The 57671-nt window shown below is 71.7% G+C and carries 46 protein-coding genes (1 of these 46 running past the window's edge); 16 read left to right on the forward strand and 30 right to left on the reverse strand.

Annotated features, from left to right (window positions below):
• Positions 1-577: 577 nt before the first annotated feature.
• Together NMK44_RS29815 and ahcY are read right to left on the reverse strand one after the other, a co-directional pair.
• Positions 578-1195 (reverse strand): hypothetical protein, encoded by a 618-nt coding sequence (locus tag NMK44_RS29815; RefSeq protein WP_254748889.1) that lies wholly within the window; start codon positions 1193-1195, stop codon positions 578-580.
• Between the two features lie 137 nt (positions 1196-1332).
• The gene (ahcY, locus tag NMK44_RS29820) at positions 1333-2790 is read right to left on the reverse strand and encodes an adenosylhomocysteinase (protein WP_254748891.1); all 1458 of its coding nucleotides are present in this window, start codon (positions 2788-2790) and stop codon (positions 1333-1335) included.
• Between the two features lie 402 nt (positions 2791-3192).
• On the opposite strand from ahcY, the gene NMK44_RS42925 reads away from it, so the two are divergent.
• On the forward strand, positions 3193-5922 hold the full coding sequence (locus NMK44_RS42925) for a fructose-specific PTS transporter subunit EIIC (protein ID WP_254748893.1): 2730 nt from the start codon (positions 3193-3195) through the stop codon (positions 5920-5922).
• A 52-nt stretch (positions 5923-5974) separates the two neighbouring features.
• Here the strand turns inward: NMK44_RS42925 and NMK44_RS29830 are convergent, their stop codons facing one another.
• From NMK44_RS29830 to NMK44_RS29855, 6 genes are all read right to left on the reverse strand, one after another.
• Positions 5975-6892, reverse strand: a complete 918-nt coding sequence (locus NMK44_RS29830; RefSeq protein WP_254748895.1) for a cation diffusion facilitator family transporter — start codon at positions 6890-6892, stop codon at positions 5975-5977.
• Positions 6893-6985: 93 nt separating this feature from the next.
• Entirely contained in the window at positions 6986-8197 is a 1212-nt protein-coding gene (gene manA, locus NMK44_RS29835) for a mannose-6-phosphate isomerase, class I (protein WP_254748897.1), read from the reverse strand.
• A 90-nt stretch (positions 8198-8287) separates the two neighbouring features.
• Positions 8288-9619, reverse strand: a complete 1332-nt coding sequence (locus tag NMK44_RS29840; RefSeq protein ID WP_254748899.1) for an SIS domain-containing protein — start codon at positions 9617-9619, stop codon at positions 8288-8290.
• 107 nt (positions 9620-9726) lie between these two features.
• Complete coding sequence (locus NMK44_RS29845) at positions 9727-9909, reverse strand: Trm112 family protein (protein WP_254748901.1); 183 nt, start codon at positions 9907-9909, stop codon at positions 9727-9729.
• Between the two features lie 252 nt (positions 9910-10161).
• Positions 10162-11520 carry a phosphomannomutase/phosphoglucomutase gene (locus NMK44_RS29850; RefSeq protein ID WP_254748903.1) on the reverse strand — a complete coding sequence of 453 codons (1359 nt, stop codon included), beginning with the start codon at positions 11518-11520 and terminating at the stop codon, positions 10162-10164.
• Between the two features lie 185 nt (positions 11521-11705).
• Complete coding sequence (locus tag NMK44_RS29855; protein WP_254748905.1) at positions 11706-12161, reverse strand: DUF3499 domain-containing protein; 456 nt, start codon at positions 12159-12161, stop codon at positions 11706-11708.
• Between the two features lie 272 nt (positions 12162-12433).
• Between NMK44_RS29855 and NMK44_RS29860 the strand changes: the two genes are divergently transcribed.
• Positions 12434-12904, forward strand: a complete 471-nt coding sequence (locus tag NMK44_RS29860; protein ID WP_254748907.1) for a metallopeptidase family protein — start codon at positions 12434-12436, stop codon at positions 12902-12904.
• A gap of 13 nt (positions 12905-12917) precedes the next feature.
• On the opposite strand, the gene NMK44_RS29865 is transcribed toward NMK44_RS29860, so the two are convergent.
• The 3 genes from NMK44_RS29865 to NMK44_RS29875 all read right to left on the reverse strand — a co-directional run bounded on the left by NMK44_RS29865 (position 12918) and on the right by NMK44_RS29875 (position 18902).
• On the reverse strand, positions 12918-14507 hold the full coding sequence (locus NMK44_RS29865) for a DUF5719 family protein (RefSeq protein WP_254748909.1): 1590 nt from the start codon (positions 14505-14507) through the stop codon (positions 12918-12920).
• Positions 14504-18457: a glycosyltransferase family 2 protein gene (locus NMK44_RS29870; protein ID WP_254748911.1), complete on the reverse strand. Its 3954-nt coding sequence runs from the start codon at positions 18455-18457 to the stop codon at positions 14504-14506. The genes NMK44_RS29865 and NMK44_RS29870 overlap by 4 nt, the downstream gene beginning before the upstream one ends.
• A gap of 181 nt (positions 18458-18638) precedes the next feature.
• Positions 18639-18902, reverse strand: a complete 264-nt coding sequence (locus NMK44_RS29875; protein WP_004952403.1) for a WhiB family transcriptional regulator — start codon at positions 18900-18902, stop codon at positions 18639-18641.
• 553 nt (positions 18903-19455) lie between these two features.
• Here NMK44_RS29875 and NMK44_RS29880 point away from each other — a divergent pair.
• The 4 genes from NMK44_RS29880 (at position 19456) to NMK44_RS29895 (ending at position 23796) form a co-directional block, all read left to right on the forward strand.
• Positions 19456-19986: a cysteine dioxygenase gene (locus NMK44_RS29880; protein ID WP_254748913.1), complete on the forward strand. Its 531-nt coding sequence runs from the start codon at positions 19456-19458 to the stop codon at positions 19984-19986.
• Positions 19987-20059: 73 nt separating this feature from the next.
• Positions 20060-21022, forward strand: a complete 963-nt coding sequence (cofD, locus tag NMK44_RS29885; protein WP_254748915.1) for a 2-phospho-L-lactate transferase — start codon at positions 20060-20062, stop codon at positions 21020-21022.
• Positions 21019-22404, forward strand: coding sequence for a coenzyme F420-0:L-glutamate ligase (locus tag NMK44_RS29890; RefSeq protein ID WP_254748917.1), 1386 nt, complete (start codon positions 21019-21021; stop codon positions 22402-22404). The genes cofD and NMK44_RS29890 overlap by 4 nt, the downstream gene beginning before the upstream one ends.
• A gap of 486 nt (positions 22405-22890) precedes the next feature.
• Positions 22891-23796 carry a DNA-3-methyladenine glycosylase family protein gene (locus tag NMK44_RS29895; protein ID WP_254748919.1) on the forward strand — a complete coding sequence of 302 codons (906 nt, stop codon included), beginning with the start codon at positions 22891-22893 and terminating at the stop codon, positions 23794-23796.
• Between the two features lie 288 nt (positions 23797-24084).
• Here the strand turns inward: NMK44_RS29895 and manB are convergent, their stop codons facing one another.
• Together manB and NMK44_RS29905 are read right to left on the reverse strand one after the other, a co-directional pair.
• Positions 24085-25185: a mannose-1-phosphate guanylyltransferase gene (manB, locus tag NMK44_RS29900; RefSeq protein ID WP_308358615.1), complete on the reverse strand. Its 1101-nt coding sequence runs from the start codon at positions 25183-25185 to the stop codon at positions 24085-24087.
• A gap of 71 nt (positions 25186-25256) precedes the next feature.
• On the reverse strand, positions 25257-26585 hold the full coding sequence (locus NMK44_RS29905) for an N-acetylmuramoyl-L-alanine amidase (RefSeq protein WP_254748921.1): 1329 nt from the start codon (positions 26583-26585) through the stop codon (positions 25257-25259).
• Positions 26586-26712: 127 nt separating this feature from the next.
• Between NMK44_RS29905 and NMK44_RS29910 the strand changes: the two genes are divergently transcribed.
• From NMK44_RS29910 to NMK44_RS29925, 4 genes are all read left to right on the forward strand, one after another.
• The gene (locus NMK44_RS29910) at positions 26713-27462 is read left to right on the forward strand and encodes a TIGR03089 family protein (RefSeq protein WP_254748923.1); all 750 of its coding nucleotides are present in this window, start codon (positions 26713-26715) and stop codon (positions 27460-27462) included.
• A gap of 221 nt (positions 27463-27683) precedes the next feature.
• Positions 27684-28802 carry an LCP family protein gene (locus NMK44_RS29915; protein ID WP_254748925.1) on the forward strand — a complete coding sequence of 373 codons (1119 nt, stop codon included), beginning with the start codon at positions 27684-27686 and terminating at the stop codon, positions 28800-28802.
• Between the two features lie 230 nt (positions 28803-29032).
• A complete protein-coding gene (locus NMK44_RS29920; protein ID WP_254748927.1) occupies positions 29033-30718 on the forward strand; it encodes an LCP family protein in 1686 nt (561 codons plus the stop codon).
• A 72-nt stretch (positions 30719-30790) separates the two neighbouring features.
• The gene (locus tag NMK44_RS29925; RefSeq protein ID WP_254748929.1) at positions 30791-32416 is read left to right on the forward strand and encodes an LCP family protein; all 1626 of its coding nucleotides are present in this window, start codon (positions 30791-30793) and stop codon (positions 32414-32416) included.
• A gap of 74 nt (positions 32417-32490) precedes the next feature.
• On the opposite strand, the gene NMK44_RS29930 is transcribed toward NMK44_RS29925, so the two are convergent.
• Positions 32491-33510 carry a glycosyltransferase family 2 protein gene (locus tag NMK44_RS29930; RefSeq protein ID WP_254748931.1) on the reverse strand — a complete coding sequence of 340 codons (1020 nt, stop codon included), beginning with the start codon at positions 33508-33510 and terminating at the stop codon, positions 32491-32493.
• Positions 33511-33708: 198 nt separating this feature from the next.
• Here NMK44_RS29930 and NMK44_RS29935 point away from each other — a divergent pair, with 198 nt between their 5' ends.
• Entirely contained in the window at positions 33709-35145 is a 1437-nt protein-coding gene (locus tag NMK44_RS29935; protein ID WP_254748933.1) for an LCP family protein, read from the forward strand.
• A 20-nt stretch (positions 35146-35165) separates the two neighbouring features.
• On the opposite strand, the gene NMK44_RS29940 is transcribed toward NMK44_RS29935, so the two are convergent.
• Complete coding sequence (locus tag NMK44_RS29940) at positions 35166-35714, reverse strand: acyl-CoA thioesterase (RefSeq protein WP_254748935.1); 549 nt, start codon at positions 35712-35714, stop codon at positions 35166-35168.
• A 106-nt stretch (positions 35715-35820) separates the two neighbouring features.
• Here NMK44_RS29940 and NMK44_RS29945 point away from each other — a divergent pair, with 106 nt between their 5' ends.
• Positions 35821-37116 (forward strand): LCP family protein, encoded by a 1296-nt coding sequence (locus tag NMK44_RS29945; protein ID WP_254748937.1) that lies wholly within the window; start codon positions 35821-35823, stop codon positions 37114-37116.
• Between the two features lie 65 nt (positions 37117-37181).
• Here NMK44_RS29945 and NMK44_RS29950 read toward each other — a convergent pair whose 3' ends face one another.
• Complete coding sequence (locus NMK44_RS29950) at positions 37182-38342, reverse strand: acyl-CoA dehydrogenase family protein (RefSeq protein WP_302888813.1); 1161 nt, start codon at positions 38340-38342, stop codon at positions 37182-37184.
• Between the two features lie 168 nt (positions 38343-38510).
• Here NMK44_RS29950 and NMK44_RS29955 point away from each other — a divergent pair, with 168 nt between their 5' ends.
• Positions 38511-39851, forward strand: a complete 1341-nt coding sequence (locus tag NMK44_RS29955; protein WP_254748939.1) for a UDP-glucose dehydrogenase family protein — start codon at positions 38511-38513, stop codon at positions 39849-39851.
• On the opposite strand, the gene NMK44_RS29960 is transcribed toward NMK44_RS29955, so the two are convergent.
• The 3 genes from NMK44_RS29960 to NMK44_RS29970 all read right to left on the reverse strand — a co-directional run bounded on the left by NMK44_RS29960 (position 39848) and on the right by NMK44_RS29970 (position 42884).
• Entirely contained in the window at positions 39848-41041 is a 1194-nt protein-coding gene (locus tag NMK44_RS29960) for a dipeptidase (RefSeq protein ID WP_254748941.1), read from the reverse strand. The genes NMK44_RS29955 and NMK44_RS29960 overlap by 4 nt on opposite strands.
• A 152-nt stretch (positions 41042-41193) precedes the next feature.
• Positions 41194-41718 (reverse strand): 5-(carboxyamino)imidazole ribonucleotide mutase, encoded by a 525-nt coding sequence (purE, locus tag NMK44_RS29965; RefSeq protein WP_254748943.1) that lies wholly within the window; start codon positions 41716-41718, stop codon positions 41194-41196.
• Positions 41715-42884, reverse strand: coding sequence for a 5-(carboxyamino)imidazole ribonucleotide synthase (locus tag NMK44_RS29970; protein WP_254748945.1), 1170 nt, complete (start codon positions 42882-42884; stop codon positions 41715-41717). Before NMK44_RS29970 ends, purE begins: the two co-directional genes overlap by 4 nt.
• A 131-nt stretch (positions 42885-43015) precedes the next feature.
• On the opposite strand from NMK44_RS29970, the gene NMK44_RS29975 reads away from it, so the two are divergent.
• Positions 43016-43543, forward strand: coding sequence for a GtrA family protein (locus NMK44_RS29975; protein ID WP_254748947.1), 528 nt, complete (start codon positions 43016-43018; stop codon positions 43541-43543).
• A 30-nt stretch (positions 43544-43573) separates the two neighbouring features.
• Here the strand turns inward: NMK44_RS29975 and NMK44_RS29980 are convergent, their stop codons facing one another.
• Together NMK44_RS29980 and NMK44_RS29985 are read right to left on the reverse strand one after the other, a co-directional pair.
• Positions 43574-44824 carry a sensor histidine kinase gene (locus NMK44_RS29980; protein WP_254748949.1) on the reverse strand — a complete coding sequence of 417 codons (1251 nt, stop codon included), beginning with the start codon at positions 44822-44824 and terminating at the stop codon, positions 43574-43576.
• 22 nt (positions 44825-44846) lie between these two features.
• Positions 44847-45527 carry a response regulator transcription factor gene (locus NMK44_RS29985; protein ID WP_254748951.1) on the reverse strand — a complete coding sequence of 227 codons (681 nt, stop codon included), beginning with the start codon at positions 45525-45527 and terminating at the stop codon, positions 44847-44849.
• A gap of 273 nt (positions 45528-45800) precedes the next feature.
• Between NMK44_RS29985 and NMK44_RS29990 the strand changes: the two genes are divergently transcribed.
• Positions 45801-47330 (forward strand): peptide MFS transporter, encoded by a 1530-nt coding sequence (locus tag NMK44_RS29990; protein WP_254748953.1) that lies wholly within the window; start codon positions 45801-45803, stop codon positions 47328-47330.
• Between the two features lie 78 nt (positions 47331-47408).
• On the opposite strand, the gene NMK44_RS29995 is transcribed toward NMK44_RS29990, so the two are convergent.
• The 6 genes from NMK44_RS29995 to NMK44_RS30020 form a co-directional block, all read right to left on the reverse strand.
• A complete protein-coding gene (locus tag NMK44_RS29995; RefSeq protein WP_254749140.1) occupies positions 47409-48830 on the reverse strand; it encodes a hypothetical protein in 1422 nt (473 codons plus the stop codon).
• Positions 48831-48844: 14 nt separating this feature from the next.
• Positions 48845-49930 carry a hypothetical protein gene (locus NMK44_RS30000; protein ID WP_254748965.1) on the reverse strand — a complete coding sequence of 362 codons (1086 nt, stop codon included), beginning with the start codon at positions 49928-49930 and terminating at the stop codon, positions 48845-48847.
• The gene (locus NMK44_RS30005) at positions 49927-50871 is read right to left on the reverse strand and encodes a COG1470 family protein (protein ID WP_254748967.1); all 945 of its coding nucleotides are present in this window, start codon (positions 50869-50871) and stop codon (positions 49927-49929) included. Before NMK44_RS30005 ends, NMK44_RS30000 begins: the two co-directional genes overlap by 4 nt.
• 48 nt (positions 50872-50919) lie before the next feature.
• Positions 50920-51669: an LPXTG cell wall anchor domain-containing protein gene (locus tag NMK44_RS30010; RefSeq protein WP_254748969.1), complete on the reverse strand. Its 750-nt coding sequence runs from the start codon at positions 51667-51669 to the stop codon at positions 50920-50922.
• Between the two features lie 338 nt (positions 51670-52007).
• Positions 52008-52517, reverse strand: a complete 510-nt coding sequence (locus tag NMK44_RS30015) for an ATP-binding protein (RefSeq protein WP_254748971.1) — start codon at positions 52515-52517, stop codon at positions 52008-52010.
• A 182-nt stretch (positions 52518-52699) separates the two neighbouring features.
• A complete protein-coding gene (locus NMK44_RS30020) occupies positions 52700-53068 on the reverse strand; it encodes an STAS domain-containing protein (protein ID WP_254748973.1) in 369 nt (122 codons plus the stop codon).
• Between the two features lie 260 nt (positions 53069-53328).
• On the opposite strand from NMK44_RS30020, the gene NMK44_RS30025 reads away from it, so the two are divergent.
• Positions 53329-54270 carry an RNA polymerase sigma factor SigF gene (locus tag NMK44_RS30025; RefSeq protein WP_254748974.1) on the forward strand — a complete coding sequence of 314 codons (942 nt, stop codon included), beginning with the start codon at positions 53329-53331 and terminating at the stop codon, positions 54268-54270.
• Between the two features lie 95 nt (positions 54271-54365).
• On the opposite strand, the gene hutI is transcribed toward NMK44_RS30025, so the two are convergent.
• The 3 genes in view from hutI to NMK44_RS30040 are tightly spaced (at most 47 nt apart) and all read right to left on the reverse strand, a layout consistent with a single transcriptional unit that may run on beyond the window.
• Positions 54366-55562 (reverse strand): imidazolonepropionase, encoded by a 1197-nt coding sequence (gene hutI / locus NMK44_RS30030; protein WP_254748987.1) that lies wholly within the window; start codon positions 55560-55562, stop codon positions 54366-54368.
• 47 nt (positions 55563-55609) lie between these two features.
• Positions 55610-56992: a formimidoylglutamate deiminase gene (locus NMK44_RS30035; protein WP_254749142.1), complete on the reverse strand. Its 1383-nt coding sequence runs from the start codon at positions 56990-56992 to the stop codon at positions 55610-55612.
• Positions 56989-57671: the 3' portion of an allantoate amidohydrolase gene (locus tag NMK44_RS30040; protein WP_254749144.1), read on the reverse strand. 505 nt of this gene lie beyond the right edge of the window; 683 of the gene's 1188 nt are visible here — the last part of the coding sequence; the start codon falls outside the window, past its right edge; its stop codon occupies positions 56989-56991. The genes NMK44_RS30035 and NMK44_RS30040 overlap by 4 nt, the downstream gene beginning before the upstream one ends.

A 57671-nucleotide genomic window follows, 5' to 3' on the forward strand; every position in this document is an offset into this window, starting at 1 on the left:
GCGTCCTCGCTGTGTGTGTTTCTTCAAAGGAACCTCGACCACATCGTGATGATGCGGACGGGGTATCAACATATCTGGCGTTGACTTTTGGCACGCTGTTGAGTTCTCAAGGAACGGACGCTTCCTTTGGAACCGTTTCACCGGCTCCTCCGGGCTTTTCCCTTCGGTCTTTCGTGTTTCCAACCTTACCAGATCCGTTTTCCGTTCCGTTTCCGGTCCGAATTCCGTTTCCAGTGGCCGTTGGAGGGCCTTTGCCTTTCGGCTGCCTTTCGGCGTGTTTTGACTTTAGCAGACTCGCTCGGGCCGACCTAATCGGCTCTTGCGTTACCCACGGGGTCAAAAGTGTCCGCCGGAATTCCATTCATGGATATCATGGACGGACGATTGAGATGCCAACGGCTGCTGACGAGCATACCCTGCTCTTCGCAACCGTTAAAATCTACCTCCCCATGCCACCTGTGTCAACAGGTTTCGGGGAGATGCACACCGTAGCAGTTCAGCGGGGGTGGATGCACATCCGCTGGCCCATGGGCCGGAGCCCCGTGCCACCCCGCTTCTCCCGGGTCAGGCAGCGTCGTCAGGCCGCGAAGCTGGACGGCGGGCTCTCCAGCTCCTCCAGCTCGATACCGGGGGCGGACAGCACCACGTCTCCCGCGAGGTGGATCGTGTGCTGTTCCCCGGTGTCCACCTCGGCGACCTGGTACTCGTCCACGGCCAGCAGGCCGGTGTCGGTGGTGTGCTCGGTCCGGCCGGTGAGCGCCCAGGACTGGTCGAGTGTGCGCGGGGCGAGCACCGGATCGGTCAGGGCGACCAGCCGCACGCGGGTCGCCGGAGCCCCGGGTACGAGCCGCAGCAGCCGGGCGACCGCGACAAGGAAGGCCGGGGAGGCGCCGGTGAAACCGTGGGCGGCGACATTGCCCTCGGTGGCGTGCTCTCCGGTCGGGTCCATCCGGACCCAGGTCACCCCGTCCAGTGCGGCGCCCCGCACCTGCCAGCTCGAGGCGTGCAGCTCCAGCCGGAGCGGGCGGCCCAGCTCGTCGAGGGTGAGGTCCACGGATCCGGCGTGATCACCCGAGGGCGCGGTGCGCTGGGCGACGTAGCGCCAGCCGCTGGGGCCCGGTGCGCACTGGAAGTGCTCCTCACCGAGGGGCGTGCCGTCGTGCGGATCGTGGAGGGAGTAGCGGCCGCGGGGCATGGTGTGGTCCTTGGCGGAACGCGGGCCGCCGCCCGGTCGCCACGGGGACGCCGGGCGGGCCCTGTGGCCCCCGCCGCGGAGGCGGGGGCCGGTGACCGGTCCGCACCGCTGTGCGGATGCGGACCGGCGCGGGCGGATCAGTAGCGGTAGTGGTCCGGCTTGTACGGGCCCTCGACCGGGACGCCGATGTACGACGCCTGCTCCGGGCGGAGCGTGGTGAGCTTGACGCCGAGGGCGTCCAGGTGCAGCCGGGCCACCTTCTCGTCCAGGTGCTTGGGCAGCACGTAGACGTCGGTCGGGTACGACTCCGGCTTCGTGAACAGCTCGATCTGGGCGATCGTCTGGTTCGCGAAGGAGTTGGACATCACGAACGACGGGTGGCCCGTGGCGTTGCCCAGGTTCAGCAGCCGGCCTTCGGACAGCACGATGATGGTCTTGCCCTCGGGGAAGGTCCAGGTGTGGACCTGCGGCTTGACCTCGTCCTTGACGACGCCCGGGAGCGCGGCGAGACCGGCCATGTCGATCTCGTTGTCGAAGTGGCCGATGTTCCCGACGATCGCTTGGTGCTTCATCCGGGCCATGTCGGAGGCCAGGATGATGTCCTTGTTGCCGGTCGTGGTGATGAAGATGTCGGCCGTCTCCACCACGTCCTCGAGGGTGGCGACCTGGTAGCCGTCCATCGCCGCCTGGAGCGCGCAGATCGGGTCGATCTCGGTGATGATCACCCGGGCGCCCTGGCCGCGCAGCGACTCGGCGCAGCCCTTGCCCACATCGCCGTAGCCGAAGACGACCGCGACCTTGCCGCCGATCAGGACGTCGGTGGCGCGGTTGATGCCGTCGATCAGGGAGTGGCGGCAGCCGTACTTGTTGTCGAACTTCGACTTGGTCACCGCGTCGTTGACGTTGATCGCCGGGAAGAGCAGCGAACCGTCACGCTGCATCTCGTAGAGGCGGTGGACACCGGTGGTGGTCTCCTCGGTGACACCGCGGATCTCGGAGGCGAGCTGGGTCCACTTCTGCGGGGCCTCGGCGATGGTGCGGTTGAGCAGCTCGAGGATGACCCGGTGCTCCTCGTTCTCCGCGGTGGAGACGTCCGGGGCGGCACCGGCCTTCTCGTACTCGACGCCCTTGTGCACCAGGAGGGTGGCGTCACCGCCGTCGTCCAGGATCATGTTCGGGCCGCCGGTGGGGGTGCCCGGCCAGGTCAGCGCCTGCTCGGTGCACCACCAGTACTCCTCCAGCGTCTCGCCCTTCCAGGCGAAGACCGGGATGCCCTGCGGGTTCTCCGGGGTGCCGTTCGGGCCGACGGCGATGGCGGCGGCCGCGTGGTCCTGGGTCGAGAAGATGTTGCAGGAGGCCCACCGGACCTCGGCGCCGAGCGAGACCAGGGTCTCGATCAGGACCGCCGTCTGCACGGTCATGTGCAGCGAGCCGGTGATCCGCGCGCCCGCCAGCGGCTGCGAGGCGGCGTACTCCTCGCGGATCGCCATCAGACCGGGCATCTCGTGCTCGGCGAGGGTGATCTCCTTGCGGCCGAAGGCGGCCAGGGACAGGTCGGCGACCTTGAAGTCCTGACCGGATACGGCTGTCGTCATGGTTGCTGCTCCTCATCGGAAGTCGATCGGTTGCGAGCGAGAGTTTTCGGCTGGGCATGCGAGTCGATGGACAGGGGGTGCCGGCATCACGAGGCCGGACATACCTGTCCCCTGGATTCGCATTGCGCAGTCCGTCGGAGGCCCTCTCTCCCTCGGCCGGTCCGCGGAACGGACCGCCCGACCGCCATCAGCAGCGACGTCTGGCTCGGTCACGAATCTACACCGATCAGCGCGGTGAGCCCCAGCCCGCACGGGCGTTCTTCGGCCGCGGATCCGGGGGGTGCGGTGTACCCGGCCGGGTGACCGGCCCCTTTGCTCCCGTCCACATCTATTGCAGGATGCCGCGAGCACGGGGACGCTTGCACATTCCCGCGCCCGCTCGAACGCCGTAAGGAGAACGACGTGACCAGTACAGCCGAACCCCCGAGCGGTGCCGGGGCCAGAGGCCCGGGGCTCAAGCTGCTCGCGGTGACCGCCTGTCCGACGGGCATCGCCCACACCTATATGGCCGCCGAGAAGCTGGCCCGGACCGCGGAGTCGCTCGGCCACAGCATGAAGGTGGAGACCCAGGGATCCATCGGGGCCGAGAACGTACTGTCTGACAACGATGTCAGAGGGGCGGACGGCATCATCATCGCCGCCGACAAGGACGTCGACCGCAGCCGGTTCGTGGGTAAGCGGGTGCTGGTCGTCGGGGTCGCCGAGGGCATCCACCATCCGGAGCGGCTGATCGAGCGGGTGCGCAGCGCGCCGGTCCACCGGGGCGAGGGCGACGGCAACGGTGACGGTGACGGTGACGGTGACGGCAACGGGACGTCCGGAGCGGCGGGCCGGGCGCCCGGTGACCCCGGCGGCAAGGGGCGCGGCGTCACCTATAAGGCGCTCATGAACGGCGTCTCGTACATGATCCCGTTCGTCGTGGTCGGCGGACTGCTGATCGCGGTCTCGCTCGCGCTGGGCGGTGACACGACGTCCAAGGGGATCGTCATCCCCGACGACTCCTTCTGGAAGTCGGTCAACGACATCGGCGTCATCGGCTTCCAGCTGATGATCCCGATCCTGTCCGGCTATATCGCCTACGCGATCGCCGACCGGCCCGCGCTGGTGCCGGGCATGGTGGGCGGCTGGATCGCCGCCCACGGCGAGCTGTACGACAGCGAGGCGGGCGCCGGGTTCATCGGGGCGATCGTCACCGGTTTCCTCGCCGGTTATCTGGTGCGGTGGATCAAGAAGGTCAAGGTCCCCAAGTTCGTTCAGCCGATCATGCCGATCATCGTGATCCCGATCGTGGCGACCACGGCGCTCGGGCTCTTCTTCATCTATGTGCTCGGCGAACCGATCGCCTGGGTCTTCGAGCACCTCACCGACTGGCTGGGCGGGCTGACCGGCACCAGCGCGGCGCTGCTCGGGATCATCCTCGGACTGATGATCGCGTTCGATATGGGCGGGCCGGTCAACAAGACGGCGTTCCTCTTCGGCGCCGGGCTGGTTTCCAAGAACCCCGAGGTCATGGGCATGTGTGCGGCGGCTATTCCGGTGCCGCCGCTGGGTCAGGGCCTGGCCACGCTGATCCGTCGGCGGATGTTCGACGACCAGGAGCGGGAGACCGGGCTCGCGGCGCTGTTCATGGGCTTCTTCGGGATCACCGAGGGGGCGATCCCGTTCGCGGCGGCGCGTCCGGCCCGGGTCATCCCGGCGAACATGCTCGGCGGCGCGGTCGCCGGTGCCATAGCGGGACTGGCGTCCGTCGAGGACAACGTGCCGCACGGCGGGCCGATCGTGGCGGTGCTGGGTGCGGTCGACGGTGTGGCGATGTTCTTCGTCGCCGTGATCGTCGGGACGGCGGTCACCGGGCTGGGGACGATCGCGCTGATGTCCCTGGGCCGGGATGGCGGTGGCAGCGGCGCGGTGTCGCCGGCCCCGGCGGGCGCCCGCGTTCCCGCGCCGACGCCCGAGCCGGTCCTGGCCGGGGCCGCCGGAGGCGCCGGAGGCGGTACGGGTGGTACGGGTGGTACGGCCGCATCCGCCGCGGCCGGTAAGAAGGCTGCCGTCGTGCCCACCCCAACGGCTTCGCCCGAGGCTGAGCCGGGGGTTCGGCCCGAGGCCGAACGCACAGCCGTGGCCGGGCTCGTAGGCCAGGCCGACGCAGGGGCCGACGACGAGGCGGAAGGCGGCCCACAGGCGCGCCCGGAGGCTGGCGTCCCGGCCCGGACCGGGGCCGGGACCGGGATCGAAGGCGGGCCCGGATCCAAGGCCGAGCCGGACGCCGACCGCGAGGGCCCGACAGCGGGCGGCGAGGCTGCCGAGACCGCGGCCGGGAGTGGTTCCGGCGCCGAGGGCGCTTCCGAGGCTGCAGTCGAGGCCGGTCAGGCGGGCCCCAGCAGCACCAGTGGCATCGGAGGGACACCGGACAGCGGCGTTGCCAAGGCCGCGGGCGCGGGTGGTACCGGGGCGGGCTCCCAGGCGGACGGCCGCACCGACTCCGGCGGCACGGGCCGGACACCGGTCAGCGGCACTGCCGAGGCCGCGACCGTGAGAGGCAGCACCGCCGCTGGAAGCGCTGCGGCGGCTACGGCCGCCGGCCACGTCGGCTCCGGCGGCGCGGGCCGGACAGCGGGCGGTGTCGATGCCGCGGGCGGTCCCGTGGCTGCGACCGAGGGGGGTTCCGGCGGCGGGTCGGTGTTGTCCGGCTACCTCACCGAGCGGACGGTCGCCGAGCGGCTGACCGCCGGCGGCAAGGACGCCGCCATCCGCGCGATGGCGGCCCTGCTCACCGGCACCGGCCAGGTCACCGACGCGGACGGGCTGGTCACGGCGGCGCTCGCCCGTGAGGAGCAGGGCACCACCGGACTCGGTGAGGAGATCGCGATCCCGCATGCCAAGACGGACGCGGTCACCGCTCCGCTCGTCGGGTTCGCCCGGTCCGAGGAGGGCGTGGAATGGGGTGCTCCGGACGGCACCAAGGCCCGGCTGATCTTCATGATCGCGGTGCCGGAGGCCGCCGCGGGCGATGAGCACCTGCGGATCCTGGCCCTGCTGTCGCGGAAGCTGATGTCCCCGGAGTTCCGCGAGCGGCTGCTCACCGCCCCGGACAAGCCGTCGATCCTGGAGGTCCTGGGCGAGATCCAGTAGAAGACGCGAACGGCCTTCCGGACCGGTGTGGTCCGGAAGGCCGTCGGGACGGTCAGGCGGAGGTGCGGAGGATGTCCGGCTCCAGGTAGATCACCCGGGCGATGGGCACCGCCTCGCGGATCCGTGCCTCGGCCGCGTCGATGGCCCGGGCCACCTCCGCCGCCGTGTCGTCGTGCTGCACCGCGATCTTGGCGGCGACGAGCAGCTCCTCGGGGCCGAGGTGGAGCGTCCGCATGTGGATCAGGCTGGTGACGGTCTCCCCGTCGACCAGCGCCTCGCGGATCTTCGCGACCTGGTCGGCGTCGGCCGCCTCGCCGAGCAGCAGTGACTTGGTCTCGGCCGCGAGCACCAGGGCGATGACGACGAGCAGGACACCGATGCACATGGTGCCGATGCCGTCCCAGACGCTGTCGCCGGTCGCCAGCGTGAGCCCGACGCCGCCGAGCGCGAGGAACAGACCGACCAGCGCACCGAGGTCCTCCAGGAGGACGACGGGCAGCTCGGGCGCCTTGGCCCGGCGGACGAACTGCGACCAGGTGAGCTTGCCGCGGACCTCGTTGGACTCCTTGATGGCCGTGCGGAACGAGAAGCTCTCCGCGATGATCGCGAACACCAGCACCCCGACCGGCCAGTACCAGTTCTCCAGGTCATGCGGGTGCTTGATCTTCTCGTAGCCCTCGTACAGCGCGAAGACACCACCGATGGTGAACAGCACGATGGAGACGAGGAAGCCGTAGATGTAGCGCTCTCGGCCGAAGCCGAAGGGGTGCTCGGGGGTGGCCTCGCGCTTGGCCTTCTTGCCGCCGAGCAGCAGCAGTCCCTGGTTGCCCGAGTCGGCCAGCGAGTGCACGCCTTCGGCGAGCATCGACGACGAGCCGCTGAAGGCGAACGCCACGAACTTTGCTGCGGCGATGGCCAGGTTTGCGCCCAGCGCGGCAACGATCGCCTTGGTTCCGCCAGATGCACTCATATGTGCTGGATGTCCCTTCCGCCTGAAGGCAGTTTTGCCCGTGCTTTACTGCGTCGGCGGGCCATTGTTCCAGCCGTTCACGCGAGCGGTACCTCAGGCGACCAGTGTGGCCCGGAACACAGTCCCCTCACCGGTCAGTGCGATCCGTTCGCCCGCGCGGACGAACGCCGACTCCCCGCGCGCCAGGCGCAGTTCGCCGTCCGTGTCGCCCTCCGCCCCGCCGCGCAGGGTGACCGCTCCCGAGACGCACAGCAGGACCTGCGGAGTGGCGGCGGACAGCGCGAGCGGCTCGGCGCCCTGTGCGAGCACATAGCGCGACAGCCGGAACTCGTCGATCGGCGTCGCGTACAGCTCCTCACCGGACGCGTCGGCCTCCGGGCGCAGTACGGCGGGGGCCGCGCTCTCGAAGCGGACCACCCGCAGCAGCTCCGGGACGTCGACGTGCTTGGGGGTCAGACCGCAGCGCAGCACATTGTCGGAGTTGGCCATGATCTCGACGCCCATCCCGTCGAGATAGGCGTGCGGCACCCCCGCGCCGAGGTAGAGCGCCTCGCCCGGCTGGAGCCGGACGAAGTTGAGCAGCATCGACGCGATCACACCGGGGTCGCCCGGGAAGTGGCGGGCCAGCGAGGCGTACGCCGCGTACGCCGGGGCGTGCGGGCCGTCGAGCGCGCTGAGCCGTTCCGCCGCGAGGGCGGCCTGGTGCACGGTCTCCGTCATCGCCTCCGGGTCGGCGGTCAGCACGGCGGTGAGCACCTCGCGCAGCGCGTGCGACTCCGGGTGGGCGTGCAGGATGTCGACATACGGCTTGAGGGAGTCGACCTCCAGCGCGGCCAGCAGTCCGGCGGTCTCGTCCGGGTCCCGGAAGCCGCACATCCCGTCGAACGGCGTCAGTGCGCATATCAATTCGGGCTTGTGGTTGGTGTCCTTGTAGTTGCGGTGCGGGGCGTCGACCGGAACGCCGCGTTCCTCCTCGGCCGCGAACCCCTCCCCCGCCTGTGTCGGATCCGGGTGCACCTGGAGGGAGAGCGGGGAGGCGGAGGCGAGCACCTTCAGCAGGAACGGCAGCCGCGGTCCGAAGCGGCCCACGGCGGCGGCGCCCAGCTCGCCCTCCGGATCGGCCGCGATCACCTCCGAGAGCGCGACCGCGCCCGTGCCCCGGTCGACCCGGGACGGCGCCCCCGGGTGCGCCCCCATCCACAGCTCGGCCTGCGGCTCACCGGTCGGCGCGACCCCCAGCAGCTCGGGGATGGCGGTGGTGGAGCCCCACGCGTAGGGGCGCACGGTGTTGACGAGGCGGTCCATGTGGTGTCGTTCCTGACTGCTGCGAAGGGATCCGGTGGCGGACGGGACGGTGCCGGACGGCGGGCGACGACCCGTTCGCGCGTTACGGCCTCATGATCTGTCGGCGGAAGCGAGCGCGAGGTAAACGGCGGCGAAATCCGTGATGGCGAGAAGCTCAGCAGCGCTCTCCAGCAGGCTGCTGCCCTCGGCCGGTTCGAGCTCGCTGAACGCCGTGTCATGGGCGAGCGCCAGCTCCCGGGCGTTCGGCACGGCCGAGACCTGGTTCACCGGCTCCTCGTGGAGCAGCACGATCCGGGCCCGCAGCGCCTCGGGCTCCTCGACCCGGTCGCGGAAGAAGTCATCGGGGTCGGCGCCGCCCGCGAACGACCCGGCCAGCAGCGTGCCGTGGGCGGCCAGCGCCCCCGGCAGCTCGGAGACCAGCGCGGGCCGCCCGGCGAGCGCCGCGATCAGCCCGGCGAAGCGCCGTCCGGTCGCGGCCGCGAGCGGGCCCTCGGCCCACAGCAGCGGCAGCGCACCGGCCAGCTCGGCCGCGAGCGTCTTGGCCGGGTTGGTGTAGGTGGCGATCGCCGGGCCGCAGCGCTCGGCGACCTTGTCGAGCCGGTCGGCGACCTGCTGGAGCGCCGCGGGCGGCGCGGACACCAGGCCGATCCGGTCCACGAGCACCAGCAGCGGGGTGAGCAGCGCCCAGAGCGTGCCGGGCAGGGCCGGGCCGGTCACCTCGTCGGGTGCGGTGCCCGGCGGTTCGGTGTGCTGGTGCTGCGGGACGGCGGTGGTGTCGTGCGGCGGGGGCTCACCGATGGCGCCCTCGGGCGGCGCGCCCTCCGGCCGCGGGGGCTGCGGGGCGTCCCCGCCCTCGTCGCCGGCGTACGGACTTGTGGTGGACGGGCCGGTGGCGTACGGGTTGGTGGTGTACGGGGCCGAGGAGTTGGAACTTGCGGCCAGCGGCACCATAAGACCGCGCGCCTGCGCGACCGCGTCCGCCAGCGGTGAGTGGCCCGGTGCGACGGAGACGAGCGCGCAGCCCCGCCGGTACGCCTGCTCCACCAGCCGCGGCAGCCCCGGTTCCGTACCGTCGGGGGTCGCGATCACCAGCAGGTCCAGCGGGCCCGCCCAGCCGGGCAGGGTCCAGCGCAGCGCACCCGGCGCGGGCGCGACCCCGGTGGGGGCGATCAGACTCACCGGGCAGTTGCCGCCGCTGAGCGCGCCGAGCAGGTCGGCGGTGCAACTCCCGGCCGCCCCGGGCCCCGCGACCAGGACCGTGCGCGGTCTGCCGTCCGGTTTGAGATCCCCCACCCCTGCCTCGGCGGCGTGCCGGGCGGCGGTACGGACCCGCGCCCCGGATTCGGCGGCTGCGCGGAGCAGTCCCCGGGTGTCGGCCCGTGCGAGGGCCTCCGGGGCGTCGAGGAGGGATTCGTCGAGCATGGTGCTTCGGCCTCCGATCGCCGGTGGCGGGGCGGTACCGAGGGGACCGCGGGCGTGACGGGACTGGGCTGACTGCGGCGCGGTCGGGGCGCCGCCGGGGCCTGCCGTCAGGCGGGGCGGCGTGCCTCGTCGACGAGCAGCACGGGGATGCCGTCCCGGACCGGGTACGCGAGCGCGCAGCCCTCGCCCGTGCACACCAGCTCGGGGTTCTCCGGGATCTGTTCCTCACGCAGCGGGGCGTGGCACGCCGGGCAGGCGAGGATCTCCAGGAGACCGGCTTCGAGCGGCATGGGATGTCCCTTCGGGTGTGGGTCCGGCCGGATACGACTCCGGCGTGGTCAGGGTACCGCCGGGCGGCCCCCCGGCGGGGACGGCCGCCCCGCCGGAACCGGACGGACACCACGGCCGACCGTCCGCGCGGTACGGGGCCGGCGCCCCGTCGGCCGGGCCGCACCGGGTGCGGACTCCGGCCGATGGCGGCGGGGCCGGCGGGACGCCGCCGAGCCCCCGGACCGGGCGCCAGGGGCGGGCCCCGGGGAGGGTCAGGCGCGGACCAGGGCGAGGACCTCGTCGCGGACGCGGTCGGCGGTCTCGGTGTCGCGGGCCTCGACGTTGAGCCGCAGCAGGGGCTCGGTGTTGGAGGGGCGGAGGTTGAACCACCAGTCGGCGGCGGTGACCGTCAGCCCGTCCAGCTCGTCGAGGGTGACGCCCTCGCGGCCCTCGTACGCGGCCCTGACCGCCTCGGCGCGCGCGGTCTGGTCGGCGACGGTGCTGTTGATCTCGCCGGAGGCGGCGTAGCGGTCGTAACTCTCGACCAGTTCGGACAGCGGTCCGTCCTGGCCGCCGAGCGCGGCCAGCACATGCAGCGCGGCGAGCATGCCGGTATCGGCGTTCCAGAAGTCGCGGAAGTAGTAGTGCGCGGAGTGCTCACCGCCGAAGATCGCACCGCTGCGGGCCATTTCGGCCTTGATGAAGGAGTGGCCCACCCGGGTGCGGACGGGGGTGCCGCCGTTCTCCTTGACGACCTCGGGGACCGACCACGAGGTGATGCAGTTGTGGATGATCGTTCCGCCCGGGTGCTTGGCCAGCTCGCGGGCGGCGACCAGGGCGGTGATGGCCGAGGGCGACACCGGCTCGCCGCGCTCGTCGACCACGAAGCAGCGGTCGGCGTCGCCATCGAAGGCGAGGCCGATGTCGGCGCCGGTCTCCCGGACCCGGGCCTGGAGGTCGACGATGTTCTTGGGGTCGAGGGGGTTGGCCTCGTGGTGCGGGAAGGTGCCGTCCAGCTCGAAGTAGAGGGCGTCCAGGTCGAGCGGGAGACCGTCGAAGACGGTGGGGACGGTGTGGCCGCCCATGCCGTTGCCCGCGTCCACGACGACCTTCAGCGGCCGGATGGCGGTGAGGTCGACCAGCGAACGCAGATGGGCGGCGTAGTCGGCCAGCACGTCCTGCTGGGTGATGGTGCCGGGCCGGGCGGCGGGCTCGGGCGCGCCGTTCGCGGCCCATCCCTCGACCAGCGAGCGGATCTCGGCGAGGCCGGTGTCCTGGCCGACCGGAGCGGCGCCCGCGCGGCACATCTTGATGCCGTTGTACTGCGCGGGATTGTGACTGGCGGTGAACATCGCGCCGGGCAGGCCGAGATGGCCGCTGGCGAAGTACAGCTCGTCGGTCGAGCAGAGCCCGATCTCGGTGACGTCCACGCCGAGGGAGGCGGCGCCGCGGGCGAAGGCCCGCGACAGACCGGGCGAGGAGGGGCGCATGTCATGGCCGGTGACGATCGCGTTCGCCTCGGTCACCCGGGCGAACGCCGCGCCGAAGAGTTCGGCGAGCGGTTCGTCCCACTGGTCCGGGACCACACCGCGCACGTCATACGCCTTCACGATCTGCGACAAGTCGGGCACAGCCAACCCCTTCTCGAGGTCTGTTTGGAGGTCTCCACGGACCTCAGAACCTACCCGGAGGACTCCCGCGGCCACCATGAGGCCGATCGTGCGGCGCGGCACACGGCGGAGGGCGGGAACGGACTGACGCCTCGTCGGGCTTCGCATCCGGGAACGCCGGGGCGGGCCGGCGCGGAGCGGACGGGTCAGGAGTCGGGTGAGCGCAGCACCCGCAGATGGCCCCGGCGCGGCACCTCGCGCGGATCGCCGTCGCGGCCGCTCTGTCCGCCGCCGCCCCCGGACGGTCCGGAGCCGCCGCCCGCGCCCGCGGCGCGCTCATGCGGCCGGGCGGCCTCACGCACCGCGTTGGCCAGGGCTTCGAGGTCATCGCTGCTGGGCCGGGCCGGGCCGGTGTCGACGGCGAGCCGGACGACCTCCCAGCCGCGGGGCGCGGTGAGCCGCTCCGAGTGCTCGGAACAGAGGTCGTAGCAGTGGGGTTCGGCGTAGGTGGCCAGCGGCCCCAGGACCGCGGTCGAGTCCGCGTAGACGTACGTCAGCGTCGCGACGGCGGGGCGGCCGCAGGCGGTGCGCGAACAGCGACGTACAGGGCTCACGACGTTGGACGGTACCGCACTCTTGAGCGGGCCGCGACGACTCTCCACCAGCTCACTCCGCCGTGTCGTCCTAGTTCGCCCCGTGCACCCCATACGTGAACTTACTGGCTGACCAGCGGCTCCTTCCGGCGGAGCGGGAGCCGCCGCCGCTGATTCCGGTCAGCACACGCAGGGAGAGGGGTCAGTCTGAGCCAAGGAAGCGAATCAAGAGACGTCCGTTTCTGGACGCAACCATGGCCGGAATGCTCATTTGGCGACATGCGCCAAGGCTGTCCGGGAAGCGCATGCCGCCCGCCCCGCGGCGGCTACCCTCAGGAGTGATGACCAGGTCCGTACCACCCCACCAGTCCGAGCCGCGCCCACGCCGCCGCGATCGGCACGGTCGGGGTATGCGCGGTCCGATCGCGCCGCCCCAGGTGCCGCTTTCGGTCAGCCGCGCCGAATCCTTCGTCGATCTGGTGCAGGACTCGGCCGAGCGGCTGGAGAGACGCTGGCCGCAGCTTTCGGGCGTGGACTTCACCGTGCTGGACGTACCCACCTCGGGCAACGGCGGCGGAACCGGCTCCGGCGGCCCGGACGGATGGGACGAGGAGTCCGTTCCGCTCGGACGCTTCATCGCCGCCCGCGGGGACGCGCCGGACCGGATCGTGATCTACCGCCGTCCGGTCGAGATCCGGGCCAAGAACCGGGACGAGCGGGCGCTGCTGGTCCACGAGGTCGTCGTGGAGCAGGTCGCGGAGCTGCTGGGGCTGGCCCCGGAGTCGGTGGATCCGCGGTACGGGCAGGAGTAGCCCCGCCCGCCGGTCACTTCCTGCCGTCGTTCAGCACCGACAGGTCCTGCCGGGCGTCGGGGACCACCACGGTCCCGCCGTCGTCCGGCATCCCCTGGATCGTGAACATCGGCACGCCGTCCTGCGGCAGCGCCAGCATCCGGGAGGCGTGCACCGCACCGCCCGAGAGCCGCTCGACCGTCACCGCGTAGCCGCCCTTGCCCGAGGCCGGGCGGGGCGGGGTGACGGTGGTGCTGGTGCCGCCCTTGACCGTGTACGTCTTGCTCACCGGGGTGCCGCCGCCGCTCGCCGCCGACGCGGTCACCCGCACCCGCGCGGTGGCGCCGGGCGCCACCAGGGAGAGCGTCGAACCCTTGGCGCGGTTGTCCGCCGCGGTGGCGGTCCGGTCGATCCGGGCCGTGGCCGGGATGAACGCCGACTCCTGGGCGCTCCCCTTGCCGCGGGTGACCCGCAGTCCGGCGACCACCGGGGTGGCCCGGCCCTCGCCGCCCTCGGGGGTGAGCAGCAGGGAGCCCGGTTCGCCCTTGGTCACGTCGCCGAGGTCGATCGCCGCCGTCATCCCGCTCTTGACGTGCAGGGACTCATGTCCGGCAGGGGTGATCGAACCGGTGCGCCCGGCCAGCCGCACCTTCAGATCCGCGTCATCGGAACCGGGCGCGAAGACGACCAGGCGGACCGAGGTCGCGTCGGCCGGGACACCGGGGAGCGCCACGTCGGCGGCGGGCTCCGCGGAGGCCGGGATCCAGTCGCCGCCGGTCTTCTCGTCGGCCGACTGCACGGCGGCGCCGACCCGTCCGGTGCGGGAGGTCACGCGCAGCGAGACATCGGCGGCCCGCTGGTCGGTGAGGGTGGAGAGGAGCACCGGCACGGTGGCGCGGGGCGGCACGGTGATCGACTCGTCGGTCGACGGCTTGAGCCGACCGCGTACGCCGTAGAGCTTGAGGTCCACCTCGGCCGCGGTCTCGTCCGGGTTGGTCAGGTGGACGAAGTCCTGGCGGCCGCGGGCGGTGCTGGCACCGGGGAACCAGAAGTCGGTGTCGGGCGCCGTACACGCGGTGCCCATGATCCCGCGTCCGCTGCCCGCCGCGATCGTGGTGGTCTGCTGGACGGTCCAGCCGGGGGCGAAGCGGCCGTCGGCGGTGCCGATGAGGGCTGGGGCATCGGAGCGGTCGGTGTCGGTGGTGACCGGTTTGCCGGGCTGCTTCAGCGGCAGCACCGGGGTGTCGTCACCCCGCGCCGCACTCCGCCGCTCGCCCTTGCCGTCCTTGCCGCCCTCGCGGTCCTTGCCGCCGTCGTCCCCGGCGCCCGGGCCGGTCACGTCGTCGGACGGGCCCTGGGCGGGCAGCAGTGCGGCCGCCCCTTCCCCGCCGCCCGCCGCGGCCGTACCGCTCCGCCGCGGGGTGAACGCGGTGTAGGTGGTGCCGGCCACCTCCGAGGAGGTGGGCGTCGGGCACAGCAGGGTGGAGCGCTCGACGGGCATCCGGCCGGCCGCCTTGGCCGAGCCGTCGGCGCCGTCCGGGGAGCCGCCGGTGAGCGTGGCGACGCCGGTGACGGCGGCCAGCGCGGTGGCGGCGCCGATCAGGGACAGGGTGGTGCGGTTCATCGCTGCTGATCGCTCCCGTCGCGGCGGTCCTCGGGCCCGGCGCCGTCGTACGTCGTGTCGCCCTGCTGGGGGTACGTCCCGTCGCCGTAGGGCTGCTGCTGGTCGTAGCCGTACGGATCGGCGTACGGGCCGCCCGCGTACGGATCGGCCGGGTACTGGCCCTCGGGGTAGGCGGCGCCCTCGGGGTACGGAGCGCCCTCCTGGTACCCGGCCGGATAGCCGGTCCCCTGGTAGCCGCCCTGGTACGGATCGCCCGGGTAGCCGCCGCCCTGCTGGTACTCACCGCCCTGCTGGTACGGGTCGCCCTGGTACGGCGTGCCCTCCGGGTACGTGCCGTACCCCGGCTCCGCGTACGGCCCGCCGTCCCACTGCTGTCCGTAGCCCTGCTGCTGCGGCACCGCGTAGGGGTCGGCCGCCGGGGGCTGCGCACCGTCGTACGGACCGGTGGCGGGCGGCGGGGCGGCCGGAGGCGCGGGCGGCTGCGCCGGGATGGTCACGCCCTCCCCCGGCACGGGCCCGTCCACGGCCCCGTCCTCGGGTCCGGACCGCCCGTCCGCGTCCGCCGGTGCCTGCTGCGCGGCCTGCGCCTCGGCGGCGGCCCGCAGCCGCCGCGCCCGGCGCCCGTCGCCCGCCAGGTCCTCGGCGGTGACGGCCGGGGCGGCCGCGGTGCCGTCCGCCTCCGGGAGGTCGTCGTCGACCCGGCGGCGGCGCCCCGGCAGTGCGAGCACCACCAGCACCACGGCCAGCAGGCCCTGTGCCCAGACCCATGCGCTGTGGGTCATCGGCGCGTCATAGGTGAGGTCCAGCCGGCCGCCGTTCGCGGGGAGTTCGAAGCCCTGCGCCCAGCCGTCGACGGTCTTCGCCTTCAGCGGGCGGCCGTCCAGTGTGGCCCGCCAGTCCGGCGCGGCCTTGTCGGCGATCCGCAGCACCCGTCCGGCCGTGCCGTCGGGCACCGTGGTGTGCGCCTCGACGGGCCCCGACGCGACGTGCACCGGCGCGCCCGCCGAACCGGGCGCCGCCGACGCGCCCTTGGGCGACCCCGCCGGGACGATGGCGACCCGCGAGACCCGCTGGTCGACCCGCCACAGCACACCGCCGTCCGCCTTGCTGAGCTGGGTGAGGCCCGGGGTCGCGTTCAGCACCCGCGTCATCCCGTCCGGGGCGCCCTTCTGGACGTAGACGTAACGCACCGCGTAGCCGCCGAGCTGACGGGTCTGGTCGGCGCCGGAGCCCGCGATCAGATGGGCCACCACACTGTCGAGCCGGGTGTCGCGGCCGCCCTCCGCGGCGAGTTCCGCGTCGCCGAGCCGGGCGCCGGAGCCGCGCACCAGGACGTAGTCGGCGCGGGCCGCACCGCCGCGGCCGCTGAGCACCAGCGTGCGGGCCTGGTCCTTGGTGGCACTCTCGGCCGCCACGAACGCCGGGACCTGTGAGGGGTTGTGCCGTCCGACCGGACCGTCCGCGCCGCCCGTCATCCAGACGACGGCGGCATACAGCGGGGCGGCGGCCGAGGCGACGGCGATGAGCAGGGCCACCGGCTGGCGCCAGCCGAAGTTCTGCGCCGCGACGCGCTCCCGCGCGCCCTCGGCGCCGACCACGGCCGCGGTCAGCAGCGCCAGACCGTAGACGAGGGTCGCGGGACCGGCCCAGGCCGAGCCGTTGGCCAGGGCCGCGAAGAGGAAGCCGGTGAGCGCCACGGCCCAGGCCGCCCCCACCACGAGCTGCCGCTCACCGCGCATCACGGCGGCCAGCGCGGCCAGCACGAAGCCGATCAGCAGCAGACTGCCGCCGCCCGGGCCGCCGGGGCTGAGCGAGAGCAGGTCCAGGGCGGAGGCGGAGCCGCCATCCGCGTCGAGCCCGGCCTCCTGGAAGAAGCGGCCGGGGTCGGTGAGGAGCCCGAGCGACCAGGGCGCGAGCACCAGCAGCGGGGTGCCCAGCACGGCCAGGAACCGCAGTCCGTACGCCGGCAGCAGCTCACGGCTGGTCAGGGCGCGCAGCACGAGTACACCGATGCCCAGGACCAGCGCGATCGGCCAGACGACCGGGGTGAACGCCATGGTGAAGGTGAGCAGCAGCGCGTAGGCCCACGCCGCACGCCAGCCCGGCGGCCGCCCGCCGGTGCCGCCCGCCCGGAGTCCGGCGGCCGCCGCGGCGGCCCGCGCCATCAGCGGCAGCAGGACGGCCAGGACGGCGGTGCCCAGCCGGCCCCCGGCCAGCGCGCCCGTGGCGGCCGGGAGGAAGGCGTACGCGACGCTGCCCCAGGCGCGCAGCAGCCGGGACTCGACCAGCGGCCGGGAGGCGAAGTACGCGATGAACCCGGCCAGCGGCACCGAGCACACCAGCAGCAGGGTCAGGGTGAAACCGGTGGAGCCCAGGAAGAGCGTCGCCAGCGCGGCCAGCGCCGCGAGATAGGGCGGGGCGGTCTGGGTGCCGCCGGTGCCGACCGGATGCCAGCCGTCCGCGTAGGCGCCCCAGAGGTCGGAGACCCGGTCGGGCGCCGGGAGCAGTCCGCCGCCCGACAGGGCACCGCCGCCGAACAGGTCCCGGCAGGCGACCAGCGAGACCACCAGCAGCACCACGAAGAGCATCGGCCCCGGTTTGCGGGCGATCCGCTTGAGCCGGGCGAACTGCTCGACCTCCAGGAAGTCCGCGTCGTCGTCGCCCGGTCCGGACTCGACGGCGCCGTGCCGTCCGCCGGAGGACAGTTCGGGCTCCGCACGTCCGCCGACATTGCTGGCGACCTGTTCCACGGTGGCCCGTACGGTGGCGCCGGGCGGCGGGAACAGCGGCCGCAGTTCGCCCTTGTCCAGCGTGGCGCGGCCCCTGCGCTTGCGCGCGGCGAGGATCCGCTCCGGCCGCAGCAGGGTGCCGAAGAGACCGGCGACCTCGTCCAGCGCCTGCCCCGGCACCTTGCCCACCAGATAGGCCAGGGTGCGCAGCAGGGTGCCGAGCAGCAGCCGCAGCATCACATACGGCAGCAGCGCGCCGCGGGTGTTGACCAGCAGGGTGTAGACGGCCCCGGCCTTGTCGACGCGGTGCGGGTTGGCCACCGACCGGCCCACGCAGTCGATGGGCCGCCGCTCGCGCGAGGACGCCTCGGCGTGGCGCAGCACCGCGTCCGGCGCCACCAGCACCTGGTGCCCGGCCTCGTGGGCGCGCCAGCACAGGTCGACGTCGTCCCGCATCAGGGGCAGCTTGGGGTCGAAGCCGCCGAGCCGCTCCCACACGTCGCGGCGCACCAGCATGCCCGCGCTCGACACCGACAGCACCGGGCGCACCTGGTCGTGCTGGCCCTGGTCCTGTTCGCGGCGCTCAAGACCGGTCCAGCGGCGGCCGCTGCGGGCGATGCTGACGCCGACTTCGAGCAACTGCCTGCGGTCGTACCAGCCGCGCAGCTTGGGGCCGATGATCGCGGGCTGCCGATTGGCGGTCAGCTCGGCGTCGGCGACCCTCAGCAGCTCGGCCAGCGCGTCGGGGGCCGGGGCGCAGTCGTCGTGCAGCAGCCAGAGCCACTGCACGGGCTCGCCGTGCGGCAGCTCCGGCATGTCGTAGGCGTCGTCCCGCCAGGCGCGGTTGACCGGATCCCAGCCGCTGGGGCGCTTGAGGTACGCCAATTCCCCGGGGCCGAGCGCCGGGGCGGTGCGGACCGCCTCGGCGACGGCCGTGCCAAAACCGCTGCGGCGTGCGAGGTGCAGCACCCGCTCCTCGCCGAGGGCCTCGGTGAGCAGCCGGGCGGAGTCGTCGGCGCTGCCGGTGTCGGCGGCGACGACGTTCTGCACCGGGCGCTCCTGCCCGAGCAGACCGGACAGCGCGTCGGGCAGCCAGCGGGCGCCGTCGTGGGCGACCAGTACGGCGGTGACGACATGACGCGGGTACGCCGGTGCCTCGGCGGAAGCGGGCGCGGCGGTGGCGGCCGGGTATTGGGCCGCCGGATGGCTGTGCACGGACATCGAGGTACGGGCCCCGGTTCGCTGGACTGCGGTGGACGCGCGCGTCCCGTGGGGAGGTTGGCGCGTCTCGGACGGGCCCCCACACTAACGGCTGCGTACGCAGGCGGTCCGCCGCCCGTCGCGGAGCGCGGGAGGCGGACCGTTCGCCCGGTGGCCGCTTCGTCCAAGCGGTGCGGATATGTCAGACAGCGGCCTTCTTCAGTCGGCGGCGCTCCCGCTCGGACAGACCGCCCCAGATGCCGAAGCGCTCGTCATTGGCGAGGGCGTACTCGAGGCACTCGGACCGGACCTCGCAGGCGAGGCAGACCTTCTTCGCCTCACGCGTGGATCCGCCCTTTTCCGGGAAGAACGATTCGGGATCGGTCTGGGCGCACAGCGCGCGCTCCTGCCAACCGAGCTCCTCGTCCGCCTCTTCGACCAGCAGTTGCTGGAACAACTCGGTCATGTGCGCCCCTCGTCTGTTTTTGCGTCCCCATGTCCGTTGCCGTCGTGAAGCGGCAGAACGACACGAGTGAAATTACAAGTGTGCCGATCCAGGCCAGTCAAGCCGAGATCTGCTATTGGGCCTCTTATTCACTCTGCGGAACCAAGGCTGCGCGGAAAGTGTTCAAATCGGCCTAAACGAGACGCTTCCCCGTTTGCTGCCCCGGGTTCCTCTCCGTGACTCATCAGAGAGGACGCCCCCGGCGCCGATCCCGTTGCGTGTCGCGTGCGGATGCTGCGCCACCTCTCCGCCTAACGCATGCACAAACCTTTCTGCCACGGCGGCTACCGGAAGAGGTGAAAGATTGCGCCAAACAGGAGATCAAGTTGACAGGACGGCGCGTGACCCGCTCTCCTTGTCCCCATGTCAGTGACCCACGCGCCCCTCGCGACCCGTGCCCACGGGTTCCGCTGCGCTGTGCAGGCTCGCTGTCGCTGTTCCAGCTGTTGATGCCCCCGAGCTCCAGCTATCTCTGCGCCCTTCCCGCACCTTTTCCTGCCGAGGAATCCCGCATATGAACAGCGACGTCCAGATCGCCGGTGACCCGCTCGCCATCCCGCATCTGCTGCCGCCCGTACCCGCACACCCCTCCACCGTCTCCGCCTTCGCCGGGCTCGCCCGCGCCATCGCCGCCGACCGCGACGGCTGGGCGCCGCTCGTCCAGTACGACGCCACCAGTCGCTGGTACCACCGGCTGCGCACCGGCCCCGGCTACGAGGTCTGGCTGCTGAGCTGGGTGCCCGGCCAGGGCAGCGGTGCCCATGACCACGGCCGCTCCTCCGGTGTGCTCACCGTCCTCCAAGGCGAGCTGACCGAACGCGTCGGCCACCAGGGCGCGCGCCACACCCTCACCGCGGGCGCCCAGCGCGTCTTCGCCCCCGGCTATGTCCACGACGTCGTCAACGACTCCCTGGAACCCGCCGTCAGCCTCCACATCTACTTCCCCGGACTGACCGAGATGCCGCTGCACCCCACCCAGAACGCCGGCGCCGGCGCGGCCCCCGCGCTCGACGGCGTCAACGCGCTGGACGCGCTCGGCGGCTGACCCGCTCCGCTCCCACCTCCGCCGACCGCCCCGAACCTCCTCGGCGCTCCGGGCGACTGCAAGACTGTCCCCCATGCGCATTGTGGTTCTGGCAGGTGGCATCGGCGGTGCCCGTTTCCTCCGCGGACTGAAGTCGGCCGCCCCCGACGCGGACATCACCGTCATCGGCAACACCGGTGACGACATCCACCTCTTCGGGCTCAAGGTCTGCCCCGACCTCGACACCGTGATGTACACGCTCGGCGGCGGCATCCACGAGGAGCAGGGCTGGGGCCGGACCGACGAGTCCTTCGCGGTCAAGGAGGAACTGGCCGCCTACGGGGTGGGACCCGACTGGTTCGGCCTCGGCGACCGTGACTTCGCGACGCACATCGTCCGCACCCAGATGATGGGCGCGGGCTATCCGCTGAGCGCCGTCACCGAGGCGCTGTGCGCCCGCTGGCAGCCGGGGGTGCGTCTGCTGCCGATGACCGACGACCGGGTCGAGACCCACGTCCTCATCGACGACCCTGAGGGCGACGGGCGCAAGGCCGTGCACTTCCAGGAGTACTGGGTGCGGCTGCGCGCCTCCGTACCCGCCCACGCCGTGGTCCCCGTCGGCGCCGACCAGGCCAAACCCGCGCCCGGTGTCCTCGAGGCCATCGCCGGGGCCGATGTCGTCCTCTTCCCGCCGTCCAACCCCGTCGTCAGCATCGGCACCATCCTCGCCGTGCCGGGGGTGCGCGAGGCCATCGCCGACGCCGGGATACCGGTCGTCGGCCTCTCCCCCATCGTCGGCGACGCGCCCGTGCGCGGTATGGCCGACAAGGTGCTCGCCGCCGTCGGCGTCGAGTCCACCGCCGCCGCGGTCGCCCAGCACTACGGTTCCGGGCTGCTCGACGGCTGGCTCGTCGACACCGTCGACGCGGGCCGGGTCGACGCGGTCGAGGCCGCCGGGATCCGCTGCAAGGCCGTCCCGCTGATGATGACCGACACCGAGGCCACCGCCCGGATGGCGGCGGAGGCGCTGGCGCTGGCCGAGGAGGTGCGCGCATGAGCCCCTCCGCACGGCACGGCGGGGCCCCCTCGTACCGGGTGTGGGCCCTCCCCGGCCTCCCCGAGGTCCGGCAGGGCGACGATCTCGCCAAGCTCATCGCCGACGCCGCGACCGCCGACGGGCTGCCCGGACTCGCCGACGGCGACGTCCTCGTCGTCACCTCGAAGATCGTCAGCAAGGCCGAGGGACGGGTGGTCGAAGCCGCCGACCGCGAGGCCGCGATAGACGCCGAGGCGGTGCGGGTGGTCGCCCGGCGCGGCGCCACCCGGATCGTGGAGACCCGGCACGGGCTGGTCATGGCCGCCGCCGGGGTCGACGCCTCCAACACCCCCGCCGGGACCGTGCTGTTGCTCCCCGAGGACCCCGACGCCTCCGCCCGCGCCCTCCGCGACGGGCTGCGGGACGCGCTCGGCGTCGAGGTCGGCGTCCTCGTCACCGACACCTTCGGACGGCCCTGGCGCAACGGCGTCACCGATGTCGCCATCGGCGCCGCCGGGGTACGCGTCCTGGACGACCTCCGCGGTGGCTCCGACGCCCACGGCAACCCGCTGAGCGCCACGATCGTCGCCACCGCCGATGAGCTGGCCGCCGCGGGCGAACTGGTCAAGGGCAAGGCGGACGGACTGCCGGTGGCGGTGGTGCGGGGGCTGCCGCAGGTGGTGGCCCCGGAACCGGACGATGCCGGTGCGGGTGCCGACGCGGGTGCGGGTGCGGGTGCCGGTCCGCGGGGCGCGCGGGCGCTGGTGCGCGGTGCCGCCGACGACATGTTCCGGCTGGGCACCTCCGAGGCCGTACGGGAGGCCGTCACCCTGCGGCGTACGGTGCGCGAGTTCACCGACGAGCCGGTGGACGGCGCGGCGGTACGGCGTGCCGTGGCCGCCGCCGTGACCGCTCCCGCGCCCCACCACACGACGCCCTGGCGGTTCGTGCTGCTGGAGTCCGCCGAGTCCCGGACCGGACTGCTCGACGCCATGCGGGACGCGTGGATCGCGGATCTGCGCGGCGACGGCTTCTCCGAGGAGTCCGTCGCCAAGCGGGTACGGCGCGGGGACGTGCTGCGCAAGGCGCCGTACCTGGTGGTGCCGTGCCTGGTCGCGGACGGCGCGCATACGTACCCGGACGCGCGGCGCAATGCGGCCGAGCGCGAGATGTTCGTGGTGGCAGCGGGGGCCGGGGTGCAGAATCTGCTGGTCGCGCTGGCGGGTGAGCGGCTGGGGTCGGCCTGGGTGTCGTCGACGATGTTCTGCCGCCCGGTGGTGCGGGAGGTGCTGGGCCTGCCGGAGGACTGGGACCCGATGGGCGCGGTCGCCGTCGGCCACGCGGCGGCTCCGCCGAGGGAACGGCCGGAGCGGGACGCGGGGGCGTTCGTGGTGGTGCGGTAGGGGTTCGCTCTCGGTGGCGTGTGCGGGGTGCTGAGTGCGCCGCTGCGGCGCTCGGGGCGCGCGGGTGCGAGGTGCGCGCCGTGGGTGGGGGCGCGCGTTGTGCGGGGTGGGGTGTGGGGGTGCGGTGGGTGTGCGGCGCGGGGTGGCCGGGTGCGGGGGGGGGGGGGGGGGGGGGGGGGGGGGGGGGGGGGGGAAAGGGGGGGGGGGGGGGGGGGGGGGGGGGGGGGGGGCGGCGGGGGGGGGCGGGGTGCGGGTGCGGGGCCTCCGGGGTGGGGTCCTGGACCGTATATTTACGGCGCCGGTACCCGGAGACGTGAGCCTGGGCCGGAGATTGGCGCCACAAATACGCCCCTGGCCTTCGGCATGGGGAACCCCGCAGCGTCCAGGACCCCACCCCTGCGACCCCGCACCCTCCCGCCTCGTCGTCGACCACCCGCCGGACCGGGGACCGGGCGGGCTGTCCTAGGGGGGTCGTAGGGTGGCGGCGTGTCTGTCAGCCGTACCTGGACGCCCTCGGGGCCCTATGACCTCGCGCGCAATCTCTGCGTACTTCAGCGGGGGCCGGGGGATCCGGCGTTCCGGGTCGGTGGGGACGGCACGTTCTGGCGGGCGACCCGGACCCCGGAAGGGCCCGGCACCCTCCGCGTCGCACGCCGCGGCGGCGAGATCGAAGCGCACGCCTGGGGACCGGGTGCCGCATGGCTGCTCGACGGGCTTCCCTCGATGCTCGGGGCACACGACGACCCGTCCGGTTTCACCCCGCGCCACCGCCTCGTCCACGAGGCCCACCGCCGTAACCCCGGGCTGCGCCTGATCCGCACCGGGCTGGTCCTCGAATCGCTGATCCCCTCGATCCTGGAGCAGAAGGTCACCAGCGACGAGGCGTACCGCGCCTGGCGGTTGCTGCTCCAGCGACACGGCGAGCCCGCGCCCGGACCGGCCGAGCGGATGCGGGTGATGCCCGATCCGCGCGCGTGGTCGCTGATCCCGTCCTGGGAGTGGCACAAGGCGGGCGTCGACTCCAAGCGCTCGGCGACGATCCTCCGGGCCGTCCGGGCCGCGCGGCGGCTGGAGGAGGCGGCGGCCATGGATCTCGCCGCCGCGTCCGCCCGTCTCCAGCTCATACCGGGCATCGGGCCCTGGACCGCGGCCGAGACCCTTCAGCGCAGCAACGGCACTCCGGACGCGATCACGGTCGGGGACCTCCATCTGCCGCGCATCGTGGGCTACGCGCTGACCGGTCAGCGGGGTACCGATGACGCGGCGATGCTCGAACTACTGGCTCCCTACGCGGGTCAGCGCCACCGGGCGGCCCGGCTGATCCTGTTGTCCGGCCGCACTCCACCCCGCCGCGCCCCGCGCTTCGCCGTACGGGACTTCCGCGCCATGTAGCCGGGTCCAGCGGGTGGTCGGCGACGAGACGGAGGGTGCGCACATCCCGTCGTGTCCCGGTCCGGCCGGTAGCCGGCGACGAGACGGGAGGGTGCGGGGTCGCAGGGGTGGGGTCCTGGACGCTGCGGGGTTCCCCATGCCGAAGCCCAGGGGCGTATTTGTGGCGCCAATCTCCGGCCCAGGCTCACGTCCCCGGGCAACGGCGCCGTAAATATACGGTCCAGGACCCCGCCCCGGAGGCCCCGCACCCGCACCCGCACCACCGAACGCACCCGCCCCACGGACCCCCTACTGGTCGGAAGAGAACCGCACCGCACCCGCCGGGATGTCCGCCCCGCACCACACCCGTACGCCGTCGTGGAGTTCGTTGTCCGCGCCCACCCGGGCGCCGTCGCCGATGACGGCGCCCTGCAGGACCGTGCGCGCTCCGATGCGGGCGCCCGCGCCGACGAGGGAGTCGCGCACCTGCGCGCCCTCCTCGACGATCGCGCCCTCCAGCACCGCGCTGCCCTCGATCCGGGCGCCCGCGCCCACCCGGGCTCGGGGGCCGATCACCGTGCCGCCGGAGAGCTTGGCGTCGTCCGCCACGGATGCGCTCTCCAGGACCAGCCGCTCACCGCAGCGCCCCGGCACCGCCGGGGAGGGGGCGCGGCCCAGGACCAGGTCGGCCGAGCCGCGGACGAACGCCTGCGGGGTGCCGAGGTCCAGCCAGTACGTGGAGTCGACCATGCCCTGGAGGTGGGCGCCCGCCTCGAGCAGTCCGGGGAAGGTCTCGCGCTCCACGGAGACGGGGCGGTCGGCGGGGATGGCGTCGATGACCGAGCGGTTGAAGACGTACGCGCCCGCGTTGATCTGGTCGGTGACGATCTCCTCGGGGGTCTGCGGCTTCTCGAGGAAGGCGGTGACCCGGCCCTCGGCGTCGGTCGGCACCAGCCCGAACGCACGCGGGTCGCTGACCCGGGTGAGGTGGAGGGAGACATCGGCACCGGTGGTGCGGTGGGTGTCCACGAGGGCGCGGATGTCGAGGCCGGTGAGGATGTCGCCGTTGAAGATGAGCACCGGGTCGTCGGGGCCGGAGCGCAGCCGGGAGGCGACGTTGCGGATGGCTCCGCCGGTGCCGAGCGGCTCCTCCTCGGTGACGTACTCCAGATGCAATCCGAGTGACGACCCGTCACCGAAGTAGGGCTCGAAGACCTCGGCGAGGTAGGACGTGGCGAGCACGATGTGCTCGACCCCGGCGGCACGGGCACGGGCGAGTTGATGGGTGAGGAACGGCACGCCCGCCGCCGGGACCATCGGCTTGGGGGTGTGCACCGTCATGGGTCGCAACCGGGTCCCCTTGCCGCCGACCAGGAGGATCGCTTCTGGCGTTGATGGCGCTGTGGTCACGTATCGTCTCTGCTTCCTGCTGGGGCTCGCCGGGCCGGGCCAGTGTAGGCAGATCCGTGGACCGCGCCTGGTCAGCGCCCCTGGAGCCGGGCCGCCGCACGGCGCACCGGGCCGAGCTTGTCGTAGAGACGCCGCCCGGGGCAGTCGGTGGCGAAGCCGTCACGGTGTCCGGAGACCACGTTGAACCTCACACTGGTGCCCTTTGTGTACTTGTTCCCGCCACCGGACACCAGATGGACCACGGCCTTCGGGTTCCTGTCGAAGAGACCCAGTTTCCACGCGGTGAGTCCGGCGATCGCGTTCACCGCCTTCTTGGACGGCCGCTCGGTGTCGAAGGTTCCGAGGACAGCGACTCCCATGCTCTTCGCGTTGAACCCGCGGGTGTGCGCGCCGATGACGGCTTTGGCCACACCGCCGGCGCGGCCTTCGTAGATGTTTCCGCATCGGTCGACGGTGAAGTTGTAGCCGTAGTCCCGCCAGCCCATGCTCTTGACGTGGTAGCGGTAGATACCGCGCAAGAGGGAGGGGACTTCGGAGCAGCGGTAGGTGTTGCCCGTCACGGTGTGGTGGAGGAAGGCGACTTTGACCGTCCTGCTGTAGGCGTGCCCTTTCTCACGGAGGGTCTCGTCGGCGCCCCATGCGGCGCGGGTGATGATGCGGGGCCTGGGGGCGGTGTGCGGCGCGGCGGTGGCCGCGGGGGACGCGGAGGGGCGGTGCGCCGGGGGCTTCAGCGGCTTTGCGGGCACGGCGGGCTTGAGGGGTTTGGCGGGTTTCACCGGCCGGATGGGCCGCACCGGTTTCGCGGGCCGCGCGGACCGCACCGGTTTCGGGGTGGCCGCCGGGCCGCGCGTCACGGGCGCGGGGAGCGGGCGGTGCGCGGCCGGTGCCGCTTCCCCGGGGTTCACCAGGTCCAGCCGCATACCCGCGGGCAGTGCCGGTGCGGACCGGGTGGTGGCGGGCAGGACGCGCGCCTGCACCCCGTCGGCGGCGCCGACCCACAGCGGTGCCGTACCGCCGTGTGCGGGGGCGGTGCCGAGTTCGGGGAGGGCGGGGTCGGGGGCCTCGTCGCCGTACGGTGTGAGGTTCTGCCAGGCGGACCACAGACCGGTGCCAGTGGCGCGCGTCCGTACCTGCACCTGGGCGCCGAGTTCCTGGTCGGCACGGTCCCAGACGACGCCGACCAGCGAGAACGGCCGTACGCCACGTGCGGCGACCCCCTGGGCGCCGCCGGGCGCGACCGCGCTCCGCGCGAGGCCGCCGCCCAGGGCGCGCAGCGGCAGTGACTGGGTGCCGCCGGGCTGGACGGCGCGGGGGTCGGCGGCGGCGCTGTACAGAACGAGCGGGACGGCGAGGGCGGCGGTGCAGACGACGCCGGTCGACAGGGCGAGAAAAGCGCGCATGTGAAAAATCGTGGACATACCGCAACAAGGCTGTCCATTCGGGAGCGGACGCCGCGCCGAGCCGGTCCGGGGGCCGGACGTGCGCATCCCCGTTCGGGGCGAACGGCGGCCGCGTACGCTTGCGCGCGTGAACGCCACCGATCGCACCCCTGCCGACCTGCTGCGATCCGCGCTCGCCGCGGATCCGGCCCGCCCGCTCGTGACCTTCTACGACGACGCGACGGGTGAACGCGTCGAACTCTCCGTGGCCACTTTCGCCAATTGGGTGGCGAAGACCGCCAACCTGCTCCAGGACGATCTGTCGGCCGCGCCGGGCGACCGGCTGGCGCTGCTGCTGCCTGCCCACTGGCAGACCGCGGTGTGGCTGCTGGCCTGCTCGTCGGTGGGTGTGGTGGCGGAGGTCGGGGGCGATCCGGCCGCCGCCGATGTGGTCGTGAGCGGCCCGGACTCCCTGGAGGAGGCACGGGCCTGCTCCGGGGAGCGGATCGCGCTGGCGCTGCGCCCGATGGGCGGGCGGTTCCCGCAGCCGCCGCCGGGGTTCGCGGACTACGCGGTGGAGGTGCCGAGCCAGGGCGACCGCTTCGCGCCGTACGCCCCGGTGGACCCGGACGCGCCCGCGCTGACCGTGGGCGGGCTGGAGCTGACCGGGGCCGGGCTGGTGGAGCGGGCGCGGGCGGACGCGGCGGCGCGGGGGCTCGGACCGGGCTCCCGGGTGCTGTCCGGGCTGGCGTACGACGGCTGGGAGGGGCTCTCGTACGGGCTGTTCGCCCCGCTGGCCTCGGGCGGCTCGGTGGTGCTGTGCCGCCATCTGGACCAGCTCGACGCGCGGGCGCTGGCCGGGCGCCGGGAGAGTGAGCGCGTCACCGAGAGCGTCTAGTTGCGGTCCGGGCGGTCCTCCGGGACCGCCCGGATCCCCCCTGACCCGTCCGGCGGACCCGCGGGCCGAGCCCACGCGCCCCGCCGCCCGCCCCGCGCGATGATCGACGGATACGTACAACCATGTGCGGGGTTCGCATGTCTGTCCCAATAATTCGGGACCCCGGCATGCGATGCGAGTCCGCCCTGCCGGGGTGGACCACGGGTTGGGAGGACGCGGACGTGACGAGTGACAGCCCGGACACGGCGCCCAGAGGTGGGCGTCGATGGCTGCGCGTGCTCGCGCTGGGCGTGGCCGTACTGGTGCTGTCGATCGCCGGGACGGGCTGGTGGTTCTACGAACGCCTGAACGGCAACATCCGCACCGACACCCGCACCGCGGACGAGCTGCGGAAGTACGAGGCGGAGCGGCCGGTCTCGGTGGTGCGGGACGCCCAGAACATCCTGCTGATCGGCTCGGACGACCGCGGCGGCAAGGGCAACGGGAAGTACGGCCGGGACACCGGCACCCAGCGTTCGGACACCACGATCCTGCTGCACCTCCAGGCGAACGGCAGGGGCGCGACCGCCGTCTCGATCCCGCGTGACCTGATGGTGGACATCCCCGGCTGCGACCGCGCGAACGGGAAGCGGATGGCCCCCCGGTTCGCCCAGTTCAACTGGGCGTTCGAATACGGCGGGGCGGCCTGCACGATCCGCACGGTGGAGAAGCTGACCGGGATCCGCGTGGACCACCACATGATCGTGGACTTCAACGGCTTCAAGAAGCTGGTGAACGCGGTCGGCGGCGTGGAGGTCTGTCTCAAGGAGTCCGTCGACGACAACGACGCGCATCTGCGGCTGCCCGCGGGGCGCCAGGTCCTCCACGGGGAGCAGGCACTCGGTTATGTACGGGCCCGGTACAGCATCGGTAACGGGAGCGACACCGAGCGTATCGGCAGGCAGCAGGAGTTCCTCGGCTCGCTTGTGAAGAAAGTGCAGAGCAATGGTGTGCTGCTGAACCCGCGAAAGCTGTATCCCGTGCTCAACGCCGCGACCTCGTCGCTGACCACCGATCCGGGACTGGATTCGCTCAAGGATCTGTACGACCTGGCACGGGGGGTCCGGAACATCCCCCGGGATAAAATCCGATTCCTTACGATTCCGCGACAGCCCTATACGTACAACAAGAACCGTGATGAGCTCGTCCAGCCCGATGCCGATCGCTTGTTCCGGCAGTTGCGTCTCGACCAGCCGGTCTCGGTGACCCGCTCCGTCACGTCCACGACGGAGGAGGACCCGAAGGCGGTGGACCGCACTCCCTACCAGGGCACGACCGCGGCGCGTGACATCTGCGACTAACCGCGCGAAGCGTGGGGCGCGGACTCGTGAAGGATGGCGAAAGGATTGGGCAGAATGCCCAGTTGTAGGGGAGTGGAATTTGTCACCGGCGTCACTAGGCGCTGAACTGGGCGGATAGTGTGAGCGATCCGGTGCGCTCTACGAGGTGGCCGCGCACTTGCACAGAAGTACGGATGGGAGCGCCTTGAGGGGGAGGCGCCGCGTGGCACCAACGGAGGACACAGGCGACCGTGGACGCGCAAGGCCAGGGTGGGGCGGACGGTACCGACCCCGCCGACCAGTGGGTGTTCGATCCGAACACCGGGAACTATGAGCTGCGGCTGAACAGCGCCGGGACACCGGCGGATGCCGCCGAGCCGCCACGCGCCCCGAGAGCGAGCCGCCGCCGCGCCCCCGAGCCCGAGCCGGGGGGTCGGCGCCGGGCGGGGGGCAAGCGGGGGCAGGAGGCGCCCTCGGGGCCGGCGAGCCGGCGCAAGCCGAAGCCGAAGAAGTCCAAGGGGAAGAAGGTCCTCTACTGGACCAGTGGCACGCTTGCCTTTCTGCTGGTCGGCGGGTCGGTGGCGGCGTATGTCCTCTACCAGCAGCTCAACGGCAACATCAACAAGGTCGATATCGGCGAGAACAACCCCGCGGTCTCCGACGGCCCGATGAACATCCTGCTCATCGGCACCGACCGGCGTGACGGCAAGGGGAACAAGGGCTACGGCGACGCGGGCAGCGTCGGCCACGCCGACACCACGCTGCTGTTCCATGTCTCGGAGGACCGGTCGAACGCGACCGTGCTGAGCTTCCCCCGCGACATGATCACCGATATCCCCGAGTGCAAGACCAAGCAGGACGACGGCTCGTTCAAGAAGATCCCGGGTGAGAAGGAAGTGCGCTTCAACACCAGCCTGGGACAGGAGGAGCGGGACCCCGGCTGCACCTGGCAGACGGTGGAGAAGATCACCGGCCTGGAGATCGACCACTTCATGATGGCCGACTTCAACGCGGTCAAGGAGATGTCCACCGCGGTCGGCGGGGTCGACGTCTGCCTCGGCAAGGACATCAACGACCCCAAGTCGCATCTGAACCTGAAGAAGGGCCGGCACACCGTCAAGGGCGAGGAGGCCCTGGCGTTCGTCCGGACCCGGCACGCGGTGGGCTTCGGCGGCGATCTGGACCGGATCAAGCTGCAACAGCAGTTCCTCAGTTCGCTGATGCGCAAGATGAAGGCCAGCGGTTCGCTCACCAGCCCGACCAAGACCTGGAAGCTGGCGCAGGCCGCCACCAAGGCGCTCACGGTGGACCCCGGGATCGGAACGCTCAGCAAGCTGGCCGATCTGGGCAAGAACCTGAGCAAGGTGGATCTGAAGAACATCACCTTCGCCACCGTCCCGGTCGTGGACAACACCGACGGTGCCACCGTGCTGCTCGACCAGACCAAGGCCGAGCCGCTGTTCTCCATGGTCCGCCAGGACATCTCGCTGACCGAGGTCAAGAAGAAGGAGAAGGCGGCCAAGAGCAAGCAGGCGGCCCTGCTCAAGGGCCCCAAGGCCGCGCCCGCGGACGTCCGGGCCAAGGTGCTCAACGGCAGTGGGAAGTTCGGCGCCGCACAGGAGACCGTCGACTGGATGCAGAACGTCCAGGGGATGCTCCGCACCAGCAACGGCGGCAACGCCGAGGCGGAGCAGAAGAAGACCACCCTGGAGTACGCGCCCAACCAGGCCGACCAGGCCCGGCGGCTCGCGGACAGCATGGGGCTGCCCGCCTCGGCGATGAAGCGGGGCACGAAGGACGCCGAGCCGATGGCCGAGATGACGCTGACGCTCGGGGCGGACTTCAAGGAAGCCGGTACGCCGATCGCCGCTCCGAAGAAGGCGCCGAAGGACATCCAGAGGGTCGAGGCCGACGACAAGAACCTCTGCGCCAAGTGACCGTCGCCGGCCGGCGGAGCAGCCTCGCCCCTCCGACCGGCCCACAACTGAAGCAGGAGCCGGGGAGGCCCGATGCGGCAGAGCAATGTGCGGGGGGAGAGAGAGCGGCACGCCGCCGTGCCCGAACCCCGCGATCCTGGTGGGGATGACAGCCCGCCGGAAGGGGAAGGCCCCGCGTCACACGGCGCGGGGCACCGCAGGGGCGGCTCGCGCCGTCCCCGGCGCGGCCGGGGCGTGCGAATACTGCGCTGGACCGCGCTGACGCTCGCCGTGCTGGTGCTCGGCGCGGCGGGGGCCGGATACCTCTACTACCAGCACCTGAACGGCAATCTGCGGAAGGAGGAGCTGGACCTCGGCGACAGCAAGATCGGCAAGCCCGAGCCCAACGCCGCGGGCCAGACCCCGCTGAACATCCTCCTCGTCGGGTCCGACAGCCGTAACACCGCGGAGAACGTCAAGCTGGGCGGCGCCAAGCAGGACGCCGACCGCAAGCCGCTGGCCGATGTGCAGATGCTGGTGCATGTCTCGGCCGACCGCAGCAATATGTCGGTGGTCAGCATCCCGCGGGACACCCGGGTGACCATCCCCAAGTGCACCGACCCCGAGACCGGGAAGGTCTACCCGAAGACCGAGGGGGCCATCAACCAGTCGCTCCAGCACGGCGGTCCGGGCTGTACGGTCGCCGCCTGGAAGGAGCTGACCGGGGTCTACATCGATCACTTCATGATGATCGACTTCTCCGGGGTGGTGTCCATGGCGGACGCCGTCGGCGGTGTCCCGGTCTGCGTCCGGGCCAATGTCTACTCCCATGACAGCAGGGGCCACGGCTCCGGGCTGAAGCTGACCAAGGGCACCCACAGCGTCAAGGGCGTCCAGGCCCTCCAGTGGCTGCGCACCCGCTACGGCTTCGAGGACAACACCGACATCGGCCGGGCCAAGGCCCAGCACATGTATATGACCTCGATGATCCGTCAGCTGAAGTCGGGCACCAAGCTCAGCGACCCGGGCAAGCTGATGGACCTGGCGGAGGCCGCGACCAAGGCGCTGACCGTCGACCACGGCCTGGGCACCGTCAAGAAGCTCTACGACCTGGGCAACGATCTCAAGCGGGTGCCGGCGAAGCGCACCACCATGGTCACCATGCCCTGGGAGTACGGCGGCGGCGGTGAGTATGTGAAGCCCAGGCCGGGCGAGGCCGAGCAGACCTTCTCGCTGCTCCGCAATGACATCGCGATGGACGGCAAGGACAAGAAGAAGCCCGATCACACCCCGGCCCCCACCGCCCCCAAGGGCGAGCTGCCGGTGGTGGTGCAGAACGGCACCTCCAGCACGGTCCTGGGGCCGGTCTCGGGCCGCGCGGGGGTCATCACCTCCGAACTGGTCCGGCTCGGCTACGCCAAGGCCACCGCCAACACCGTTCTGACCTCACAGGCCGACACCACCGTGATGTACCCCGACGAGGCCAAGCAGGGTGACGCGCTGGCCGTGGCCAAGGCGCTGAAGCTGCCGAAGTCCGCGGTGAAGTCGTCGAAGTCGGTCCAGGAGGTGACGCTCGTGGTCGGCAACGACTGGCGCGAGGGCGCCGTCTACCCCAAGCCCGCGAGCGAGGACGACAGCAAGACGCCGGAGAGCGCCGACGCCCTGAACGGCGAGGACAAGAAGGCGTGCATGAAGGTGAACCCGCAGTACACCTTCTGAGGACGACGGTATGACGAGGGGCCGGACCCATGGCCGGGTCCGGCCCCTTCGCAGCAGAGCGGGAGAGGGAGCGGTCAGCCCTCGGCCATGACCGCCGGGCGGCGGCTGGCGATGACCTTCCTGGCGAGCGCCCGCGGGCTGGTGAGGAAGCCCCAGCCCCACGACATGTGCATGGTGGCCAGCGCGACCGGGATCCGCAGCCGGGCCGCGAGCGGCAGCCCCTTGCCCGCCGGAACCGAGCCCGCGGTGATGGCCGCCAGATAGCCACCGGGGATCACCAGGGCCCATGGGGTGACGGCCGCGCCCACCACCAGGCCCGCCGCGATGGCGACCACGGCGGTCGGCGGGGCGAGATAGCGCAGATTGATCGAGCCCTGGTGGAAACGGGCCACGACATGGCGCCAGCGGCCGTAGTCCTTGTACTGCTTGGCGAGCGCCCGCACGCTGGGCCGCGGCCGGTAGGAGACCTTCAGCTCGGGCGAGAACCAGATCAGCCCGCCCGCCTCACGGATCCGGAAGTTCAGCTCCCAGTCCTGGGCGCGGATGAACTCCTCGTTGTAGCCGCCCTGTTGCTCCAGCGCCTCGCGGCGGAAGACACCCAGGTAGACGGTCTCGGCCGGGGCCGCCTCACCGCCGGTGTGGAACGCGGCGTTGCCGACCCCGATCTTGGAGGTCATGGCGGCCGCGACGGCGTGCTCCCAGTCGTTCTCGCCCTCGGCGTGCATGATGCCGCCGACGTTCTGCGCGCCGGTCTCCTCCAGCAGCCGCACCGCGGTCGCGATGTAGTCCGGGGAGAGCATGCCGTGGCCGTCGACCCGGACCACCACCGGATGGCGGGACGCCTTGATCGCGGCGTTCAGCGCGGCGGGGGTACGGCCCGTGGGATTGGGCACCGTGTGCACCCGGGGGTCCTCGGCGACCAGCTCGGCGGCGATCTCGTCGGTCCGGTCGCTGGACGGGCCGAGGGCGATCACCACCTCCATCTCACCGGCGTACTCCTGCTCCAGGATGTGCCGCACGGAGTTGCGCAGATGGCGTTCCTCATTGAGCACCGGCATGATCACGGAGACGGCCGGGAGCTGATGCGGGGGCATGGCACCTCGGGGTAGACGGGGGTCGCCCCCCGGAAGACTGCGGGTATCGGGCCCACGTTACCGCGTATGGGGGACACCGGAGCGCGCCGCCCGGGTGGCAGCGGACGGCACCGGCGGCGTGGGGCCGCCAAGGTGCTCATCGTATGGGCCTACGGTGAGGCGATTCGGCCCCGCCCGCCCGTCACGGAGGTCCCCGGAGTGAGAGCACCGGCCCGTTCGCCGCGCCCGTCGCGCACCCGCTCCGGCCGCCGTCCCCGCTGGGGGCTGCGGATCGCCGCCGGGGCCTCCGGTCTGGTGCTGGCCGTCAGCGGTATCGGACATCTGCTGGTCCGGGAGCTGGAGTCCGGGATCCACCGGGTCGATGTCTTCGACGATCTGGACAACCGGCCCCGGGGCGGCGGCGGGGGCGTCAACTTCCTGGTGGTCGGCACCGACGGCCGGGACCGGATCAGCCCGCGGGAGAAGGCGCTCTACCGGCTGGGCGGCGCACCCTGCCACTGCACCGACACGATCATGCTGGTGCATCTGTCCGGCGACCGCCGCCGGGCCAGCGTGATCAGCCTGCCGCGGGACTCCTACGCCGATATCCCCGCGTACACCGACCCCACCGGCAGACGGCACCCCGGGCATCCGCAGAAGCTCAACGCCGCGTACGCCGAGGGCGGGCCCGGTCTGACGGTGCGCACCGTGGAGCATCTGACCGGTGTCCATATCGACCACTACCTCGAGGTGGACTTCACCAGCTTCATGAAGACGGTGGACGTGGTGGGCGGGGTGAAGGTGTGTACCGCCCGACCGCTGAAGGACGACCACACCGGGCTCGACCTGCCGGTCGGCAGCCATGTGCTCAACGGCGGACAGGCACTGCAGTACGTGCGCTCCCGGCATATCGACGGCACCTCGGACCTGGGCCGGATCCAGCGCCAGCAGCGGTTCATGGCGTCGGTGATCGAACAGACCACGGCCGGGGGCATCCTCTTCAACCCGGTGAAGTTCAACAGGGTGGCTTCCACCCTGCTGGGCTCGGTCCGCGCCGACCACGGTTTCGGGGCGGAGGACCTGGTGGAGCTGGGCCGGGCGATGCACGGGTTCACCCCGGCGTCGTCGGAGTTCGCCTCGGTCCCGGTGGATCTGCCGGGCACCCCGGTCAAGGGGGTCGGCTCCACGCTGCGCTGGAACGAGGAGAAGGCCGGGCGGCTGTTCACGGCCATCCGCGAGGACCGGCCGCTGACCGTACGGCACGCCAAGAAGCCGCGTGGGGTCCCGGTGGACGTGGATCCCGCCCGGGTCAAGGTCCATGTGCTCAACGGCACCACCGAGTCGGGGCTGGCCCGGCGCGCGGACCGGGATCTGCACGGCGCGGGCTTCGCCACCACCGGGTCCCCGGCCGACGCGGTGAAGTCGGACGTGGCGCGCACGGTGATCGCCTACGACCCGGTCTGGAACCGCTCGGTCCGCTCGCTGGCGGCCGCGCTGCCCGGTGCGAAGCTGCGGCCGGTCACCGGACAGGGTGCCGTGATGCAGATCACGGTGGGCAAGGACTACGACGGCATCCGGAAGGTGCGGACCGAGGAGCCGCACACGGACAAGGACGGTATCGAGGCCGTCACCGGCGATCAGGTCGCCTGCTCGTAGCCCGGTGGCGGGCGCGTCCCCTACAGCTCGACGCCCTCGGCGGTACGGCGGGCCCGCAGCTCGCGGATGGCGCGGCGGCGTGCGAGGCGGTGGGTGCGCCGGATCTCGGCTTCCTGGTAGCGGCGCTCGTCACGTTCGGACTCGGGTATCACCGGCGGCACGGCGCGGGGCTTGCCGTCCTCGTCGACCGCGGCGAAGACCAGATAGGCGCTGCCGACCTGGGTGGCGGGGGTCGACTCGTTCCAGCGCTCGGCCAGCACCCGTACCCCGACCTCCATGGAGGACCGTCCGGTCCAGTTGACCTGGGCCTTCACATGGACGAGATCGCCGACGCGGACCGGCTCCAGAAACGCCATCTCGTCCATCGAGGCGGTGACGGCGGGGCCCTCGGAGTGGCGTCCGGCGACCGCCCCGGCCGCGTCGTCCACCAACTTCATGATCACGCCACCGTGCACGGTGCCGAGGAGATTGGTGTCACTGTTGGTCATGATGTGGGACAACGTGGTACGGGAGGCGGAGGTGGGCTTGCCCGCAAGCTCCGGTTCCGCTCCCTTGGCCTGAAGGGTCATGCCATCCACCTTATGCGGACCGGATTCTTATCAGCTCTGCAACAGCCGGGCCCCGATCCCGCACCCGCCCTGTATGGGGACCCCCCGACCAGGCACACTCTCTTGCATGAGCGATTGGCCCCAGGGATGGACCGGCGACCGCAACGACCGGTACGGACGCGGCAGCGGCAGCTCCGAACCGGAGGGGGCCCGTGCGATGCCGCAGGTCCGGCGTACGGCGCCGGGCGCGGGCGGCCCGCACGGCGAGCCGCCGCTGCCGCCGAGCATGTCGCCGCGCGGCACGGTGCCGCGACAGCAGCCGTCCCAGGGCTATGACGACCACGATCCGTACGACGACGGTTACAACACCGGTCAGGTCTACGGCCAGGGCGGCGGACCGGGCGCCGGCGGCACCCCCGGCCCGGCGCGCCCCAAGAACTGGAAGCGCCGGATAGCCATCGGCCTGGTGACCTTCCTCGTCCTGCTGCTGGCCGTGGGCATAGGCACCTACTTCTGGGCCGACTCCAAGCTGCGCCGCGAGGTCGACCTGAGCAAGGTCGAGGACCGGCCCGACGGCGGCAAGGGCACCAACTATCTGATCGTCGGCTCCGACAGCCGTGAGGGGCTGTCGGACGAGCAGAAGAAGAAGCTGCACACCGGCTCCGCCGAGGGCCGCCGCACCGACTCCATGATCCTTCTCCATGTCGGTGACAACGGGAACACCATGATCAGCCTCCCGCGTGACTCCTATGTCACGATCCCGTCCTTCACCGGCTCGGAGACCGGCAACCGGATCCCCGCGAGCAAGAACAAGCTGAACGCGTCGTACTCCTCGGAGGGCCCCTCGCTGCTCGTCCGCACGGTCGAGTACAACACCGGGCTGAAGATCGACCACTACGCGGAGATCGGCCTCGACGGCTTCGCCAACCTGGTGGACGGAGTCGGCGGTGTCGAGATCGACATCCCGCAGGACATGAAGGAGAAGAAGTCCGGGACCGACCTGAAGAAGGGCAAGCAGACGCTGGACGGCCAGCAGGCGCTCGCCTTCGTCCGGCAGCGCTACGGCCTGGCGGGCGGCGACCTGGACCGCACCAAGAACCAGCAGAAGTTCCTGTCGGCGCTCGCCAACGAGGCGGCCTCGCCGAGCACGCTGCTGAACCCCTTCAAGCTCTACCCGACGATGGGCGCCGGTCTGGACAACCTGGTCGTCGACAAGGACATGAGCCTGTGGGACGTGAAGGACATGTTCTTCGCGATGAAGAGCGTCTCCGGCGGTGACGGCAAGCAGATGAACATGCCCGTCTCCAACCCCGGCCTCTCCACGCCCAAGGGCAGCGCGGTGCAGTGGGACATGGTCAAGGTCAAGGAACTGATGGGCCAGCTCAAGAACGACGAGAAGGTCACCGTCTCCTCCGGCAACTAGCGGATACGGCGAAAGGCGGGGCATCGCATGTGCGATGCCCCGCCTTTCGTCTGTGCCCGCGGGCCCTACGGCAGGTTGCGCGCCATCACGATGCGCTGCACCTGGTTGGTGCCCTCGTAGATCTGCGTGATCTTGGCGTCCCGCATCATCCGCTCGACCGGGTAGTCCCGGGTGTAGCCGTAGCCGCCGAGGAGCTGTACGGCGTCGGTGGTGACCTCCATCGCCACGTCCGAGGCGAAGCACTTGGCGGCGGCACCGAAGAAGGTGAGGTCGCCGTCGACGCGCTCGGACTTGGCGGCCGCCGCGTAGGTGAGCTGACGGGCGGCCTCCAGCTTCATCGCCATGTCGGCCAGCATGAACTGGATGCCCTGGAAGTCGGCGATGGCCTTGCCGAACTGCTTGCGCTCCTGGACGTAGCCCTTGGCGTAGTCCAGCGCGCCCTGGGCGATGCCGATGGCCTGGGCGGCGATGGTGACGCGGGTGTGGTCCAGGGTCTTCATCGCGGTGGCGAAGCCGGTGCCCTCGGCGCCGATCATGCGGTCGGCGGGGATCCGGACGTTGTCGAGGTAGACCTCGCGCGTCGGGGAGCCCTTGATGCCGAGCTTCTTCTCCGGGGCACCGAAGGAGACGCCCTCGTCGGACTTCTCCACGACGAAGGCGGAGATGCCCTTGGAGCGCTTCTCGGGGTCGGTGACGGCCATCACCGTGTAGTACTCGGAGACCCCGGCGTTGGTGATCCAGCGCTTCACACCATTGAGCACGTAGTGGTCGCCGTCACGCACGGCCTTGGTCTTCATACCCGCCGCGTCCGAGCCCGCGTCCGGCTCGGAGAGGCAGTACGAGAACATCGCGTCGCCCTTGGCGAGCGAGCCCAGGTACTTCTTCTTCAGCTCCTCGGAGCCGGAGAGGACGACCGGCAGCGAGCCCAGCTTGTTGACCGCGGGGATCAGCGAGGAGGAGGCGCAGACCCGGGCGACCTCCTCGATGACGATCACGGTGGCCAGGGCGTCCGCGCCCGCGCCGCCGTAGGACTCGGGGACGTGCACCGCGTGCAGGTCATTGGCGACGAGCGCCTCCAGCGCCTCCTGCGGGAAGCGGCCCTCTTCGTCGACCTCGGTGGCGAAGGGGGCTATTTTCGCCTCGGCGAGAGAGCGGACCGAGTCGCGGAGCATGTCGTGCTCCTCCGACGGCCGGTACAGGTCGAAGTCATTAACCGAGGACGCCAAGGTCTTCTCCACTCCCCTGAGTGTGCTAACTACCGTTAAGTAACTGAATTCTAGGGGTGCTGCCCCGACAGGTATACGTGAGTTAGCCGACAGCCGGGGCGCCGGCCGGGTCCGCGTCCCGACTATGCTCAGTCAGCGCATCTGCGACCGACCGCCCTGGAGCACTCCATGCCCCTCAAGATCACAGTGATCGGCACCGGCTACCTCGGCGCCACGCACGCCGCGGCCATGGCCGAGCTGGGGTTCGAGGTGCTGGGTCTGGACATCGTCCCCGAGAAGATCGCGATGCTCTCGGCGGGCAGAGTGCCGATGTACGAGCCGGGCCTGGAGGATCTGCTGCGGCGCCATGTCGTGGGGCACGAGGGCGCGACCGGGCGGCTGCGCTTCACCAGCTCCTACGAGGAGGCCGGTGAGTTCGGCGACATCCACTTCATCTGTGTGAACACTCCGCAGAAGCACGGCGAGTACGCATGTGACATGAGTTACGTCGACTCCGCCGTGGAGTCCCTGGCCCCGCATCTGCGCCGTCCCACGCTGGTCGTGGGCAAGTCCACGGTGCCGGTGGGCAGCGCGGACCGGCTGGCGGCCCGGCTGGCGGAGCTGGCCCCGGTGGGCGGGGACGCGGAGCTGGCCTGGAACCCGGAGTTCCTGCGCGAGGGCTTCGCCGTCCAGGACACCCTGCACCCGGACCGGATCGTGGTCGGCGTCACCAGCGAGCGGGCCGAGAAGCAGCTCCGCGAGGTGTACGCCACACCCATCGCCGAGGGCTCACCCTTCGTGGTCACCGACTACCCGACCGCCGAGCTGGTGAAGACCTCGGCCAACTCCTTCCTGGCCACCAAGATCTCCTTCATCAACGCCATGGCCGAGGTCTGCGAGGCCGCGGGCGGCGATGTGGTGAAGCTGGCCGAGGCCATCGGCCATGACGACCGGATCGGCAAGAAGTTCCTGCGCGCCGGGATCGGCTTCGGCGGCGGCTGTCTGCCCAAGGACATCCGGGCGTTCATGGCCCGCGCCGGTGAGCTGGGCGCGGACCAGGCGCTCACCTTCCTGCGCGAGGTGGACTCGATCAACATGCGCCGCCGCGGCCATATGGTCGAGCTGGCCCGCGAGGCCGTGGGCGGCGCGTTCCTGGGCAAGCGGGTGGCCGTGCTGGGCGCCACCTTCAAGCCGGACTCGGACGACGTCCGGGACTCCCCCGCGCTCAATGTCGCCGGGCAGATACAGCTCCAGGGCGCCCAGGTCACCGTCTTCGACCCCAAGGGCATGGACAACGCCCGCGCCCTCTTCCCGACCCTGGCCTACGCGCCGAGCGCGCTGGAGGCCGCCCGGGGCGCCCATGCGGTGCTGCACCTCACCGAGTGGCGCGAGTTCCGCGAGCTGGACCCGGCCGGGCTCGGCGAGGTGGTCGCCGAGCGCCGTCTGCTGGACGGGCGGAACGCCCTGGACCCGGACCACTGGCGTGAGGCGGGCTGGCAGTACCGGGCCCTGGGCCGCCCGCTGGCCTAGGCCGGGCCGTCCAGCTGCTCGATCGTGGCCACCGAGGCGGCCCGGGATTCCCGCAGCCCGCGTGCCACATCCTCCGCGGAGCGCAGCGTACGGACCGCGTTCTCCCAGGTCAGCTTGGCGAGATCGGCCGGTGACCAGTGGCGGTCCAGCAGTTCGGCGATGAGGTTCGGATAGCCGGTGACATCGGCGAGGTCATCGGGGGTGAAGGCGGTGCCGTCGAAGTCGCCGCCGATACCGATGTGGTCGATGCCCGCCACCTCGCGCATATGGTCCAGATGGTCGGCGACGGTGGCGGCGGTGGCGCGCGGACGCGGATTGGACTCCTCGAAGGCGCGGTGGACCGCTATTCCCGCCTCCGACATCTCCAGCGGATGCAGTCCGTGGGCGCGCATGTTCTCGTCGGCCGCCCGGGTCCAGGCGACCGCCTCCGGCAGGACGAACTTGGGCACGAAGGTGACCATCGCCACCCCGCCGTTGGCGGGCAGCGAGGCCAGTACGTCGTCCGGGATGTTGCGCGGGTGATCGCAGACGGCACGGGCGGAGGAGTGCGAGAAGACCACGGGCGCCTCGGTGACCCGGAGCGCGTCGCGCATGGTGTCGGCCGAGACATGGGAGAGGTCGACGAGCATGCCGAGCCGGTTCATCTCCCGGACGACCTCCTCGCCGAAGCGGGTGAGGCCGTGGGCGCGCGGCTCGTCGGTCGCCGAGTCCGCCCAGGGGACGTTGTCGTTGTGGGTGAGCGTCATATAGCGCACCCCGAGGTCGTACAGGGCGCGCAGGGTGGCCAGCGAGCAGTTGATGCTGTGGCCGCCCTCGGCGCCCATCAGGGAGGCGATCCGGCCCTCGGCGCGCGCGGCCTCCATGTCATCCGCGGTCAGCGCGGGGCGGAGCTGATCGGGGTGGGCCGCGGTGAACCGCCGGACCACATCGATCTGTTCGAGGGTGGCGCTGACCGCGGTGTCCCCGCTGAAGTCGGAGCGGACGTAGACCGACCAGAACTGGGCGCCGACGCCTCCCGCGCGCAGCCGCGGGAGGTCGGTGTGGGTGTGGGCGCTCAGATCGGCGGCGATATCGCGCCGGTCGAGGTCATAGCGGACCTGCTCACGCAGGGCCCACGGGAGGTCGTTGTGGCCGTCGACCACGGGGTGGGTGGTCAGCAGTGCACGGGCTTGCGCGAGACGATCGGTCATCGTCACATCTTGCAATGTTGAATGACCGAAGTCACGCCCCATCAGTTCGGTTGCTTTCGCCCGCTACGACACCGCTGACCAGCGCTTGATCAGTGCTTGACCCGTCGTTGACGCAACGAGTGCGGGGGACGGTCAGACCCGGTCCGCCGCGCTCATTTGCCGAAGCCGAAGGAGCCGGAGCCGCCCACCTTGGCGCGCAACCGCTTGCCCTTCTCCGTGGCCTGCTGGTTGAGGTCCTCCTGGAACTCCCGCATCCGGGCCTGGAGCTCGGCGTCATGGGCGGCCAGGATCCGCGTGGCCAGCAGTCCGGCGTTCCGGGCGCCGCCGACGGAGACCGTGGCCACCGGCACCCCGGCCGGCATCTGCACGATCGACAGCAGCGAGTCCATCCCGTCCAGGTACTTCAGCGGGACCGGGACACCGATCACCGGAAGCGGGGTGACGGAGGCGAGCATGCCCGGCAGATGGGCGGCGCCGCCCGCCCCGGCGATGATCGCCTTCAGCCCGCGGGGGGCCGCGTTCTCCCCGTAGGAGACCATCTCGCGCGGCATCCGGTGCGCGGAGACCACGTCCACCTCGTACGGGATCTCGAACTCGTCGAGGGCCTTGGCCGCCTCTTCCATCACGGGCCAGTCGGAGTCCGAACCCATGACGATGCCGATCGCAGGAGCGCTCATTCGGTGATGGTCCCTCTGAGGTAGTCGGCGGCGTGGCGGCCGCGCTCACGCACATCGGCCAGATCGTCGCCATAGGTGTTGACGTGGCCGACCTTGCGCCCGGGCTTCACGTCCTTGCCGTACATGTGGATCTTCAGCCCTGGATCGCGCGCCATGCAATGCAGATACGCCGCGTACATGTCGGGGAAGTCACCGCCGAGGACGTTGGTCATCACCGTCCACGGGGCCCGGGGGCGCGGATCGCCGAGCGGGAGGTCGAGCACGGCCCGCAGATGGTTGGCGAACTGCGAGGTCACGGCGCCGTCCTGGGTCCAGTGACCGGAGTTGTGCGGACGCATCGCCAGCTCGTTGACCAGCAGCCGCCCGTCCCGGGTCTCGAAGAGCTCCACCGCCAGGTGTCCGATGACACCCAGCTCGGCGGCGATCCGCAGGGCCAGCTCCTGGGCCTGGGCGGACAGCTCGCCGGAGAGATCGGGCGCGGGGGCGATCACCGTGTCGCACACCCCGTCGACCTGGATGGACTCCACGACGGGGTAGGCCACGGCCTGGCCGTGCGGGGAGCGCACCACATTGGCCGCCAGCTCACGGCTGAAGTCGACCATCTCCTCGGCGAGGACCGGCACCCCGGCGCGGAACGGATCGGCCGCCTGCTCCGCGTTACGGACCACCCAGACGCCCTTGCCGTCGTAGCCGCCGCGCACCGTCTTCAGGACGACGGGGAAGCCGTCGCCCTCCTCGGCGAACCGCACCACGTCCGTGGGATCCGTCACGATGCGGTGGCGCGGGCAGGGCACGCCCGCGGCGCGCAGCCGCTCCCGCATCACCCCCTTGTCCTGGGCGTGGAGCAGGGCTTCCACCCCGGGGCGGATGACCACGCCGTCCGCTTCCAGGGCACGCAGATGCTCCGCGGGGACATGCTCGTGATCGAAAGTGACCACGGCACAGCCTTGTGCGAACGCACGAAGCGTGTCGAGGTCACGGTAGTCACCGATGACCACATCGCTGACCGCCTGGGCCGCAGAGTCCTGCGGGGTGTCACTGAGCAGCTTGAACCTGATACCGAGGGGGATGCCCGCCTCGTGGGTCATACGGGCGAGCTGGCCGCCGCCGACCATGCCGACTACCGGGAATGTCACCCTCCCAGAGTAACTTCCTCCCGCGACCACCCCTCACCGGCCTTGGAGGATCATCCAGAAACCGGGACCGGACCATGACGATGCCTTGCAGGCGAGAGCGCGGGGCGCTGGTTAGCATGGGGCCGTTGTTGAACGCTGACGGACGGGGCGGAACGATCACCATGAGTGAACGGCGCACACTCGAAGGGCTGCGGGCCCGGCTGGGCCAACTCGCCCGCGAGATCGCGAAGTTCGGGGTGGTCGGCGGTGCCGGCGTCTTCGTCAACCTCGCGGTCTTCAACCTGGTCCGGGAGTTCAGCACGCTGCCGGTGGTGCGGGCGTCCATCGTGGCCACGGTGGTCGCGACGGGCTTCAACTACCTGGGCTACCGCTACTTCACCTACCGGGACCGGGACAAGCAGGGGCGCACCAAGGAGCTCAGCCTCTTCCTGCTGTTCAGCGCGATCGGCCTGATCATCGAGAACGGTGTGCTCTACACGGCCACCTACGGCTTCGGCCTCGACAGCCAGCTCCAGAGCAATGTGTGCAAGTTCGTCGGCATCGGGGTGGCCACCCTCTTCCGCTTCTGGTCCTACCGCACCTGGGTGTTCCGGACGCTGCCCGCCCGGGAGGCCGTGGAGCGTGCGGAGTCCTTTCTCAGCGACGCGCCGCCCGCGCAGGCCACCCGCAAGCAGCCGGTCCGGAAGTGACCCAGCCGGGCGCAAGCGCTGACCGGCGGATCAGGAACCGCCCTGGCACTCCGCCTCGCGGCTGAGGAAGAGCGCGAAGACCGGGGGGTGCTGCTGGAGCAGCTCCAGCCGCCCGCCGTCCGCCTCTGCCAGATCGCGGGCGACCGCGAGCCCCAGACCGGTGGAGTTCCGTCCGCTGACGGTGCGCTCGAAGACCCGCGCGCCGAGGTCGGGCGAGACACCCGGACCCTCGTCGGACACCTCGACGACCGCCTGGTTGCCGGTGACCCGGGTGCGCAGCGCGACCGTGCCGTCCCCGTGCATCAGTGAGTTCTCGATCAGGGTGGCCAGCACCTGCGCGACCGCGCCCGGGGTGCCGACCGCCCGCAGCCCCTTCTTGCCCGAGCGGACGATGGCGCGGCCCTCGCTGCGGGAGGCCGGGCGCCACTCCTCGATCTGCTGCTTGACCACCTCGTCGAGGTCGAAGGCGACCGCGGAGCCGCTGCGCGGATCGCGGGAGTTGGTCAGCAGCCGCTGCACCACGTCGGTGAGCCGCTCGACCTGCCCCAGCGCGATGGTCGCCTCCTCCTTGACCGTCTCCGGGTCGTCGGTGAGCGTGATCTCCTCCAGCCGCATGGACAGCGCGGTCAGCGGGGTCCGCAACTGGTGCGAGGCATCGGCGGCCAGCCGCCGCTCGGCGGTGAGCATCCGGGCGATGCGTTCGGCGCTGGAGTCCAGGACGTCGGCGACCCGGTCCAGCTCCGGCACCCCGTAGCGGCGGTGGCGCGGCCGGGGATCGCCCGAGCCCAGCCGCTCGGCGGTCTCGGCGAGATCGGTGAGCGGGGCGGAGAGCCTGCGCGCCTGCCGTACGGCCAGCAGGACGGCGGCCACGACGGCGAGCAGCGCCACCGCCAGGATGATCAGCATGGTGCGGCCGATCTCCCGGCTCACGGTGGAGCGGGACTCCTCGACCCGCACCACCTCGCCCTGCTCACCGCGCTCCTCGGCGGAGATGACACTGCCTTCGGGCCGCTCGCCGATCTCCACCGTGGGGTGGTCCGGGATCCGGATCAGGGCGTAGCGGCCGGGTTCGATCTGTTCGCGCAGCACCTTGGCGGTGACGCCCTCACCGCCGAGCAGCCTGCTGTCCACGATGCTGACCAGCCGCACCGCGTCGGAGCTGACGCTCTCCTGGGCGCTGTTCTCGATGGTCCGCGTCTCCACGAGGACCAGGGAAAGACCGAAGACCGCGATGACGACGAGCACCACGGCGAGGGTGGAGTTGATCAGACGACGGCGCATGGTCCTACCGTCTCAGCCACCGTCAGCTCTTCTCGAAACGGAAACCGACACCCCGGACGGTGGCGATGTAACGGGGGTTGGCGGCGTCGTCCCCGAGCTTCTTGCGCAGCCAGGAGATGTGCATGTCGAGGGTTTTGGTGGAGGACCACCAGGTGGTGTCCCACACCTCGCGCATCAGCTGGTCCCGGGTGACCACCCGGCCCGCGTCCCGGACCAGGACGCGCAGCAGGTCGAACTCCTTCGCCGTGAGCTGGAGCTCCTCCTCGCCCATCCAGGCGCGGTGCGACTCCACATCGATCCGCACCCCATGGGTGGACGGCGCCTGCGCATGGGTCTCGACGGCGCCGCGCCGCAGCAGCGCCCGGACCCGGGCGAGCAGCTCGGCGAGGCGGAAGGGCTTGGTCACATAGTCGTCCGCGCCCGCGTCCAGCCCGACCACGGTGTCCACCTCGTCCGCGCGGGCGGTGAGCACCAGCACCGGGAAGCCGTGGCCCTCGTTGCGCAGCCGGCGGCAGACCTCGAGACCGTCCATACCCGGCAGGCCGAGATCGAGGACGATCAGATCGATACCCCCTTGCAGCCCGGCGTCGAGCGCGGTGGGTCCGTCCTCCCGCACCTCGACCTCGTACCCCTCACGGCGCAGGGCGCGAGCGAGCGGCTCCGAGATGGACGCGTCATCCTCGGCGAGCAGTACTCGGGTCATGGAGTGATGGTAGTCCGCCGAGGTCGGAGCACGGGCCGCGCACGGGACCACGGCCGGGGCTCACATGGTTGCGTGCCCCATCCGTGAGGTATGTCTCACCGTTCCAGGGGTGCGCGTAAGCCGTGTGTAAGGTGAATGTACGTCTGTAGCTCTTTTTCGGGGACCTTTGGCCGCTACACGCCGCCGAAGGTCTCTGTCGTGTCCGGAGCCGGACAGGGCGACCGAACCGACCACCCGAGCGCCACCTGACCCCCCACACAAGGAAACCCCCCCATGGCGTCCAGCCTCACGAAGGGCGCCACCGCGCAGGGAACCCCTGCCAGCGGTGGCAAGACCTTCTTCGGCCACCCGCGTGGCCTGGCAACCCTCTTCATGACCGAGATGTGGGAGCGCTTCAGCTACTACGGCATGAGAGCCCTGCTCGTCGTCTACCTGATCTCCGGCGGCCCGGACGCCAAGAAGGGTGCTCAGGGCGGCGGTCTCGGGATGACCGAGGTCAACGCGGTGGCCATCTACTCGGTCTATGTGGCCCTGGTCTATCTGCTGGCGATGCCCGGCGGCTGGTTCGGTGACCGGGTCTGGGGCCCGCGGCGGACGGTTGCCATCGCCGCCGGTGTGATCATGACGGGCCATCTGGCGCTCGCCGTCCCCGGGCAGGGGCCCTTCTTCGCCGGTCTCGCCCTGGTCGCCCTGGGTTCGGGGCTGCTGAAGTCCAACATCTCCACGATGGTCGGCCATCTCTACGACGGTCCCCAGGACCCGCGCCGGGACGGCGGCTTCACCCTCTTCTACATCGGCATCAACGTGGGTGGCTTCGCCGCTCCGCTGGTGATCGGCACCGTCGGCCAGAGCTACAACTGGCACCTGGGCTTCGCACTGGCCGCGCTCGGTATGGCGCTCGGTCTGGTCCAGTTCCTCATCGGCACCCGCCATCTGAGCCCGCAGAGCAGTGTCGTCCCCACGCCGCTGGCGGCCGAGGAGCGGCGCGCCTGGCTGCGCAAGGGACTGATCTGGCTGATCGTGGCCACGGTGTTCTACGGGGCGGTCGTCCTCAGCGGCCACTGGACGCTGAACTGGGCGCTGGTCCCGATCACCGTCGCGGGTCTGGTCATCCCGACCGGGGTGCTGATCCGGATCAAGCGCGACAAGGAGCTCACAGCGGTCGAGCAGACCAAGGTGAGCGGCTACATCTGGTTCTTCGCGGCCGCGGCCGTGTTCTGGATGATCTTTGACCAGGGCGGCTCCACGATGTCCGCCTTCGCCGAGAAGAAGACCGCCGACAACGTCTTCGGGCTGCACTTCCCGTCCTCGTGGTTCCAGTCGGTGAACTCGCTGTGGGTGATGGCCCTCGCCCCGGTCTTCGCCTGGCTGTGGCTGTGGCTGGCCCGGCGCGACCGGGAGCCCAACACCACGGTGAAGTTCGCGATGGCCCTGGTCCTGATCGGCGCGTCGTTCTTCGTCTTCGTGGTGCCGATGGGGATGGCCTCGGACGGCAGCACGGTCAGCCCGGCGTGGCTGGTGTCGGTCTACATGATCCAGACGATGGGTGAGCTGTGCCTGTCCCCGGTCGGCCTCTCGGTGACCACCAAGATGGCTCCGGAGAAGTACGCGAGCCAGATGATGGGTGTGTGGTTCCTCGCGGTGACCGCCGGTGACTGCATCACGGGCCTGCTGTCCATCGCGGGTGTCGATATGAGCGGCACGGGTGTGATCGCGCTGGAGGCGAGTTTCGCGGCGCTGGCCGGATTCGCGGTCTACCTGTACCGCAAGAAGATCGTGGCCCTCATGGCCGACGTGCGCTGACGCCGTTCGCGGCCCAGGTGTTGAGGGGCCCGGCGCGGGATGACCGCGCCGGGCCCCTCGTCCGTTCCCCGGCCCGTGTCAGCGGCTGCCGCGCAGCCTGCGCCACGGAGTGAGGGTGAAGACCGCGCCGCCGAGCAGCACGGAGGTGCCGGCGATCAGGGCGAGCGCCTTCAGCCCGCCGTGGTCGTTCGCGCCGGTCTCGGCGAGTCCGCCGCTGGTGCCACCGGACGAACCACCGCCGGACGTACCGCCGGTGCCACCGGAGGTGCCGCCGGAGCTGCCGCCCGAACCGCCGGAGGTGCCGCCGGACGTACCGCCGGGCTGGGCCGTGGTGTCCAGCTCCAGCGAGGCGCCGGGGTCCTTGGCCGGGGTGCAGGTGGTGGTCGTACCGAGCGCCTTGACGGTCAGCACCCCGGGGGTGAGTGTCGCCTTGCCGCTCGCGCCCGGTTTGTAGGTGCCGGTGAGGTCCGGGATCTCGATCGGGTCACCGGACTTGATGGGCCCCTTGTTGGTCGGGCCCTCCACGGCGACCTCGCCCTTGTCGGCACCGCCGACCTTCACCGCCATCGCGGGCTTGACGGAGTCGGCAGGGATGTCGGCCGGGCTGTCCATCACGGACTTGCCGAACTTGACGGTGAGGTCGAAGCTGCCGCCCTTCTTGGTGGCGTTGATCTGGACCGGGGAGGTGGCCTCCTTGTCGCCGATGGGGGTCTTGCAGCGGTAGTCGACGCTGACCTGCTTACCCGTCTGGGTGTCGCCGTCGCCGCCACCGCCACCGCTGGTCGAACCACCGGTCGTGGTGCCACCGGTGGTGGAACCGCCCGTGGTCGTCCCACCGGTCGTCGTACCGCCCGTGGTCGTCCCACCGGTCGTCGTACCGCCCGTGGTCGTCCCACCGGTCGTCGTACCGCCCGTGGTCGTGCCACCGGTCGTCGTACCGCCCGTGGTGGTCCCACCGGTGGTCGAACCGCCGCCGTCGGTCACCTTGATGGTGGCGGCGGCCTTGACCGTCTCCTTGGCCGAGCACTTGGTGTCCGTGGAGATCGGCTTGCTGACGTTGATGGTGTACGCACCGGGGGTCAGCGTGACCTCCCCGGCCTTCGTCAGCTTCAGCTTGGCCTTCATATCGGACAGCTTCATCGGGCTGTCCTTGGGGATCGGCGGGTTCTCCCGCGCCCCCTCCACGGCCAGATCACCGGTCTGCGCCCCGCCCACCGTGAGGGTGCCGGTGGGCTTCACGGTGTCCTTCTCCAGATCGAGGATGGGCGGGTTCTTGGAAGCGGCCTGCACCGTCTTCCACACCACCTCGACCTCGTCGCCGACCTTGGCGGTGGCCGGGGCCTGGACGTCCACCGTCGTGGTGCCCTGCACCGGCGGCATACCGGAGATCGGCGGTGGCAGGCACTCGGTCTTGTACGAGACCTCGGCGCCTTGTGCGGTACTCGCGCCGAACAGCACGCCCGCACCGCCGAGTACCAGCGCGGCAACGGCCGCGCCCACTCTTCGTTGCGTACTCACGTCGATCCTTTCGGGGTCGGTCGGTCGTTCTCGGACGGTGCGGAAGGGTGTTGCGTCTGCGACCCCGGGAGGGTGTCCGGGGTGAACCAGGGCAGGGCCGGGGCCCGTGCGTCAGGGGCGGGGGCGGCGGGGCCGGTCCGGGCGCGGCCGCGGCGGGGGCGGCGGATACGGGAACGGCGGGCGCGGGCATGCGCGGCGGATGCCGCAGGACGCGGCGGCCGCACCCGGTCCACGACGGCCATGCCGATCCGGAAGACCGCCGCCGGGATCACCACGCACAGCAGGACCCAGAAGAGCGTGACGCCCCACGGCCGTCCGACCGTCCACGGCTGTTCGACCAGCAGCTTGCGGCCGTACTCCAGCGAGACGACGTAGTCGCCGTGGGCCCCGGCCGACAGTTCGACCTCCAGCTCGACCCGGGCCTTCCTGCCCGGCTGGATGGTCCCCCGCCACTGCCGCTCCTCCCACGAGGGCGCGAGGACACCGTGCGAGGCGCCCACCCGGAAGACCGGATCGCGGGCCGGGGTGGAGCCGAGGTTGGCGACGGTGACCACCAGCGTGCGGCGCGGGGGCGCGCCGAACCACGTCAGCAGCCCGCTCGAGCCGTCGAGCCGTGCCGAGAGCGCGCTGAGCCGCTCACCGCCGGTGCGCTTCCGGGGCAGGGGTTTCACCGGGTGTCCGGCGACGCGGAACGCCACATCGGCGGAGGCGGCGTCACCGGTCACGGTCGCGGCGTGCACGACGCAGGGGCAGGGCTCGGGCGGATCGGCGACCGGCAGCTTCCGGCGGAAGGTGCCGTCCGCTCCGGTGGTGACCGCCCTGCCGTCGGAGTTGGCGCAGGAGTTGGTGCCGCCGATCATGTTCTGACCGCAGATGAGCAGGGTCAGCAGCGCTTTCGGCCGCCAGCCGCGGCCGGTCACGGTGATCGAACCGCCGGTGCCCGCCTCGCGCGGCGAGACCGCGACGGTGGGCCCGTCGGAGGCCGCGGCGGCGGGGCCGGTGAACGGTACGGCGAGGGCGCCCAGGAGCAGGGCGAGGACCACCAGGGCGACGGCGGCCGGAGGCGTGGGGTGACGTGTCATCCGTCGGCCCCCGCCCCGGCTCCCGCTCCTACGACGGCCGCCTCCGCCTCCGGTGCGGCCGCTTGGGCACGGCGGCGGTGCCGCCGTACCAGCCGGCCACCCGCGGTGCCCGCGCCCAGGGCCCCGAGCGCCGCCGTGACCAGCAGCCACGGCGGTACGGCGGTGTAGGTGGTGGACGCCGTGTCCTGCGCTCCCCCGGCCGCGGTGACCGTCAGCCGCACCGCCACCCGGTCGGCGGCGGGCGCGTCGGGCCACCGCTCGGTGAGCCGCACCCGGCGGCCGGGGGCCAGTTCGAGCGGCAGGGTGCGGGCGTCGCGGCGCAGCACGGCGCCGAAGAGGCCGTCGGCCCGGACGGCGAGCCGTGGGGTGAGCGCGGTGGTGCCGCGGTTGACGAGGGCGTAGCGGATGGCCGCCCCGTCGCCGTGCCGCTCCACGCGCACGTCCTCGACGGAGAGCGAGGTCATGGTGGGGCCGTTGACCCGCAGATGGGTGCGGACGGCGATCTCGCGCCCGTCCCCCGAGACCCGGACCGCTCCGGTGCGCTCACCGGGTGCCGCGTCGGCGGGGACGGTGACGGTGAGCGGGACGTCGGCGCGGGTGCGGGGCGGCACCGTCACCCGGTGCTCGGCGAGCGCGACGTGGACGCCGCCGGTGCCGCGCAGCCGTACGGTACGGGGCCGGGTGCCCTCGTTGGTGACGGCGAGCGTGTCGCGGAGGACGGCGCCGGGGCCGCCCTCCAGATAGAAGTACGCCCGGTCGCCCGCGCCCGGGGCGCGTCCGCCGCCGGGCGCGGGCGCCGCCGCCCAGCCGTGTCCCCCGGGCGCGGCGGGGGCCGCGGTGGCCACCGCCGTGGGGAAGACCGCGAGGGCCAGCAGGGGGGCGGTCAGCAGCGCGGCGGTGCGGACGCGGAGGTGGACGACGGTGTGGGTACGCGACGGCATCGGCGGCTCCTCGGTTGCTCGTCCTCGTGCGGCCCGGCCGGGGCCGCGCTAGGCGGCCCGGCCGCGGCGCCGGGAGAGCCAGAGGGCTCCGGCCACTCCGGTGAGCAGCACGGTTCCGCCGAGGGTGCCGAGGGCGAGGGCGGAGTCGGCGGGTCCGGTCTGCGGCAGCTGGGAGCCGCCCGTACCGGCCGTGTCCCCGCCGCCCGTACCGCCGCCGCTGCCGCCCGTCGTTCCGCCGGAGGAGCCGCTGCCGCCGCCTGATCCGGAGCCGCCTGCGCCCTTGACGTCCAGCGTCAGGGAGGGCCCCGGACCGTTGCCGGGGGTACAGGTGGTGGTCGTGCCCAGGGCCTTGATGGTGAGGGTGGAGGCGGTGAAGGTGACCTTGCCGCTCTTCTTCGGCGTGTAGGTGCCCGTCAGGTCACGGATCTTGATGGGGGTGTTGGCGGGGATCGCCTTGTCGTTGGCGGGCCCCGAGACCGCGACCGTGCCGGTCTCCGCGCCGCCCAGCTTGATCAGGGCGCTGGGGTGCATCGCGCCCTTGCCGAGTTCGACCGGACTGGAGGAGACGCCCTTCTCGAAGGACATGGTGAGCTTGTAGCCGCCGCCGCTCTTCACGCTCTTGATGTCGATGGGCGACACCGCGCTCTTGTCACCGATCGGCGTCTTGCACTTGTAGTCGACGTCGACGGTGGTGGCGTGGGCGGCCGGGGCGCCGAGGAAGACCGCGGAACCGGCCACGGCCGCGGCGAGCGTGAGGGCGCCGCCACGGCCGACCGTACGGCGTTGGGGGTGGGACACCACGAGATCCCCTCTCGTCGGGCGCCGCAACAGCAGAACTGACGGCACATCAGATCGGGCGCCGACAGTACGCCGGGGACCTTGGAGAGGGAAGACAAAGAACGCGCCGGATCGGCGCGAAGAGGGTGAAGACCGGGTGAAGCGGATGACGCGGACGCGCCGCCGGACACGACGGACGGTGGAGTCGCGGCGCGGGCGGGCGCAGGGGGTGACCGCGGGAGGCGGCGGGCCGCGGCGGCGGGGGTGACCGCGGTGGCGGCGGCGGGGGTGACCGCGGCGGATCAGCCGGACCCGAGGGCGCAGAGCGCGCGGGGGGATTCGGGCCGGGGCCGTGCTCTTCAGGCCGGAGCGGCGAGCTCCGCCCAGACCGTCTTACCGGAGCCTTCCACGTTCCGCACCACGCCCCAGTCGAGGCACAGCCGCTGCACGATGAACATGCCGTGGCCGCCGGGACGCCCCGCGCGGTGCGGGGTACGCGGCGCGGGCGTACCGGTGCCGAGGTCGACCACTTCGAGGCGGAGCACCTTGGCGTTGGAGCTGACGCGCAGCTCCTCCGGGCCGTCGGCGTGCAGACAGGCGTTGGTGACCAGTTCGGAGACGACGAGCAGTACGTCCTCCGCGGCCGCCCGCTGGTCCGCGGTCGCGGCCGGCAGCCAGCCCCAGTCACGCAGCGCCTCGCGCGTGAAGTCACGGGCACGCGGAACCGCTCCGCTGGCTCCGATCAGATGGAGCCTGCGGATCTGGCGGATCCGCCCGGCGGCCGGAGTACCCGGTGGGATGGCCGAAGCGGCGGGACCATCCGGGTCCGGGCCGCGGTCGCCCGGCGGGTACGGCCGGGTGGTGCTCATCAGCGCTTCACCTCACCGATTCACCGATTCAGGGACAAGGGTTACCTGATCTGTTCAACAGTTTCAGCCTGTCTCCTGCCCGGCCAAAGCGTGAGAACACCCACTTCTTCAACACCGCTGATGTGACGCGGGCAACGCATGACGTCGTACTCAGGACACACCGGAAACAGGAGTGACGTAGATCACTCGACTAGTGCGGCGTCCAGCGAGTCATGCAGCGTGAAGACGGCTTCCGCTCCGGTGATCTCGAACACGCGCGCAACGATGGGCTGCATCCCGGCCAGGTGGACTCCGCCACCCTCGGCCTCGGCCTTGAGGCGAGCCCCCAGGAGGACGTTCAGCCCGGTCGAATCGCAGAACTCCAGCTTGGAGCAGTCCACGACCAGCCGCGCGCGTCCGCCTTCCACGCATTTCTCCAGCGGCTCGCGCAGCACGTCGGCGGTGTGGTGATCCAACTCACCTGCCGGTGTGACGACCGCACTCGCTCCGTGGTGCCGAACCTCGACCTGAAGCCGGCCCTTGCTGGCGCTGCCGACCATCCCGCGGTCCATGTGCGCACCTCTTCTGGCGTCTCGTTGCTTTCGATTGCGCGCATCGAACCCTACGCCTTCTACCCGGTCCTCCGGTACCCGAACATTTCGCATACTTCGGCAAATTCAACAAATATGGACAACGTGGACTTGCCACGCGATGGCCAATACGGGTAGGCGTAGTAGTGACCCGCTCGAACACGACCGGCTTTGGAGGCGCCGCTCCCCGAGCAGCACGTCATGGCACCGGCAGCCATATGCCGAGAACGACGGAGGAGACTATGTCACCCCAGCTCGACGAATCGCGTACCGATCCTTCCTGGAGTACCGGCGTCTCGTCGACCACCGTACCCGCGCAGTTCACCCCCGACGCGGACACCCAGGCACTCGCCGGAACCGCGTTGGATGAACTGCCGGACCTGTCCGATCTGCCGGAGATACCCCCGTATGAAACGGTTGGTCCGGTAGATGCGAGGGCTCTCTCCAAGACCCTCTTCGAACGCCTCGAGATGCTGGACGAAGGCACCCACGAGTACGCGTACGTACGCAACACGCTCGTCGAGCTGAACCTGGCACTGGTCAAGTTCGCCGCCTCGCGCTTCCGCTCCCGCAGCGAGCCGATGGAGGACATCGTCCAGGTCGGCACCATCGGACTGATCAAGGCGATCGACCGCTTCGAGCCCGGACGCGGTGTCGAGTTCCCCACCTTCGCGATGCCGACCATCGTCGGCGAGATCAAGCGCTTCTTCCGGGACACGAGCTGGTCCGTGCGCGTCCCCAGGCGGCTCCAGGAGCTGCGGCTGGACCTGGCCAAGGCCGGTGACGAGCTGGCGCAGTCGCTCGACCGCGCCCCCACCGTGGACGAGTTGGCCAAGCGCCTGGACATCAGCACCGCCGAGGTCGTCGAGGGCATGGCCGCGAGCAACGCGTACACCGCCAGCTCGCTGGACGCCCAGCCCGAGGAGGACGACACCGAGGGCACCCTGGCGGACCGGATCGGCTACGAGGACCACGGTCTCGAGGGCATCGAGTACGTGGAGTCCCTGAAGCCGCTGATCGCCGAACTGCCCCCGCGCGACCGGAAGATCCTGTCGCTGCGCTTCGTGGCCAACATGACGCAGTCGGAGATCGGTGAAGAGCTGGGCATCTCCCAGATGCATGTCTCCCGGCTGCTGTCGCGCACCCTCCGTCGGCTCCGCAAGGGACTGATGATCGAGGAGTAGACGCCGCCGCAGACGGATAAGGGCCCGCCCCCGCTCAGCCGGGACGGGTCCTTATTCGCGTCGGCGTCCGGGCCGGCGCCGGCCCGGAGGGTCCGTCAGACGAGGGTTCCGCCGCGCCAGACGGCCGACACCAGCGGGACCCCGGGCCGGTAGGCGAGGTGGACATGGGACGGGGCGTCCAGCAGCGCCAGATCGGCGCGGGCGCCCGGGGTGATACGGCCGACGTCGGTACGGCGCAGGGCGCGCGCCCCGCCCTCGGTGGCCGCCCAGACCGCCTCGTCCGGGGTCATCCCCATGTCGCGCACGGCGAGCGCGATACAGAACGGCATGGAACTGGTGAAGGACGAGCCCGGGTTGCAGTCCGGGGAGAGCGCCACGGTGACGCCCGCGTCCAGCAGCCGCCGCGCGTCCGGGTACGGCGAGCGGGTGGAGAACTCGCAGCCCGGCAGCAGGGTGGCCACCGTCTCGCTGCGCGCCAGCGCGTCGACGTCCTCGTCCGTCAGATAGGTGCAGTGGTCCGCGGAGGCGGCGCCCAGCTCCACGGCGAGCTGCACCCCGGGGCCGTACGAGAGCTGGTTGGCGTGCACCCGCGGGATCAGCCCGTGCCGCTGTCCGGCGGTGAGCACCGCCCGCGCCTGGTCGCCGTCGAACGCGCCCTTCTCGCAGAACACGTCCACCCAGCGGGCGTAGGGGGCGCACATCTCGAGCATCGGGCCGGTCACCAGGTCCACATACGCGGCCGGGTCGTCGGCGAACTCGGGGGCGACGACATGCGCCCCCAGGAACGTCACCTCATCGGTGTGGGCGGCGGCGATGGACAGGGCACGCGCCTCGTCCTCCGACGTCAGCCCGTAGCCGGACTTGATCTCCAGGGTGGTGGTGCCCTGGCGCAGGGCCTCCATCACATAGCGGGCGACATTGGCGTTGAGCTCATTGTTGGAGGCCGCCCGGGTGGCGGCCACCGTGGTGCGGATCCCGCCCGCGCTGTACCGCCGCCCGGACATCCGGGCGTTGAACTCCTCGGTCCGGTCGCCCGCGAAGACCACATGGGAGTGGGAGTCCACGAAACCGGGGATGGCGGCGCGTCCGGCCGCGTCCACCCGGTTGTCGGTGGCGGGTACGTCGCGGGTGGCGCCGACCCAGGCGATCCGGTCGCCGTCGATGACGACGGCCGCGTCCCGGATCAGACCGAGCGGGCCCTCGCCGAGGGCGGGGTCGTTGGTGACGAGGCCGGCGATATGGGTGATGGCGGTCGTCGCGGGTGTGGCGGCCGCGTCCGTCGCGGTGGTCATCGTGAGGGTGTTCTCCTTCATGGGCCGCCCGGGCGGCCCGTCGTCGCTCAGCCGTGCAGGGCCGCGATGGACGCGGCCAGCGCCTCGGGCACCCGCGGGACGAGCTGATGGGCGCCGTCCCGTACGACATGGCGGCCGCCGACCACGGTGTGCCGGACATCGGCACTGGTCGCCGCGAACACGGCCGTCTCGGCGCCCAGCCGGGACGGCGGTCCCGCGGTGCGCACCGAGTCCAGCGCGATCGTGGTGAGGTCGGCCAGCGCCCCCACCTCGATCCGGCCCGCGTCATCGCCCCAGCCCAGCGCCGCATGGCCGTCGGCCGTCGCGGCGCGCAACAGTTGGGGCGCGGTCCAGTGGCCCCGGGCGCGGGTGTGCAGCCGCTCGTCCAGCTCCATGGCGCGGGCCTCTTCGAGGATGTCGATCACGGCGTGGCTGTCGCTGCCGAGCGACAGCGGTGAACCCGCGCGCTGGAGTTCGGCGGCCGGGCCGATGCCGTCGGCGAGGTCCCGTTCGGTGGTCGGGCACATGCACACCCCGGTGGCCGAATGGCCCAGCAGCCGGATGTCGCCCGGGGTGAGGTGGGTGGCGTGCACCGCGGTGGTGCGCGGCCCCAGCACCCCGTGGTCGGCGAGCAGCCGGGCCGGGGTGAAGCCGTGCGCCTCCACACAGGCGTCGTTCTCGGCGGTCTGCTCGGAGAGATGGACATGGAGCGGGGCGAACCGCTCCTCCGCCCAGCCCGAGACGGTGGCCAGCTGGTCGACGGGGACGGCCCGCACCGAGTGGATGGCCGCGCCGATCCTGGCGGTGCCGTTGCCCTTGAGCGCGGAGACCCGCTCGGCCCAGGCGTCGGCGCTGCCGTCGGAGAAGCGAAGCTGGTGCTGGTCAGGTTCGGCGCCGAACCCGGAGGAGAGGTAGCAGGTGTCGAGGAGGGTGATACGGATCCCGGCCTCGCCCGCCGCCGCGATCAGGGCCTGCCCCATCGCGTTGGGGTCGCCGTAGCGGGTGCCGCCGGGGGCGTGGTGCAGATAGTGGAACTCGCCCACGCAGGTGATGCCCGCCATGGCCATCTCGGCGTAGACGGCGCGGGCGAGTTCGAAGTAGCTCTCCGGGGTGAGCCGGTCGGCGACCTCGTACATCACCTTGCGCCAGGTCCAGAAGGAGTCCGGCGCGCCCTGTCCGTGCCGGTCCGCGGCCGCCGCCCCGGACCCGGCCTGGACGTAGCCGCGCAGCGCCCGGTGGAAGGCATGGCTGTGCGCGTTGGCAAGGCCGGGGACGGTGAGGCCGCGCAGGGTGACCGAGCCCGCGGGCGGGACCGGACAGCCGGGCCGCACCGCGGTGATCCTCCCGTCCGTCGCGGCCACGATCACCACGTCCGGCCGGACGCTTCCGCCCAGCCAGGCGTACTCCGCCCAGTAGGTCTGCGCCGTCAGTGACACGCCAACCCCTCCAGTACCTGCGCGAGCGCGGCCACACCGGCGAGGCAGTCATCCTCGCCCGCCGTCTCCGCGGGTGAGTGCGAGACGCCGGTGGGGTTCCTTACAAACAGCATGGCGGTCGGAACCGACGCGGACAAAATGCCCGCGTCGTGTCCGGCGCCCGTGGGCAGTACCGGAACCCCTCCGAGCAGGCCGGACAGCCGGTCCCGCAGATCGTGGGCGAATTCCACGACCGGGGTGAAGGACTCCCGGGTGACCCGTACCTCCACCCCGTCGCGCTCTCCGCGCTCCACGGCGGCCCGCTCGACCTCCTCGACGACGGCGGCGAGGGTCTTCTCGTCCGCCGCCCGGGAGTCCAGCCAGCCGCGTACCAGCGAGGCGATCGCGTTGACCCCGTTGGGCTCCACGCTGACCTTGCCGAACGTGGCCAGGGCACCGGCCAGCCGGGCCTTCTTGCGGGCCGCGAGCACGGTGTTGGCGTAGGTGAGCATCGGGTCGCGGCGGTCCTCCAGCCGGGTGGTCCCGGCGTGGTTGGCCTCGCCGTGGAAGTCGAACCGCCAGCGGCCGTGCGGCCAGATCGCGGAGGCGACGCCCACCGCGTCTCCTGTGTCCGCCAGGGCCCGGCCCTGCTCGACATGGAGCTCGACGAAGGCGCCGATCCGGGCCAGCCGCT

The organism is Streptomyces cucumeris (assembly GCF_024295805.1).
Lineage (GTDB): Bacteria > Actinomycetota > Actinomycetes > Streptomycetales > Streptomycetaceae > Streptomyces > Streptomyces cucumeris.

What these genes read in the sequence shown, in the direction of transcription:
- purE (WP_254748943.1), bottom strand. Translation starts at nt 41,718, where the DNA reads ATGAGCGCTCCTGCGATCGGCATCGTCATGGGTTCGGACTCCGACTGG.
- NMK44_RS29860 (WP_254748907.1), top strand. Translation starts at nt 12,434, where the DNA reads ATGACCAGGTCCGTACCACCCCACCAGTCCGAGCCGCGCCCACGCCGC.
- NMK44_RS29940 (WP_254748935.1), bottom strand. Translation starts at nt 35,714, where the DNA reads ATGACCCTTCAGGCCAAGGGAGCGGAACCGGAGCTTGCGGGCAAGCCC.
- NMK44_RS29905 (WP_254748921.1), bottom strand. Translation starts at nt 26,585, where the DNA reads ATGCGCGCTTTTCTCGCCCTGTCGACCGGCGTCGTCTGCACCGCCGCC.
- NMK44_RS29945 (WP_254748937.1), top strand. Translation starts at nt 35,821, where the DNA reads ATGAGCGATTGGCCCCAGGGATGGACCGGCGACCGCAACGACCGGTAC.
- hutI (WP_254748987.1), bottom strand. Translation starts at nt 55,562, where the DNA reads ATGACCACCGCGACGGACGCGGCCGCCACACCCGCGACGACCGCCATC.
- NMK44_RS29815 (WP_254748889.1), bottom strand. Translation starts at nt 1,195, where the DNA reads ATGCCCCGCGGCCGCTACTCCCTCCACGATCCGCACGACGGCACGCCC.
- NMK44_RS29930 (WP_254748931.1), bottom strand. Translation starts at nt 33,510, where the DNA reads ATGCCCCCGCATCAGCTCCCGGCCGTCTCCGTGATCATGCCGGTGCTC.
- NMK44_RS29975 (WP_254748947.1), top strand. Translation starts at nt 43,016, where the DNA reads ATGAGTGAACGGCGCACACTCGAAGGGCTGCGGGCCCGGCTGGGCCAA.
- NMK44_RS29880 (WP_254748913.1), top strand. Translation starts at nt 19,456, where the DNA reads ATGAACAGCGACGTCCAGATCGCCGGTGACCCGCTCGCCATCCCGCAT.
- NMK44_RS29870 (WP_254748911.1), bottom strand. Translation starts at nt 18,457, where the DNA reads ATGTCCGTGCACAGCCATCCGGCGGCCCAATACCCGGCCGCCACCGCC.
- NMK44_RS30025 (WP_254748974.1), top strand. Translation starts at nt 53,329, where the DNA reads ATGTCACCCCAGCTCGACGAATCGCGTACCGATCCTTCCTGGAGTACC.
- NMK44_RS29865 (WP_254748909.1), bottom strand. Translation starts at nt 14,507, where the DNA reads ATGAACCGCACCACCCTGTCCCTGATCGGCGCCGCCACCGCGCTGGCC.
- NMK44_RS29990 (WP_254748953.1), top strand. Translation starts at nt 45,801, where the DNA reads ATGGCGTCCAGCCTCACGAAGGGCGCCACCGCGCAGGGAACCCCTGCC.
- NMK44_RS29840 (WP_254748899.1), bottom strand. Translation starts at nt 9,619, where the DNA reads ATGCTCGACGAATCCCTCCTCGACGCCCCGGAGGCCCTCGCACGGGCC.
- NMK44_RS30005 (WP_254748967.1), bottom strand. Translation starts at nt 50,871, where the DNA reads ATGCCGTCGCGTACCCACACCGTCGTCCACCTCCGCGTCCGCACCGCC.
- NMK44_RS29875 (WP_004952403.1), bottom strand. Translation starts at nt 18,902, where the DNA reads ATGACCGAGTTGTTCCAGCAACTGCTGGTCGAAGAGGCGGACGAGGAG.
- NMK44_RS29955 (WP_254748939.1), top strand. Translation starts at nt 38,511, where the DNA reads ATGCCCCTCAAGATCACAGTGATCGGCACCGGCTACCTCGGCGCCACG.
- NMK44_RS30015 (WP_254748971.1), bottom strand. Translation starts at nt 52,517, where the DNA reads ATGAGCACCACCCGGCCGTACCCGCCGGGCGACCGCGGCCCGGACCCG.
- cofD (WP_254748915.1), top strand. Translation starts at nt 20,060, where the DNA reads ATGCGCATTGTGGTTCTGGCAGGTGGCATCGGCGGTGCCCGTTTCCTC.
- NMK44_RS30000 (WP_254748965.1), bottom strand. Translation starts at nt 49,930, where the DNA reads ATGACACGTCACCCCACGCCTCCGGCCGCCGTCGCCCTGGTGGTCCTC.
- NMK44_RS29845 (WP_254748901.1), bottom strand. Translation starts at nt 9,909, where the DNA reads ATGCCGCTCGAAGCCGGTCTCCTGGAGATCCTCGCCTGCCCGGCGTGC.
- NMK44_RS29830 (WP_254748895.1), bottom strand. Translation starts at nt 6,892, where the DNA reads ATGAGTGCATCTGGCGGAACCAAGGCGATCGTTGCCGCGCTGGGCGCA.
- ahcY (WP_254748891.1), bottom strand. Translation starts at nt 2,790, where the DNA reads ATGACGACAGCCGTATCCGGTCAGGACTTCAAGGTCGCCGACCTGTCC.
- NMK44_RS30020 (WP_254748973.1), bottom strand. Translation starts at nt 53,068, where the DNA reads ATGGACCGCGGGATGGTCGGCAGCGCCAGCAAGGGCCGGCTTCAGGTC.
- manA (WP_254748897.1), bottom strand. Translation starts at nt 8,197, where the DNA reads ATGGACCGCCTCGTCAACACCGTGCGCCCCTACGCGTGGGGCTCCACC.
- NMK44_RS29925 (WP_254748929.1), top strand. Translation starts at nt 30,791, where the DNA reads ATGCGGCAGAGCAATGTGCGGGGGGAGAGAGAGCGGCACGCCGCCGTG.
- NMK44_RS29960 (WP_254748941.1), bottom strand. Translation starts at nt 41,041, where the DNA reads ATGACCGATCGTCTCGCGCAAGCCCGTGCACTGCTGACCACCCACCCC.
- NMK44_RS29890 (WP_254748917.1), top strand. Translation starts at nt 21,019, where the DNA reads ATGAGCCCCTCCGCACGGCACGGCGGGGCCCCCTCGTACCGGGTGTGG.
- NMK44_RS29980 (WP_254748949.1), bottom strand. Translation starts at nt 44,824, where the DNA reads ATGCGCCGTCGTCTGATCAACTCCACCCTCGCCGTGGTGCTCGTCGTC.
- NMK44_RS29985 (WP_254748951.1), bottom strand. Translation starts at nt 45,527, where the DNA reads ATGACCCGAGTACTGCTCGCCGAGGATGACGCGTCCATCTCGGAGCCG.